Origin of the sequence: Aeromonas sp. sif2416, from assembly GCF_019218665.1 — a bacterium.
In the GTDB taxonomy this organism is placed as follows: Bacteria; Pseudomonadota; Gammaproteobacteria; order Enterobacterales; family Aeromonadaceae; genus Aeromonas; species Aeromonas encheleia.
The window spans coordinates 57,299-112,609 of sequence record NZ_JAHUXC010000013.1 but is presented as its reverse complement, the minus strand read 5'-3'; the positions used below and the strand labels follow the sequence as shown (position 1 = coordinate 112,609).

The window sequence follows — 55,311 nt, the reverse complement described above, 5'->3', positions numbered from 1 at the left end:
CGGGCTGCTTCGATTTGACGAGCAGTCAGTTGACCACGGGTAGTCGCCTTCAGGCCAAAGGTACCGAAGGAAACTTCGTTACCAGAGTTGGCCAGACCGCGGTTACGACCTTTGTGGGTCTTGCGGAATTTAGTACGCTTTGGTTGCAACATTTACCGAATCTCCTTACTTAGCAGCGCGGCGCTTGTTGTCACGCTTGGGCTTTGCAGGAGCTTGCTCTTGAGCAGCGGCAGCATTGACTGCAGCCAGACCGCCCAGAACTTCGCCCTTGAAGATCCAAACTTTGACGCCGATCACACCGTAAGTGGTGTGGGCTTCAGAAGTTGCGTAGTCGATGTCGGCACGCAGGGTGTGCAAAGGCACACGACCTTCACGGTACCATTCGGTACGCGCGATTTCAGCGCCGCCCAGACGACCGGACACTTCCACTTTGATGCCCTTGGCACCCAGGCGCATGGCGTTCTGTACGGCGCGCTTCATAGCACGACGGAACATTACGCGACGTTCCAGCTGGGAAGTGATGCTGTCGGCAACGAGTTTGCCATCCAGCTCCGGCTTGCGGACTTCGGAAATGTTGATCTGAGCAGGCACGCCAGCAATGACGGCGACGGCTTTGCGCAGTTTCTCAACGTCTTCGCCTTTCTTACCGATCACAACACCCGGACGAGCGGTGTGAATGGTCACACGGATGCTCTTGGCCGGACGCTCGATGGTGATCTTGGACAAGGACGCGTTTTTCAGCTCCTTGGTCAGGAACTGGCGTACTTGAAAATCGCTGTACAGGTTGTCAGCGAAGTCTTTGGTGTTCGCGAACCAGGTAGAATTCCAAGGCTTGGTAATACCCAGGCGAATGCCATTAGGATGTACTTTCTGACCCATTGCTTATCTCCCAGCCTTAGCGTCGGATACCACTACAGTGATGTGAGCGGTACGCTTGAGGATACGATCCGCGCGACCTTTGGCACGAGGACGGATGCGCTTCATGGAGGGACCTTCGTCGACCATGATAGTAGCAACACGCAGGGCGTCGATGTCGGCGCCTTCGTTGTGCTCAGCGTTTGCAATGGCAGATTCCAGCACTTTCTTCACCAGAACAGCAGCCTTTTTCGGGCTGAAGGTCAGGAGAGTCAGAGCCTTGTCTACGGACAGACCACGTACTTGATCGGCTACCAGACGAGCTTTCTGGGCAGAAGTACGGGCATAACGGTGTTTAGCGATAGCTTCCATCATTTATCCCTTAGCGCTTCTTAGCCTTCTTATCAGCAGCATGGCCGCGATAAGTACGAGTCGGTGCGAATTCACCCAGTTTGTGACCGATCATTTCTTCGGTAACGAAAACCGGAACGTGCTGACGACCATTATGGACAGCGATGGTCAAACCGATCATATTCGGGATGATCATTGAACGACGGGACCAGGTCTTAACCGGCTTTTTATCCCCGCTTTCCACCGCTTTCTCTACCTTCTTCAGCAAGTGCAGGTCAATAAAAGGACCCTTCTTGAGAGAACGTGGCATGGTGATTCCTCTATGTTAACAATTACTTGTTACGACGACGTACGATGTACTTGTCGGTACGCTTGTTCTTACGGGTCTTGAAGCCTTTAGCCTTCTGGCCCCATGGGGACACAGGCTGCATGCCTTTGTTACGACCCTCACCACCACCGTGCGGGTGATCAACCGGGTTCATCGCCATACCGCGAACGGTCGGACGAATACCACGCCAGCGGTTTGCACCGGCTTTACCCAGTTGACGCAGCATGTGCTCGGAGTTACCGACTTCACCGATGGTAGCGCGGCACTCGGCCAGAACTTTACGTACTTCGCCGGAACGCAGACGCAGAGTTACATAGTTACCATCACGCGCCAGGATCTGGATGAAAGTACCAGCGGAACGAGCCAGCTGGGCACCTTTACCAGGTTTCATCTCTACGGCGTGAACGGTAGAACCGACCGGGATGTTGCGCATCGGCAGGGTGTTACCCACCTTGATTGCAGCATCAACACCAGAAGCGATAGCGTCACCAGCTTTCAGGCCTTTCGGCGCCAGGATGTAACGACGCTCACCGTCTGCATACAACACCAGAGCGATGTTAGCGGTACGGTTAGGATCGTATTCCAGGCGTTCTACTTTAGCCGGGATACCGTCTTTGTCGCGCTTGAAGTCGACGATACGGTAGTGTTGCTTGTGACCACCACCGATATGACGGGTAGTGATACGGCCGTTGTTGTTACGACCACCGGACTTGCTTTTGCTGTCCAGCAGAGCGGCGAAGGGCTTACCCTTGTACAGCTCTTGATTGACGATCTTAACGACGTGGCGGCGGCCCGGAGAAGTAGGCTTGCACTTAACGATTGCCATTTTTCAGAACTCCTCTTACTCGGCTGCGCCCATGAAGTCGATGTCCTGACCAGCTTTCAGGGTCACATAAGCCTTTTTCCAATCGGAACGACGGCCTACACGCGCACCTGAGCGCTTGGTTTTACCCTTCATGTTCAGGGTACGGACGGTCTCAACTTCGACCTCGAACAGTTTCGCAACTGCAGCTTTGACTTCCGCCTTGGTGGCATCAACAGCAATCTTGAACACGATAGTGTTCTGCTTTTCTGCGACCATGGTGCTCTTTTCAGAGATATGCGGAGCCTTCAGAACTTTCAACAAACGCTCTTCGCGGATCATGCCAGCATCTCCTCGATTTGCTTAACTGCATCAGCAGTCATCAGAATCTTGTCGAAAGCGATCAGGCTGACCGGGTCGATACCGGCAACGTCACGCACGTCAACTTTGTACAGGTTGCGAGCAGCCAGGAACAGGTTCTCATCGACTTCAGCAGTCACGATCAGAACGTCAGTCAGTTCCATCTCTTTCAGCTTGGCGATCAGTTCTTTGGTCTTCGGCGCTTCGATGCCGAATTTCTCAACAACGATCAGGCGCTCTTGACGTACCAGCTCGGACAGGATGCTACGGATAGCGCCGCGGTACATCTTCTTGTTAACTTTTTGGCTGTGATCTTGCGGCTTAGCAGCAAAAGTCACACCACCGGAACGCCAAATGGGCGAACGGATGGAGCCAGCACGGGCACGACCAGTACCCTTCTGACGCCACGGCTTTTTGCCGCCACCAGACACTTCAGAGCGAGTCAGCTGCGCACGAGTACCCTGACGGGCACCTGCGGCATATGCAACGACGACCTGGTGAACCAGAGCTTCGTTGAATTCGCGCCCGAAGGTAGTCTCGGAAACTTCAAGAGCGCTCTTGGCGTCTTTCATTACCAATTCCATTACTATCTCCTCAGACGTTACGCTTTGACGGCAGGTTTGACGATCACGTTGCCGTTGGTTGCACCCGGTACTGCACCTTTGATGAGCAGCAGGTTACGTTCAGCGTCAACACGAACCAGTTCCAGGTTCTGAGTCGTTACACGCTCAGCACCCATGTGACCAGCCATCTTTTTGCCCTTGAATACACGACCCGGAGTCTGGTTCTGACCGATAGAACCCGGAGCGCGGTGAGACAAGGAGTTACCGTGGGTCATATCCTGGGTGCGGAAGTTGTGGCGCTTTACAGTGCCCGCAAAACCTTTACCCTTGGATGTGCCAGTAACGTCTACCATCTTAACGTCAGCGAGAAGATCTACTTTCAGCTCGCTACCAACAGTGAAAGTTTCACCGTTGTTCAGGCGGAATTCCCACAGACCGCGGCCGGCTTCGACACCAGCTTTGGCGAAGTGGCCAGCTTCCGGCTTGGTTACACGGCTGGCTTTTTTGGCGCCAGTGGTAACTTGAATAGCGTTGTAGCCGTCGGTTTCTACAGATTTGACCTGAGTTACACGGTTAGCTTCAACTTCGATAACAGTCACCGGGATAGAAACGCCATCTTCAGTGAAGATGCGAGTCATACCCACTTTGCGACCTACAAGACCGATTGTCATTGTTATCAACCTCTTTCCGTAATTAACCCAGGCTGATCTGGACGTCTACACCGGCTGCCAGATCCAGACGCATCAGGGCGTCTACGGTCTTGTCAGTCGGCTCAACGATGTCTACCAGACGCTTGTGAGTGCGGATCTCGTACTGATCACGCGCATCTTTGTTGACGTGCGGGGAGATCAGGACGGTGAAGCGCTCTTTGCGAGTCGGCAGCGGGATAGGACCGCGAACCTGCGCGCCAGTGCGCTTTGCAGTTTCAACGATTTCCGCTGTGGATTGATCGATCAGGCGATGATCAAAAGCCTTCAGGCGAATACGGATTCTTTGGTTCTGCATTGACAGAGCTCCAATAGATAAAAGAACATAAATCAACACCGCCCGACCGAGATTACTCCCGCCAGAGGTGCGATTTTTCACGTTTCCTCCCATATCGGGAGGACTGTATGGCTGGCGACTCGTAAACGGGAAGCTCAGCAGCAGACCAATCGTCTGGCTTACCTCATGGGTAAGCGGAGGGGATTATACGGATTTTTTCAATTCGCGCAAGGGAGGGCGGACAGATAGTGCGCAACTTTGTGTGGCGGATGGATCTCGCTGACGATCCCCTGCCCGCCTACCGCAAACCGGTAACGACAATGTTGCAAACAGGCTGATAGACTGCGCCCTTGCCTCTGTCAGCGGAACGACCCCGATGCTCAAAGATCAGAAAAAAGCCTACCAATATGGACTCTGCGCCGTCGCCCTCTGGTCGACGGTGGCCACCGCCTTCAAGATCTCCCTCGCCTACTTCGAGCCGGTGCAGCTGCTGCTCGTGGCGGCCCTGACCTCGACCCTGACTCTCGGCGCTATCGTTGCCAAACAGGGCAAGCTGTCGCTGCTGCGGAGCTATATCAAGGAGCGTCCCTTCTACTATCTGGCACTGGGGGTGCTGAATCCCTTCCTCTATTACCTGCTGCTGTTCAAGGCCTATGATCTGCTGCCCGCCCAGCAGGCACAGACCCTCAACTACACCTGGGCCATCACCCTCAGTCTGCTGGCCGTCCCCTTCCTCGGCCAGAAGCTGCGCCGCCGCGACGGGGTCGCCATCGTACTGGGTTACTTCGGCGCCCTGGTGATCGCCACCAAGGGGGATGTGTTCGGCCTGCAGTTCGACAGCCCGCTCGGGGTGACGCTGGCACTGGTGTCGACCCTGATCTGGGCCGGCTACTGGATCCTCAACACCCGCAACCAGGGCGATCCCGTGGTCAGCCTGCTGCTCGGCTTCCTCATCAGCCTGCCGTTTATCGTCGTGGCGACCTGGCTGCTCTCCGACTTTGCCATGACCGCCTGGCAGGGTTGGGCCGGCGCCATCTATGTCGGCCTGTTCGAGATGGGGTTCGGCTTCGTGCTCTGGTTGATGGCCCTGCGCCACGCCACCAACACGGCGCCCATCAGCAACCTCATCTTCATCTCGCCCTTCGCCTCCCTGGTGCTGCTCAACCTGCTGATAGGCGAGACCATACACCCGGCGACCCCCATAGGGCTGGCCCTGATAGTGGCGGCCCTGCTCATTCAGCAGCTGAAATACGGCAAGCGCTACCGCAAGACGAGCGAACCCCAGGCCTGACAATGCAAAATGGGCGCATCCATCGATGCGCCCCTTCTCAATCCATCCACTCCAGCGGCTGGTGCTTGGGCAACCGGATCTCCACCAGCAGGCCCCCCAGCTCCGAGTCTCCCAGCCGTATGGTGCCGTGGTGCTGGGACACTATCTTGGCGACGATCGCCAACCCCAAGCCGCTGCCCCCCCCGGTGCGCGCCACATTGCCCTGGGTAAAGGGCTTGAGGACCCGGGAGTGATCCTGGGCCGGAATGCCGGGACCATCGTCCGACAGCCGCAGCCGGACCCAGTGACCGTCGTCTTTCAGCTCCACCTGCAGCCGGCTCGCCCCATAGCGTCGCGAGTTGCCCGACAGGTTGTTGAGGATGCGGCGAAGGCTGATGGGGTTGCAGGCCACCCGCACCGCCTGCTCCGGCAAGACCAGCTCCAGCTCCAGCCCCTGATCAGTCTGCATCAGCAGGGCATCGTGGATCAGCTGGGTCAGATCGATCTGCTGGGTGTCCAGCCCCTCGTCCGGGCGTATGTAGTCGATGAACTGATCGATGATGCCGTTGGATTCGTCGATGTCCGCGTTGATGCTCTCCCGCAAGTACTCGTCTCCGGACGACATCATCTCGGTCGCCAGCCGGATGCGGGTCAAGGGGGTGCGCAGATCGTGGGAGACCCCGGCCATCATCAGGTTGCGCTCCTCGATCAGCCGCTTGATGGAGCTCGACATGTGGTTGAAGGTGCGGGTCAGCCGGCGCACCTCCCGCGAGCCTCGTTCCCCCAGCGCATCGGGGAAGTTGCCGCGCGCCACCGCCACAGCGCCCGCCTCCAGATCCTCCAGCGGACGCACCAGCTGGCGGGCGAAGCGCCAGGCGGCAAACAGGGTCACCACCAGCAGCACGCTCATGTAGATGATCAGCGGCTCGATGTCATCATCCTCGATCTCGGTCAGCGGGATCCGCACCCATATCTGGCTGGCATGGGGCGGCTGGATCCAGATGATGTAGTGATCCTGGATCTCGACCCGCACCTTGGTCGGCCCCTTCAGCTCGCGGCTGATGTTCTCTTCCAGATAGGCGTAGGGTTTGGAGTCGTTGAGCCCGTGCTGCTCCGCTTCGCTCTGGGTATAGATGTCGCTGCCGGTGGCCACATAGACCAGCGCCTCGGCATCTTCGCTCAGCGCCAGCTGCTTGCTGTCGATGGGGAAGATCAACTTGACCTGATTGGCCAGCAGATGACTGATCTGCTTGACGGTGGGCGACAGCAGATAGTTATAGAAGGTGACATAGGAGACAAACTGATAGACCACCAACACGGCAGCCAGGAACCAGAGCATGCGGGAGAACATGCTGCTCACTTTCTTCATGCGCCATCACCGTCCGGCACAAACACATAACCCAGACCCCAGACGGTCTGCAGGTAACGGGGCTGGGCCGGGTCCTGCTCCAGCAGGCGGCGCAGGCGGGACACCTGCACGTCTATGCTGCGCTCGGTCGCGGTGTACTCGCGGCCCCGGGCCAGGTTCATCAGCTTGTCGCGGGAGAGCGGCTCGCGGGGGTGGCTCACCAGCACCTTGAGCACCGCAAACTCGCCGCTGGTCAGGGCGACAGGGTCGCCGTCGCGGCTCAGCTCGCGGGTCGCCAGGTTGAGTTGATGAGCGCCGAAGCTCACCACCTTCTCGGCGGAAGAGGGGGCGCCGGGCAGCTCGACGGTGTGGCGCCGTAGCACGGCGCGGATCCGGGCCAGCAGCTCGCGAGGGTTGAACGGCTTGGGCAGGTAGTCATCGGCCCCCATCTCGAGCCCGACGATGCGATCCACCTCGTCCCCCTTGGCGGTGAGCATCAACACCGGGATCTGGTTACCCGCCTCGCGCAGGCGGCGGCAGATGGAGAGTCCATCCTCCCCCGGCAGCATCAGGTCCAGCACCATCAGGCTGAAGTTCTCACGGGTCAGCAGCCGATCGGCCTGCTCACCGTTGGCGACGCCCCGCACCATGAACCCCTGCTCGGTGAGGTAACGCTCCAGCAGGGAGCGTAATTTCAGATCGTCGTCGACCACCAGGACCTTGTATTGCTGACTCATTGCTGCCTCTCCTCTCTCTCTTCTGCCCCAATACTAGGGCGCCCCCCGGCAACGACAAAGCATAAATATGTTACCGGTTATTACCCTCATCCCGGGAACCACGGGGGATGGCACTCGCGCTGGACGAGCTTGTGGCACCTTTTTGCTCGACAGCCAGACGCCAATGGCTAAGATCCCGGGCAGCACTATGCAACCCGCCACGCTGGCGCAAGGGATTGATAAGCTCATGAAAACCAAACTCATCACCCGCGAAGGCTACAACAGACTCCGGCAGGAGCACGACACCCTGTGGCGCGAAGAGCGGCCCGAGGTCACCAAGAAGGTGGCCTGGGCGGCTAGCCTGGGGGATCGCAGCGAGAACGCCGACTACCAGTACAACAAGAAGCGGCTGCGGGAGATCGATCGGCGGGTGCGTTACCTGCGCAAGTGCCTGGAGGAGCTGACCATAGTCGATTATGCCCCGTCCCAGGAGGGCAAGGTGTTCTTCGGCGCCTGGGTCGAGGTGGAGAGTGAAGAGGGAGAGACCAAGCGCTTTCGCATCGTCGGCTATGACGAGATCTTCGGTCGCAAGGATTACATCTCTATCGACTCCCCCATGGCCCGCGCCCTGCTCAAGAAGGAGGTGGGGGATGAGGCCATAGTGCGCACCCCCGTCGGTGACGCCTGCTGGTATGTCAACGAGATCAGCTATCCCAAGTAAGCACCCGCCAGGGGCCAACCCCCACAGGGCCCGAGTGCGCCGCCTGGCTCGGGTCATTCCGTTCACGAACGCTATTCGATATAACTGGCCCCGTCCCACCCCGCGGGTCAACTCCTGACCAGCTCGTATGGTCCGGGGTGGCATCCCCCGCGCCGACCCCATATAGTGCTCACATTTGGCGCCTCGACGCCCAGACCCGACCACAGGGACCCCAGATGCACAGCCATGCAATAGAGAGACAGATCGCCACCGAGCTGAATGCTCGCCCTGAACAGGTGCAGGCCGCCGTGCGCCTGCTGGACGAAGGTTCCACCGTGCCCTTCATCGCCCGTTATCGCAAGGAGGTGACCGGCGGCCTGGACGACAGTCAGCTGCGTACCCTGGAGAGCCGCCTCGGCTATCTGCGTGAACTGGAAGATCGCCGCCAGGTGATCATTCGCTCCATCGAGGAGCAGGGCAAGCTGACCCCCGAGCTGGCGCGCGAGCTGAACGGTGCCGACAGCAAGACCCGGCTCGAAGATCTCTATCTCCCCTACAAGCCCAAACGTCGCACCAAGGGGCAGATGGCCATCGAAGCCGGGCTGGAGCCGCTGGCCAATCTGTTGCTCACCGACCCCATGCAGGATCCGGAGCAGGAGGCGGCCCGCTTCCTCAATGCCGAGCAGGGAATAAACGACAGCAAGGCCGCCCTCGACGGCGCCCGCTACATACTGATGGAGCGCTTCGCCGAGCAGGCCGATCTGCTGGAGAAGCTGCGGGACTACCTGTGGCAAAACGCCACCCTGCGCGCACGGGTGGTGGCGGGCAAGGAGCAGGAAGGGGCCAAGTTCAAGGACTACTTCGAACACGATGAGCCGCTGCACAAGGCCCCCTCCCACCGGGTGCTGGCCATGCTGCGTGGTCGTAACGAAGGGGTGCTCAACCTGGCGCTGGTGACCGGCGACGACGAGGGCGCCAGCCCCTGCGAGGGCATCATCACCCATCACCTCAGGCTGAACCTGCAGGGCCGGCCGGCCGACAAGTGGCTGCAGGGGGTAGTGAGCTGGACCTGGAAGATCAAACTCTCGCTGCAGATGGAGACCGAGCTCATCGGCCGCATCCGCGAGAGTGCCGAGGAGGAGGCGATCAAGGTGTTCGCCATGAACCTGCAGGATCTGCTGATGGCGGCGCCGGCCGGTATGCGCTGCACCATGGGGCTGGATCCGGGCATCCGTACCGGGGTCAAGGTGGCCGTGGTCGACGCCACCGGCAAGCTGGTCGATCACGCGACCATCTACCCGTTCGAACCCAAGAAGCAGGTCGATCAGAGCCTCAGGACCCTGAGCGAGCTGTGTCAGAAGCACAAGGTCGAGCTCATCAGCATCGGCAACGGCACCGCCTCGCGGGAGACCGACCGGCTGGTGAGCGATCTGTTCGAGCGCTATCCCGCCGCCAAGGCGCAGAAAATAGTGGTGAGCGAGGCTGGTGCCTCCGTCTACTCCGCCTCCGAGCTCGCCTCCCAGGAGTTCCCGGATCTCGACGTCTCCATCCGCGGCGCCGTCTCCATCGCCCGCCGGCTGCAGGATCCCCTGGCCGAGCTGGTCAAGATCGATCCCAAGAGCATAGGTGTGGGTCAGTACCAGCACGATGTGGGTCAGAGCCAGCTGGCGCGCCGGCTGGACGCCGTGGTCGAGGATTGCGTAAACGCGGTGGGGGTGGATGTGAACACCGCCTCGGTCGCCCTGCTCAACCGGGTCTCCGGCCTCTCCCAGACCCTGGCCCAGAACATAGTCGCCTACAGAGACGACAACGGCGCCTTCCACAACCGCCAGCAGCTGCTCAAGGTGAGCCGGCTCGGCCCCAAGGCGTTCGAGCAGTGCGCCGGCTTCCTGCGCATTCGCGGCGGCAGCAACCCGCTGGACGGCTCGGCGGTGCACCCGGAGTCCTATCCCGTGGTGGAGCGGATCCTGGCGCAACTCCAGCAGCAAGTGGAGAGCCTGCTCGGCAACGGCAGCCTGCTGCGCGGCCTGAGGGCCGCCGACTACACAGATGAGCGATTCGGGGTCCCCACGGTCACCGACATCATAGGTGAACTGGACAAGCCGGGCCGCGACCCGCGCCCCGAGTTCAAGACCGCCACCTTCAAGGACGGGGTGGAGAAGATCAGCGACCTGGTGCCCGAGATGGTGCTGGAGGGCGTGGTCACCAACGTCACCAACTTCGGCGCCTTCGTCGACATCGGCGTGCATCAGGACGGGCTGGTGCACATCTCCTCCCTGACCGATCGCTTCATCAAAGATCCCCGCGAGGTGGTCAAGGCGGGCGACATAGTGCGGGTCAAGGTGCTGGAGGTGGATGCCCCGCGCAAGCGGATCAGCCTCACCATGCGCCTCAATGAGAAAGCCGGCGAGAAGAGTGGGCAGCAGGCCCGCAAACCAGCCGAGCCGCGTCAAACGATGGGCGCGCCCAAGGCGAGAAGCGAGCCGAGGCCGGCCAATCCCATCGGGGGGGCCATGGGCAACGCCTTCGCCGCCGCCCTCTCCAAGAACAAGAAATAGCCGACCAGTACGATGCAAAAAGCCCCGAAAGGGGCTTTTTCATGGGTCTTCGCCAAGGCTGAGGAGTCACAGGCCATCGAGATTGCCCTGCACTGACAGTAGGCGACTTAGACATCCAGGCTGAAGCTCTGACGGGGGGTGGGCCTGACCGCCTGCCGATAGTGCTGGGCGATGATCTGATTGCGTCTGTCCATATAGGCACCGAGCGGGCCGGATGCACCGCTGGCAGGCTCGACCACCATCAGCTCCCTGCGGGCCTGCACCTCCTTGAGCGTGGCGGTGCGGGCCACGCTCAGATCCTGGGAGGAGGGGTCGGCCAGTGCCAGGGAGGCGGCGCGCACCTGCTCATGCTGGCGCATCTCACGACCCCGCTCCACCCGCTGCTGTTGCTTCTGTTGCTCCTGCTGGCCTGACTCCTGCTGCCTGCGCTTCCCGTCTTCATCGGTGGCGTCGACAAAGCGCTGGGGCGCCGCCGTCGGGCTGGCTGGCGTACTCTCACGGGAGGATTGGGCAGCGGGGTTGGCCTGGGCGGCCCTGGACTGGTCTTTCTGGGAGGCCACGCCGGACTCGGCAGCGGAGGCCTCGCCCTGGCGCGCCTGGGGTACGAGTTCGGTGCGGCGATTGTCAGTCCGTGCCGATTCCGTCTGCGGGTGCAGCTGATTGGGAATCATCGGCGGCAGGCCGACGTTGATGTTCATCTCACACTCTGATGTCGATCAGGGTACCCAGCATGTCGCTGGCGGTCTGGATCACCTTGCCGGAGGCGCCGGCCTGCAGCTCGGCCACCTTGAGCGTGACCAGTTCGTCCGGCAGCTCCACCCGATCGCCGACCGGCGTATTGAGGCTGGCGATCTGGCCGGATGCCTGGCTGGCCAACTGCTCGGCTCGCTGGAATCCCTGTACGCCCGTCGTCATGGCGGAATCGATACGCATCATCTTGCTCCTCTGGCTGTTGACTGATTATTCACCACCCAGAGGGATTATTGAAGCCTGCCGCTCGCTTTTCAGCCGATGAACTCCCGCACCATGACGATGAACTGCGCCGGATGAGAGATGAAGGGGGCATGGGAGGCCTTGTCCAGCACCAGGCTGCGGCTATGGGGATAGCGCTCGTCCAGCAGCGGGATGGCCGCCTTGGGCACCAGCGAATCCAGCCTGCCGTAGATGCGCAGCCAAGGCAGGCTGAGCGTGGTCAACTCATCCCGCAGATCGACGTCGGCCAGCAGGCCGAGGCCGGCCTCCAGCGCGGCAAGCTGGGGCGCTGGGCGCTCCGCCAGCCAGTGGCGCAGCTGGCGGATGTCATCCCTGGCGTGCTCGCTGCCCATGGCCTGGATCGCCAGGAAGCGCTCTATGGTCTGCTTGAAGTCCCCCGCCAGCATCTGGTTGAAGCCGGCCAGCACCTTGGGCGCGATGCCGGGCCACTCATCCCGCGCCATGAAGCAGGGCGAACTGGCAACCGTGATCAGGGATTGCACCCGCTCGGGATGAGTCAGGGCCAGCTGGCTCGCCACCAGGCCACCGAGGGACCAGCCGAGCAGATGACAACGCTCCGGCAATACGCTGGCCACCTGCTCTGCCAGCCAGGGCAGGGAATAGTCGCTTCCTTCGATCAGGGGACTGTTGCCGAAGCCGGGCAGATCCACCAGATGCACCCGATAATGGTCCGCCAGCTGCTGGGCTATGCCGTGCCAGACAGCGCCATTCATGCCCCAGCCATGCAACAACACAAGATCCGGCCCCTGGCCAAACCGCTCAACCGATATGCTCATCTAGACTCAAGATCCCTGTTTATCCGCTTGGTGCCTGCATGTTAAAGCGGCTGCTCGCCAAAGCAAGTCCGATCCTCGGCAGTCGGGCCGACTGGCTGGGGCTCTGTCTGCTCTGCCGCCAGCCCTGTGACGACCAGCCCCTGCTGTGCGACTGGTGCCAGCGGGCCCTGCGACAACAGGAGCCTCGCTGCCAACTGTGCGCCGCCCCGCTGCCGGCCGAAGGGATCCTCTGCGGCCGCTGCCAGCGCCGGCCACCGCCCTGGCAGCGACTGCAGGTGATCGGCGACTATCTGCCGCCCTACCCCCTGCTCATCCCCCGCCTCAAGTACTCGGGCCAGATCCTGCTGGCGTCCCCCCTGGCACGGCTGCTGGCAGACCATCTGGATCTCGCGCAGCCGCCCGAGGTCATCATTCCGGTGCCGCTGCACTGGTGGCGACACTGGTGGCGCGGCTTCAATCAGGCGCAGGAGATCGCCGACGCCCTCGCCGAGATCACCGGCATCCCCTGCGACAGCGGGCTGCTGCGCCGAGCCAAGGCCACCCCGCAGCAGACCAGGCTGAGTGCCGGCCAACGTCGGCGCAACCTGCGCGGTGCCTTTCAGATCCGAGCCCACCACTATCGCCACGTGGCGCTGCTCGACGATGTGGTCACCACGGGTGCCACCGCCGGCCAGCTCACCCGCTTGCTCCACGAGAGCGGCGTCCAGCGGGTGGAAGTCTGGGCAATCTGCCGCACCCTGAAGCACCTGAAATGACGCCCACGCAGAACAGGCTCCACTCGGCTGCTCATGTTTATAACCACACAATGTAAGGAGTAACGGAGTGGGCACTTTGCCGCTCTCTGTCATGTCATGAAGCACAGCAAGCAACTACTGCCATGCTACCCAAGCCCTGCCAAGAGAGTTATCATGAATACCCTAGTCGTACACTCAGGTTTATGAGGATAGTGATGATCAGCATTTCCGACACCGCCCAGGCGCATTTCCGCAAGCTGCTGGAAAATCAGCCTGATGGCACCAATATCCGGGTGTTTGTGGTCAATCCGGGAACCCAGAACGCCGAGTGCGGCGTCTCTTATTGCCCACCAGATGCGGTGGACCCGGAAGATCAACACCTGCCTTTCAGCGGCTTCGACTGCCTGGTCGATCCCCTGAGCTCCCCTTATCTGGTGGATGCCACCATAGATTTCGTCACCGATCAGATGGGCTCCCAGCTCACCCTCAAGGCGCCGAATGCCAAGATGCGCAAGGTCGCCGACGATGCTCCCCTGGCCGATCGCATCGAATACGTGCTGATGTCAGAGGTGAACCCCATGCTGGCCGGTCACGGTGGCAAGGTGACGTTGATTGACATCACCGACGACAAGCTGGCGATTTTGCAGTTCGGTGGTGGTTGCAACGGCTGCTCACAGGTGGATTACACCCTGAAAGAGGGGATCGAGAAGCAACTGCTGGAGAAATTCCCGGGCGAGCTCAACGGCGTGAAAGATGCCACCGAGCACCAGCGTGGTGATCACTCCTACTATTGATCGGCCCTGCCCGCTCATGAAAAAGGCCCCGCCAGATCCTGGCGGGGCCTTTTGCTATCCGGCGAGCCGAACAGGATCACTCGTCGCGCTTGTCCCGGCTGAGCAGGGCGATGGCGGCCTCTTTCGGGTTCTTGCCCTGATAGAGCACCTGGAAGATCTGCTCGCAGATGGGCATCTCGACGCCGCAGCGGGCCGCCAGCAGATGCACCTCCTTGGTGTTGCGATAGCCTTCCACCACCTGGCCGATCTCGGCCATGGCAGTCTCCACCGTCTTGCCAGCCCCGAGCGCCAGCCCGAAGCGGCGGTTGCGAGACTGGTTGTCGGTACAGGTCAGCACCAGATCCCCGAGCCCCGCCATCCCCATGAAGGTCTTGGCATCGGCACCGAGGGCGGCACCCAGGCGCTGCATCTCCACCAGACCCCGGGTGATGAGCGCTGTCCTGGCGTTGGCGCCAAAACCCAAGCCGTCGGAGAGGCCGGCACCGATGGCGATGACGTTCTTGACCGCCCCGCCCAGCTGCAGGCCGATGAAGTCCGGGTTGGTATAAACCCGGAACGAACGGCCACAGTGCAGCAGCAGCGAGAGATCGTCGGCGAAGTCGTCGTGGGTCGACGCCACCGAGATGGCGGTCGGCAACCCGGCGGCCAGCTCCCTGGCGAAGGTGGGGCCTGAGATCACCGCCAGCGGGATATCCTCACCCAGCACCTCACGGGCCACGTCCTGCAGCAGGCGGCCACTGTCCGGCTCCAGCCCCTTGGTAGCCCAGGCGATACGGGTATCGGGGCGCAGGAAGGGCTTGACCCGGGCCAGCACCTGACCGAACACATGGCTCGGTACCACCAGCAGCAGCACGGGGGCGGCTTGCACCGCCTGCTGCAAGTCGGCAGTCAGCTGCAGATCGGCGGGGAAAGGGACATCCGGCAGGAAAGCCTTGTTGCAGCGATCTTGTTCCAACACGGCGACATGAGCGGGGTCGTGACCCCACAGCAGGGTCGGATGACCGTTGCGCGCCAGAGAAATGGCAAGGGCGGAGCCGTAAGACCCCGCCCCCAAGACCGAGATAGCGATCTGGTCGGCCATTATCAGGCTTCCGCAGTCGCCTGCTGGGCCTGTGCCTGCGCCATGTGCTGGGCAAACAGGGCATCGAAGTTAACCGGTGCCAGGTTCAGCTGCGGGAAGGAGCCCTTGCTCACCAGGTTAGCCACGGCTTCGCGGGCATAGGGGAACAGGATGTTGGGGCAGAAGGCGGCCAGGCAGTGAGCCAGCTGCGGCTCCGGCAGGTTGCCGATGGAGAAGATACCGGCCTGCTGCACTTCACACAGGAAGGCGGTCTCGGTTTCCAGCTTGCAGGTCACGGTCAGGGTCAGCACGACCTCGTACACGCCGTCGGCCAGCACGCTGGTCTTGGTGTCCATGTCCAGCTTGACGTCCGGCTGCCACTCTTTCTGGAAGATGTGCGGAGTGTTCGGCGCTTCGAAGGAGACATCCTTGGTGTAGACACGCTGGATGTGGAATTCCGGTTGCACTTCCTGGTTGTTGATTTCGTCAGCCATTTCGTTTGATTCCTTTTTAAGAAAATGAGTGGGCGCAGGCCCTTAAATCAGCGTTTTTTGGTTACCGGCAGATTCTCTGCACGCCATTGGGCCATGCCACCGCTGAGCGTATACACCTGCTTGAAACCGGCCTTGCTCAGTAGGCGACCCGCGCCACCAGCGGTCATCCCCGACTCGCACACCACTATGATGGGGGCATCTTTATGCTTTTCAACCGGACCCAGATTATTGGCCTGGATCTGGGTGAGGGGCAGGTGATGAGCGCCGGCCAGGTGGCCCTTGGCAAACTCTTCCTGACTGCGAATGTCCACCACTGTGGCACTTTCACGGTTGATCAGCAGGGTGGCGGTGTGGTTGTTCACCGCCTTCACCGGAGAAAAACGAGCACGCACCGTGGTGTACACCAGGGTGCCTGCCAGGCCGAACCAGGCTGCTGCCAGCAGCGGGTTGCGGGCCGCAAAATCCAAATACTCTTGCATCTTCTACTATCCAGGGACCAAGACAAGGGCCCGAGTATACATGGGGCCCCCGATAAGATCAGCCATCTTGGCGGCAAAGCGAGAGCAAGCTCCCATCAGGGGTTGAGCGCGGGTTGCCCCCATGAAGAGCGGCCATAGATGCGGGTCTGGCGGGCATGCAAAAGCGGTTGTAAAGACGATGACGAGGTTGGCAGACAAGCCGGCAACATGCCGAAAACGGGCCGATAACAGCAAAAAAACCAGGCCACAGAGGGGCTTGGCTATCAGGTGACTATTTCGGCAGATGTAGTAATATTACGCTAGTTTCACTTCCTGCAATTCATTCCTATCCGAGAGGACATAGCCTTATGTCAACAGCTAAGAAACCTTTGGTTCTGGTCATCATGGACGGTTGGGGCTACAGCACCAAGCAAGAGCACAACGCCGTCGCTGCCGCCAAGACCCCCAACCTCGACCGTCTCGCCCGTGACTACACCAGCACCTTGATCTCCGGCTCCGGCCTGGATGTGGGTCTGCCGGATGGTCAGATGGGTAACTCCGAAGTGGGTCACGTCAACATAGGTGCCGGTCGCATCGTGTACCAGGAGCTGACCCGCATCTCCAAGGAGATCAAGGACGGCGACTTCTTCCAGAACGTCGAGCTGGCCAAGGCTGTTGACGGCGCCGTGACCAAGGGCAAGGCCGTGCACATCATGGGTCTGATGTCACCGGGTGGCGTACACAGCCATGAAGAGCACATCATGGGCATGATCGAGATGGCCGCCAAGCGTGGCGCCGAGCAGATCTACTTCCACGCCTTCCTGGATGGCCGCGACGTGCCGCCGCGCTCCGCCCAGTCCTCCATCGAGCAGTTCGATGCCCTGTTTGCCCGTCTGGGCAAGGGTCGCTTCGCCTCCATGATCGGCCGCTACTTCGCCATGGACCGTGACAACCGTTGGGACCGCGTGCAGCAAGCCTATGACCTGATGACTCAGGGCAAGGGCGAGTTCACCGCCGACAGCGCCAGCGAAGCCCTGGCCGCCGCCTATGCCCGCGACGAGAACGATGAATTCGTCAAGGCCACCCGCATCGGTGCCGCCGCCCCCATGCAGGATGGCGATGCGTTGATCTTCATGAACTTCCGTGCCGACCGTGCCCGCGAGATCACCCGCGCCTTCGTCGACAGCGACTTCACCGGCTTCGCCCGTGCCGTCACCCCGGCGCTGAACTTCGTGATGCTGACCGAATACGCCGCCGACATCAAAACCACCTGCGCCTACCCGCCCACTGCCCTGGTGAACACCCTGGGTGAGTGGCTGGCCAAGCAGGGCAAGACCCAGCTGCGCATCTCCGAGACCGAGAAGTACGCCCACGTCACCTTCTTCTTCAACGGTGGCGAAGAGTCCTGCTTCAGCGGTGAGGATCGCGAGATCGTCGCCAGCCCGAAAGTGGCCACCTATGATCTGCAGCCGGAGATGAGCTCCGAAGAGCTGACCGACAAGCTGGTCGGCGCCATCAAGAGCGGCAAGTACGACGTCATCATCTGCAACTACCCGAACGGCGACATGGTCGGTCACACCGGCGTGTTCGATGCCGCGGTCAAGGCCTGTGAGGCCGTCGATCACTGCATCGGTCGTGTCACCGAGGCCCTGGCCGAGGTGGGTGGCGAATGCCTGATCACCGCCGACCACGGCAACGCCGAGAAGATGCTGGACGAAGAGACCGGTCAGGCGCACACCGCCCACACCAATCTGCCGGTTCCCCTCATCTACTTCGGTCGCAAGGCCGAGGTGCTGGAAGGTGGCAAACTGTCCGATCTGGCCCCGACCATGTTGACCCTGATGGGTCTGCCTGTGCCGCCGGAAATGACTGGCAAGCCCCTGATGATTCTGAAATAATCCTGCCCCATGCGGGGATGCGAAGTTATTTCAACCAAAACCAGTCGCGTCGGCCTGTTGGCCGGCGCGCTGTTTTTTTGCCTGATCGGCGCTGCCGGCACGGCCCAGGCTGCCAACCAGCAGCTCGGCACCATGCAGTCCCAGATCAAGGAACAGCAGAAGACCATCAAGCTCAGCAAGCAGGAGCTGGCCAAACTCAATACCCAGCTCAAGGCCGATGAGCAGGCCATCTCGGCCGCCGCCGCCAAGCTCGATCAGACCAAACTGCAGCTGAAGCAGAACCAGCAAAAGCTGGTGAACCTGCAGCAGGACAAGCTGGATCTGGAGCAACAGGCCAAACATCAGAAACAGTTGCTGGCCAAGCAGGCGGAAAGCGCCTTCCAGGCGGGCAACCACGACTACCTCAAACTGCTGCTCAATCAGCAGGATCCGGCCAAACTGAGCCGCGCCCTCGACTATTTCGACTATCTCAACAAGGCCCGCATCGAGGCCATCGACGCCCTGCGCGCGACCCGCGCCAAGCTGGCCAAGAACCAGCAGGCGACCCAGGAGACCGAAAGCAAGCTGCAAGCCCTGCTGAGCGAACAGCAAGCGTCCCACCAGAGCCTGCTGACCAGCCAGCAGAGCCGTGCCAAGGTGCGCAACCAGCTGCAGCTGTCGGTGCAGGATGACGAGCAGAAGCTGACCAAGCTGGTCAAGGCGGAGAAGGCCCTGAAGGCCCGGCTGGAAGAGCTGCGCCGCCAGCGGGAAGAGCAGGAACGCCGCGAGCGCGCCGAGCGGGAACGCCTCGCCAAGATCAAGGCCGAGCAGGAGCGCCAGCGCCGTCTGGAGGCGCAACGCCTGGCCGCCGAACAGAAGCGGCTTGCGGAACAACAGCGGATCGCGGCGCAACAGCAGAAGGCCGGCGAGCAGCAACGGCTCGCCGCCCAACAGCAGAAAGTCACCGAGCAACAAAACAAGGTGACTCAACAGCAAGCCGCCGCGCGCAGCAGCGCCAAGGCAAGCACAGGCGGCTACGGTGGCCTCAGCACCAATGGCAGCCTGCGCTGGCCGGTACAGGGCCCGATCCTCATCTCCTACGGTTCGGCTCGTACCGCCGAGCTCAAGTGGAAAGGCACCCTGATCGGCGCCAGCGAAGGCACCCAGGTCAAGGCGGTGGCGCCAGGACAGGTGGTCTACGCCGACTGGCTTGACGGCTTCGGCATGCTGCTAGTGATAGACCATGGTAAAGGCTATATGAGCCTCTATGGTCACAACCAGTCACTGCTGCGCCAGGTTGGCCAGAGCGTGGAGCAAGGCGAACCCGTGGCGCTGGTCGGCGACAGCGGCGGCCAGGACAGACCCGGCCTCTACTTCGAGATCCGCTATCAGGGTGAGGCCATCAACCCGACCAAGTGGTTGGCCAAGCGCTAACTGGTATTCAAGAGCACATGCCATCGAGCGCCTCATGAAAAAAGCCTGCATCCGCAGGCTTTTTTCATTCTGGCTCTGGCCCATCTCGCTGGCCGATGACGAAAACTTACGAAGTTTCCCGCACCATCCTGGTTGGCATCATCAGGGGAAGACGACCATGCCTATCTGCTCAAGCAGCCCCTGCTGCTGCTCCTCGCTTATCTGCACGCCGTCCAGCTTGACCAGACGCAGATCCAGCCCGGGCAGGTCGCACTGGCGCAGATCGCAGCCCTGCAGGTTGAAGCTGCGCCAGTCTATCTGGCCAAACTCGGAGCCACTGAGATCGGATCCCGCCAGCGAGGCGCCCAGCAGGCTGGCCCCCTGCCAGCGGTTGCCGCTCAGCTCGCAGCGCTCCAGCAGGCAGCCATCGAAGTTGGCGTAGCTGAAGTTGTTGCCGGTCAGATGGGCCTCGCAGAAGTAGCTCTTGACGGTGATCTGGTTGGCGAAGCTGGCACGGGCGAAGTTGATGCCCATGGCCTGGCAGTCGCGCAGCTCCAGCCCGAGGCACTGGCTGCGGCTCAGATCCGCCAGGGTCAGGTCGCAGCGCAGGAAGCTGGCCTCCCGCAGATCGCAGCCCTGCAGCGAGCAGCCGAGTTCGCGCTCCCGTTCGTAGAAGCTGCAGTCGACGAAGCGGCTCTCGCTCAGATCCAACCAGGAGAAGTTGCAGTCGATGAAGCGGCAGTCAGCGAACTGCTCCCCTTCCACTTCCTGCTGCTCGAATCGCTTCCCCTCGAAGCACTTGCCCTTGATCATCCGAAATTTCTCCTAATGATGGCGTCATATGCTGACTTTATTGCGTGAAAAAGGTAATGTTACCTGTAACATTGCTGCCGGAACCCAAGATGAACGACACCCGCAAACGCCGCCCCACCCTGCAAGACATCGCCGATCAGACCGGGGTCACCAAGATGACCGTCAGCCGCTACCTGCGCGATCCACACACAGTGGCCGAGGGCACCCGGGGGCGGATCGCCGCCGTGGTGGAAGAGCTGGGCTACATCCCCAACCGGGCACCGGACATTCTCTCCAACGCCACCAGCAAGGCGATCGGCATCCTGCTCCCCTCCCTCTCCAACCAGGTCTTCTCCGCCCTGGTGCACGGCATAGAGACGGTGACCCGCCCCGCCGGTTACCAGACCCTGCTGGCCCACTACGGTTACAATCCGGAACAGGAAGAGGAGCAGGTGGCCTCCCTGCTCTCATACCACGTGGATGGCCTGATCCTGTCCGACAGCCTGCACACCGAGCGCACCCGCAAGATGATCGCCACCGCCGGCATCCCTGTGGTGGAGACCATGGATCTGCCGCAGAACCCCATCGACATGGTGGTCGGCATGGATCACCGGGCCGCGGCCCGGGCCATGGTAACAGAGATGCTGCGCCGGGGGCGCCGCAAGGTGGTCTACCTGGGGGCACGGCTCGATGTGCGCACCCAGCTGCGGATGGAGGGCTACTACCAGGCGATGGCCGATTTCGGCCTCGATGGCCAGCACCTGCTGACCGAACAATCCTCCAGCTTCACCCTGGGCGGCCAGCTGCTGGAGCAGGCGCTGGCGCGCTACCCCGATCTGGACGGCCTGTTCTGCACCAACGACGATGTGGCGGTCGGTGCCCTGCTGCAGTGCCAGGCCAGGTGGATACCCGTGCCCCAGCAGATCGCCATCGCCGGCTGCAACGCCCTCGACATCGGCCACGCCATGACCCCCAAGCTGGCCAGCATAGTCACCCCGCGCGAGGAGATAGGCCGTGAGGCGGCAACCATGCTGCTGGCCCGCCTGGGCGGCCAGCCCAGACCCGACAGCCGCATGGACTTGGGCTTCTCCCTCTATGTAGGGGAGAGTCTGGGCTGACCGCCTCTTCTCTCCCATCCCCAGACCCCTCTCCCACTGGCCGAGGGGCGAAAACAAACAGGCCACCCTGAGGTGGCCTGTCTGGTTGTTCTAAACGATATGTGACTAACGTTTAACCAATTCAACCGCTTCGCGGGAGAGGCGAGTCACCTCTTCCCAGTTGCCGTTCTTGACCGCATCGGCCGGCAGCATCCAGGAGCCGCCGACGGTGGCGACGCATTTCAGCGCCAGGTAATCGGCGACGTTGTTCGGGCCTATGCCGCCGGTGGGGCAGAAGCGGACCTGCGGCAGCGGCGCGGCGATGGCCGCGAGCGCCTTGGTGCCGCCGTTGGCCTCGGCCGGGAAGAACTTCAGGTGGCTGTAACCCGCCTCCAGCGCCTGCATCACCTCGGAGGCCGTGGCCACTCCGGGGATCAGCGGCGCCGTGCTCTTGGCGGCGTGGGCCAACAGCGCCGGGGTCATCCCCGGCGAGATGACGAAGCGGGCACCAGCGGCCACGGCAGCATCGAACTGCGCGCAGTTGAGCACAGTCCCCGCCCCCACCATGGCCTCCGGCATCGCCTTGGCGATGAGGGCGATGGCATCCAGTGCCACCGGGGTGCGCAGGGTGATTTCGAACACCGAGATACCACCCGCCAGCAGCGCCTGTGCCATCGGCAGAGCCTGCTCCAGGTCGTTGATGACCATCACGGGCACCAGCGGGGAGGCGGCAAACACCTCGGCAGGGGTCAGTTTCCAGTTTTGCATAGCTCTTCCTCAGTCAAAGATGGTGGCGCCACACTCGGCGCTCGATACCGCGCGACGCATCACGCTAAACAGTTCACGGCCCCAGCCTTCTTGCTCCAGGCTGAGATCCGGCTCGACCGGGGTACGGCCGCTCAGATCGGTCAGGCAATCCAGGCGGCCCGATTCGGCATCCACCCGCAGCAGGTCACCGTCTCGCAGCAGGCCTATGGCGCCGCCGTGCAGGGCCTCAGGGGTAACGTGGATGGCGGCCGGGATCTTGCCGGAGGCACCGGACAGGCGGCCATCGGTGACCAGCGCCACCTTGTGACCCGCCTTCTGCAGGTTGCCGAGCACCGGCATCAGCTTGTGCAGCTCCGGCATGCCGTTGGCGGCGGGGCCATTGTGGCGCACCACTATCACCGCATCCAGATTGAGCTCGCCGGCCTGGTAGGCCGCCTCCACCGCATGCTGGGAGGAGAAGACCTTGGCCGGTGCCTCGATCACGCGATATTCCGGGGCCACCGCCGAGACCTTGACCACGGCGCGGCCCAGATTGCCGGACAGCAGCTTGGTGCCGCCAGTGGCCTGGAATACAGAGCCTGTGGGAGAGAGCACGCTCGCATCGCCACTCTCGCCGACCGGCTGCCACACCAGCTTGCCATCCACCAGCAGGGGGCGGCTGAGGTAATCCTGCATCTCGCCGAAGGTCGGGGTGGCATCCATGTGGATCAGCCCCTCCTGTGCCAGCCGGCGCATCAGGCCGGGCACGGCACCGGCCTGCTCGAAGGCGTTCACGTCGGCCGGGCCATTCGGGTACATGCGCACCAACAGCGGCACCACGTCGGAGAGATCGCTCAAGTCGTCCCAGGTCAGGTGCAGGCCGGCGGCGCGGGCCAGCGCCACCATGTGGATGCTGTGGTTGGTGCTGCCGCCGGAGGCGAGCAGGGCCACCAGGCCGTTGACCAGGGAGCGCTCGTCCAGCACCTCGCTCAAGGGGCGATAGGCCGGTGAGCCGGGGATCATGGCGCTGATGCGGCGCGCCGCCTCGGCAGTCAGGGCGTGGCGCAGCTCGCTGTGAGGGTGCACGAAGGCGGAGCCCGGCAGCATCAGACCCATGGCCTCGAACACCAGCTGGTTGGTGTTGGCGGTGCCATAGAAGGTGCAGGTGCCGGGCGCATGGTAGGCGCCGCACTCCATCTCCAGCAGCGCCTCGCGGCCCACCTGACCGGCGGCATACTGCTGGCGCACCTTCACCTTGTCATCGTTGCTGATGCCGCTGGCCATGGGGCCGGCCGGCACGAAGGCGGTGGGCAGGTGGGCATGGGAGAGCGCCCCCATGATCTGGCCCGGCGCTATCTTGTCGCAGATGCCGAGCAGCAGGGTGGCGTCGAAGGTGTTGTGAGAGAGGGACAGCGCCGTGGCCTGGGCGATGAGATCCCGGGAGAAGAGTGACATGTCCATCCCGGGCTGGCCCTGGGTGACGCCGTCACACATGGCGGGCACCCCGCCGGCGACCTGGGCACTGTGGCCCAGCTCGGCCAGGGTCGCCTTGATCTGGTCCGGGTAGCCCTGATAGGGCTGATGGGCGCTCAGCATGTCGTTGTAGGCGGTGACTATGCCGACGTTGGCGCGGGTCAGATCGAGGATGCGACCCTTCTCGTCCGTGCTGCAGGCGGCCACGGCGTGAGCCAGGTTGCCACAGGCCAGGGCGGCGCGGGTCTTGCCCTGCTCCGCCTGACGTTGAATGCGGGCCAGGAAGGCCTGGCGACGGGTGGCACTGCGCGCACGGATGCGGGCGGTGACCTCGAGGATGATGGGATGAGTCATATTGCTTGCTCCAGTGCGGTGACGGCGCGGTCGACAACCTGTTCGAAGCCGCCGTCGATATCGATACAACATACCCCAGCTTCGCCATCCGGGCGCTCCAGCGCATCGAATTGGCTCTGCAGCATGCTCTCGCGCATGAAATGACCGTGACGGGCCTTCATCCGCGCCAGGATCAGCTCGTAGTCCCCATCCAGGAACAGGAACCTGACCGATTCGTTGCCCTCGCGGATCTGATCGCGATAGTGGCGCTTGAGGGCGGAGCAGACGATCACCCCCACCTCGTTCTTCTGTTCCAGGCTGTAGGCCGCATCGCGGATCCGCTCCAGCCAGGGGGCGCGATCCTCATCGTTGAGTGGGGCGCCGCCCGCCATCTTCTGAATGTTGGCACGAGGGTGCAGATCGTCGCCGTCGATAAACTTGGCGCCGATGACCTGAGCCACCCGAGCCCCGACCGACGATTTGCCGCTGCCGGAGACGCCCATCACGATAATACTCTTACCAGCCATTGTTTGACCTCTATCCCATTTCTCAAAAAACGTACCGTAGATGACTTCTAACTTACCACGTTACCGGTAACATGTTACCGGTAACGTCATGGCATGTGAAGTGGTGCACAGATTTGTGCAAGACGATAACTGGAACTTTTGAGGATAGAAAAATTATGGAAGGTGTGGCTAATACCCCCGATGTCGCCTACCTGCTTTCGGTAGCAGGCGGTGCAATTATCATGTTGTTGCTGTTGATAATGCGCTTCAAGATCCACGCCTTCGTCGCCCTGACGCTGGTCAGCCTGGTCACGGCCCTCGCCACCGGCGTGGCCTACGATCAGGTCGTAACGACCATGCTGGGCGGCTTCGGTAGCACCCTGGCCGGGGTGGCCCTGCTGGTCGGTCTCGGCGCCATGATAGGCCGGATCCTGGAGATGACGGGCGGCGCCAAGGTGCTGGCCGATACCCTGATCAGCCGCTTCGGCGCCCATCGCGCTCCTCTTGCGCTCGGTGTGGCCTCCCTGCTGTTTGGCTTCCCCATCTTCTTCGATGCGGGCCTCATCGTCATGCTGCCCATCATCTTCAGCGTGGCCAAGCAGTTTGGTGGCTCTGTACTCAAATATGCACTGCCATCTGCGGGCGCCTTCGCCGTGATGCACGCCTTCATGCCCCCCCACCCCGGCCCCGTTGCCGCCAGTGAGCTGCTCGGCGCCAACATCGGCCTGCTGACCATAGTCGGCCTGCTCGTCGCCATCCCGACCTGGTATCTGGGTGCCTATCTGTATGGCCTGTGGGCCGGTAAGAAGTTCGACCTGCCGCTGCCGCCGAGCTTTACCGACCCGGCGGCCATCCCGGCCGGCCAGCTGCCAAGCTTCGGCCAGGTGATCTCCATCCTGCTGCTGCCGCTGGCACTCATCTTCATGGATACCGGCCTCAACACCCTGGGTGCCATGGGCATGGTCGACAAAGGTGCTGATTGGGTCAATATCCTGCGCATGGTCGGCAAGACCCCGATCGCACTGCTGATCACCCTGCTCTACGCGGTCTGGGTCTTTAGCAAGCAACAGGGCAAGATACAGCTGGAGAAATTCTGTAACGATGCGCTGGCCCCTGTCTGCGCCGTCATCCTGGTGACAGGTGCCGGTGGCATGTTTGGCGGCGTACTGCGTGCCAGCGGCATCGGTGCCGCCCTGGCGGACGTGCTCTCTGACACCGGCATGCCGGTGATCCTGGCCGCCTTCCTGGTCTCGACCGCCCTGCGGGTAGCCCAGGGTTCTGCGACCGTGGCCCTCACCACCACCGCGGCCCTGATGGCGCCCATGGTTGCCGCCACCCCTGGCCTGAGCGAACTGGACCTGACCTTCATCGTCATCGCCATCGCCGGTGGTGCGACCGTGCTCTCCCACTTCAACGACTCCGGCTTCTGGCTGGTCGGCCGCTTCCTCAACATGGATGTGAAGACCACCCTCAAGACCTGGACCGTGATGGAGACCCTGCTCGGCACCATCGCCTTCCTCATCGTGGCCATGGCCAGCGTGGTGTTTTAACCTCGCCAGACAGACGGGTCGGGACCTCTCCCGACCCGTTTTCAATGGACGGCTCCCAGAGCCGTCGATTCTTTGTTGGGTATTCACCGCCTAGATTGCTAGAATCGCCTATTCATTGCCCCGAGTGGAACGCTTAACCCCGTGATTTCAGGTTTCTCTATGCATTCATCGGCACATTATCGACAGTTGCTGACTCGTCTGCCCCAGATCGCGGTCCCCGCGGATCGGTTCCAGGTGCTCAGCAGCGCCAAAGAGTTCAAAAGCAGGATCCTCTCGCTCATCGCCAGCGCGACCCAGCGCATCTATCTCGTCGCCCTCTATCTGCAGGATGACGAGGCGGGACGGGAGATACTGAGCGCGCTCTACGCCGCCAAGCAACGCAACCCCGCCCTCGACATCAAGCTCTTCGTCGACTTCCACCGCGCCCAGCGCGGCCTGATCGGCAAGGGCAAGCAGGGGGGCAACCACCTGATGTATCAGGAGATGGCCGCCCGCCACGAGCACCAGATCGCCATCTACGGCGTGCCGGTGAAGGGGCGTGAGCTGCTCGGCGTGCTGCACCTCAAGGGCTTCATCTTCGACGATACCCTGCTCTACTCGGGTGCCAGCCTCAACGACATCTACCTGCACCAGCAGGAGCGCTACCGCTTCGATCGCTACCACCAGATCACCAGCCCTGAGCTGACCCGCAGCATGGTCAACTATGTGGACGATGTGTTCCTGCGCAGCGAAGCGGTGCAACGGCTGGATCGGGCCGAGATCCCCAGCGCCAAGCTGCTGAAGGGGCCGATCCGGCGCTTCAAGCACAGCCTGCGCACCAGCCAGTATCGCTTCAAGAGCACGCTGGTGGGGGCCGAGGACGTCGCCATCACCCCCATGGCGGGACTGGGCAAGCGTGGCAACCAGCTCAACCGGATGATCCGCAACCTGGTGCGCGCCACCGAGCGGGAAATCTTCATCTGCACCCCCTATTTCAACCCCCCCAAGGAGTTGAACAAGGACGTAGAGGCGCTGCTCAAGCGCGGCTGCAAGGTGACCATAGTGGTCGGTGACAAGACAGCCAACGACTTCTTCATCCCACCGGAGGAGAAATTCTCCACCATAGGCGGGCTGCCTTACCTGTACGAGACCAACCTGCGCCGGTTTGCCGAGCGCAACCAGCGTCACATCGACTCGGGTCGTCTCAACCTGATGCTCTGGTGCTGCGAGAAGAACTCCTATCACCTCAAGGGCATCTTCGTGGACGAGGAGTGGGCGCTGCTCACCGGCAACAACCTCAATCCCCGCGCCTGGGCGCTGGATCTGGAGAATGGCCTGCTGGTACACGATCAGCACCGCCACCTGCGCGAGCGCTTTGCCGAGGAGCGGGCCAACATCCTGGCGCACGCCCGTCGCATCAGCCACTTCGACCAGATAGAGCAGATCAAGGATTACCCTGAGCAGGTGCGCAAGCTGCTGGCCCGGATCCACAGGGTCAGGGCTCATATCCTGCTCAAGCGAATCATCTAGACCGCAATTCGGCTTCCGTCTCAGCCCCCACCCAAAGGCCTCCCGTTTTCGGCAGGCCTTTTTCAGATGCGGCAACCCAACCCGGCTCACAGCAACACGGCTTGCATCGAGCCATCAACAACCCCTATCATCTGGACATATTTACAGTATTTTCGGGCATCTAATTGATGAAATTGGATAAAATCTCCCTCGATAGCCTCAAGGGCGTCGGCAGCAAGATGCTGGAGAAGCTCGAGCGGCTGGGGCTGGCGACGGTACAGGATCTGCTGTTCCACCTGCCCCTGCGCTACGAGGATCGCACCCAGGTGTGGCCCATCGGCGATCTGCCGCCCGGGCTGCACGGCGCCGTCGAGGGCGAAATCCAGGACACCCAGCTGGTGATGGGCCGCCGCCGCATGCTGGTGTGCCGCATCAGCGATGGCACCGGCAGCCTGACCCTGCGCTTCTTCAACTTCACCGCCGCCCAGAAGAACAGCCTGGCCCCCGGTCGCCTGCTGCGCTGCTTTGGCGAGGTGCGCCCCGGCAAATACGGGCTGGAGATGGCCCACCCCGAGTACAAGCTGCTCGGCGAGGAGCAGGCCGGCCAGACCGAAGAAGCACTTACCCCCGTCTACCCGACCACAGAGGGGCTGCGCCAGCTCAGCCTGCGCAGCCTCACCGATCAGGCACTGGCCCAGCTCGAGCTGTACGGGGTGGAGGAGCTGCTGCCCGCCGGCCTCTACCCGCACCAGATAGAACTCGCCGCCGCCCTTCGCCTGCTGCATAGACCTCCTCCCTCGGTGGCGCTGGCGCTGCTGGAGAGCGGCCAGCATCCGGCCCAGCAGCGGCTGGTGCTGGAAGAGCTGCTGGCCCACAACCTGTCGGTGCTGAAAGTCCGCGCTCAGGCCCAGACCCAGCTGGCCCGGTCCCTCAAGCCGGCCCCCACCCTGGTCAAGCAGCTGCTCGGCGCCCTGCCGTTTAAGCCGACCGGGGCCCAGAACCGGGTGGTGGCGGAGATCAGTCAGGATCTACAACGCAGCTACCCCATGATGCGGCTGGTGCAGGGGGACGTGGGCTCCGGCAAGACGCTGGTCGCGGCGCTGGCGGCGCTACAGGCCATAGGCAACGGCTGCCAGGTGGGGCTGATGGCGCCGACCGAGCTGCTGGCCGAGCAACATGCCATCAACTTCGCCCACTGGCTGGAGCCGCTCGGCATCAAGGTCGGCTGGTTGGCGGGCAAGCAGAAGGGCAAGGCCAGGGAAACCCAGCTCGCCGCCATCGCCGATGGCAGCGTCAAGATGGTGGTGGGCACCCACGCCATCTTCCAGGAGCAGGTGGTGTTCCAGCGCCTCGCCCTGGTGATCATCGATGAACAACACAGATTCGGGGTGCACCAGCGCCTCGCCCTGCGCGAGAAAGGGGAGCGGGAGGGGGTACATCCTCACCAGCTGATCATGACCGCGACCCCCATCCCCCGCACCCTGGCGATGACCGCCTACGCCGATCTCGATACCTCTGTCATCGACGAGCTGCCGCCGGGCCGTACCCCCATCACCACTGTCGCCCTGCCGGACAGCCGCCGGGGCGACGTGATCGCGCGGGTCAAGCTGGCCTGCGAGGAGGGCAAGCAGGCCTACTGGGTCTGCACCCTGATCGAGGAGTCCGAGGTGTTGGAGTGCCAGGCCGCCGAGGACACCGCCGCCGAGTTGCAGAACCTGCTGCCCGGCCTGCATATCGGGCTGGTGCACGGCCGCATGCGGCCGGTCGAGAAGCAACGGGTGATGGAGGAGTTCAAGGCCGGCATCTTGCAGCTGCTGGTCGCCACCACCGTCATCGAGGTGGGGGTAGATGTGCCCAACGCCAGCCTGATGATCATCGAGAACCCGGAGCGGCTCGGGCTGGCCCAGCTGCACCAGCTGCGCGGTCGGGTCGGTCGCGGCTCCGTGGCCTCCCACTGCGTGCTGCTCTATCACGCCCCCCTCTCCAAGACGGCCCAGAGCCGGCTCGGGGTGCTGCGGGAGACCAGCGATGGCTTCCAGATCGCCCAGCGCGATCTGGAGCTGCGCGGCCCGGGCGAATTGCTCGGCACCCGCCAGACCGGCTTGGCCGATCTCAAGATCGCCGATCTGGTGCGGGACCAATCGCTCATCCCCCAGGTGCAGAAGCTGGCGCGCTACCTGATGGACAGACACCCTAGCCACGTCGATCCGCTGATCCGCCGCTGGCTGGGACTACGGGATCACTATTCCAACGCCTGACACCCCATTGAGAACAGAAGAAGGAAGCCGATGAATTGCTGGCTTCCTCATGGGCAAACAGATTATCCATATCAGGTTGCTCCGCCGCAGGCCGGGGCTGCGGGATCACTATTCCAACGCCTGACAACCCATTGAAAACAGGAGGAAGATGTCGATGAATTCCTGGCTACGCGCCCTGCTCTATGTATTCGCCTTCCTGCTGCTGTTCGTCTGGGTGGGTCTCGGCCTGTTCGACGCCGAACGAGCCAGGGGCCCCATCGCCAACTGGCTCAGCCAGCAGACCGGGGTGCAAGTCACCATAGGCCGGCTGGTATTCAACCCACTCCATCCCTACACCCTGCTGGCGGAGCAGGTGCAGTACGGTGACGCGGTGAAGCTGGACAAGATCTACCTGGAGATAGACAGCATCGACTGGCTGAACCGGGATGTGCGCATCGCCCACCTGGATCTCATCCGCCCCCTCATCAGGCTGCCGCTCCCCAACCAGTTGCCGACCCTGCCGGTGCACTCCCTCACCATAGGGGACAGCAACATCGACAACCTCAGCCTGCAGAGCGACGGGCTCATCCTGCGCGGCCTGAGCGCCACCCTGAGCGACTGGGAGCTGATCGATCCCAGGCACCAGCCCCAGGCCAACCTGAGCCTCAGCATCAACCAGCTCGACAGCCCCAGCCTGACCCTGGCTCGCCTCAACCTGAAAGGGCGACTGGAAGGCCAGGTGCTGAGCACGGACAAGCTGACCACCAACCTGTTCGACGGCCTGCTGGAGACCGGCATGGTGCTGGACTGGCCCGCACGCAGCTTGCAGCTGCGCGGCCTCAAGGCCCGTGGCATGCGGGTCGAGCTGGACAGCCTCGGCCAGGCCGAGTTCCCCCTGCGCCGGATCAGCCTGGATCGGGGCCAGTTCGACGAGACCAGCGTCAACGCCAACGCCCAGGAGCTCGCCCTCAACAACTTCAGCGGCCAGCTCACCGCCTTCGAGTGGCAGGCGGGCAGCCGACCGACAGGTTACCTCACCGGCTCTCTGGCCGATCTCGGTCGTGGCCTGTTCCAGCTGGAAGAGATCAAGGGGCGACTCGCCTTCTCGCCAGAGCAGCTCGATGCGGAGCTGCAGGGCAAGGCTTTTGATGGGGAGTTCAATCTGGAGCTGGCGCTGGACCCCGATCTTCAGAAGCTGACCCTGAAGGAGATGACCCTGAGCGGCATGGACATCAGCCTGCCAGATGGGTGGTGGCAGGATTGGCAAGGCTGGCGCCCACAGCAGATCGATGTGCGCAAGCTGGCCTTCGATCGGCTCAAGGTGCTCTCCTTCGACGACAGCCTGCCCCTGTCGCTGACCGGCTGGCAGCTCTACCTGACCGACCTCAGCCTGCGCGGTGATCAGCCGGGCCCCCTGCTCGGCCGGGCCAGGGTGGAGAGCAAGTGGTTCGAGCTGGTGTGGGACGGTCTCTCCGCCCGCAACGGCGAGCTGGATGGCGAACTGACGCCGAGCTCCTGGCAGCTCAACAAGCTGTCCAGCACCTTGCCCGACGAGGGGGCCATCGAGCTGAGCGGCCAGTGGGGCAAGGAGCCTGGCCAGAGCAGCCGCCTGCGACTGCAGGGCAAACATCTGGATCTGGAACAGTGGGGCAGGCTGCTGCGGGCCCCCGTCTCGCTGGCGGGCAAGCTGGATCTGAGTGTCGATCTGCAGGCAGATATGAGCAAGAAGCCGACCGACTGGCGCAGCACCCTGCAGGGCAGCCTGAGCCTGGACGCCAGGGATCCCTTCTGGGACAAGGTGAAGATAGATCCGCTGCTGGATGAGTGGTTCAAGGGCGCCACCCCGCCGACCCTGACGGCGGACGGCCTGTGGCAGGTGATGCAGCAGGGGGATACCCCCTTCTATCGCGTCAAGCTAAACGCCAAGGCCGAAAACGGCCTGGTCCAGATCGAACAGGCGGGCGCCTCCACCATCACCCACCTGCTGGCCCTGCAGGGAGGTGTCGATCTGGCCAACGGCCAGTGGCAGCTCGATCTCGGCGCCCTGAACGGGCAACGCTGCGCCGAGCTGCTGGCCCGCTGGCGCGGCCCGCTCGACGCCCCGACCCTGAGCTGGAGCTTCCCGGCCGAGGCCTCCTGCGGCTGGGAGGCCGGCGTACGCTACCCGGCCCAGGGCCGCAGCAGCCCGCTCTGGCGCCCACAGCCCAAACCAGCGACCCCAGACACCAACAAGGCCTCATGATGAGGCCTTGTCATTGAACCGACAGACGGTCGGGCCCCCTAGCCGCCCCGCTTGATGGGCAGCACCACATACTGGCCGACGAACTCCACCGCCAGCTTGCGGCCGCTGAACAGCTGCACCCGCAGGCTGAACTTGGCCGACTCCCCACTCTTGAGCGGCGCCAGCACGGCAGGCATCCCCTCCCGGGCGACCCTCGCCTCCGGCTCCTCGCTCACGGGTCTGTAGTATTTGATATTGCCCTCGGCCAGCACGGTATCGCCCCCCAGCCCGGCCTCCTTGAGCTGCAACCAGATGAGCCCCCAGCCCGCCAGCACACACTGGCTGTAGATGCTGCCGGCAAACATGGTGTCGTGGACGTTGAGGTTGGCCGCCAGCTTGGCCTTGAGATGAAAGGTCTGGCCGTCGTAATGGGTGATGTGTACCCCCATCTTCTCGCTGATGGGAATGCCCCGCGACCAGCGGGTGGTGAGATCCTGACACCACTCCGGGCGATACTGGATAGTCTGCAGCGGGCTCAGGGACTTGATCATCTGGCGGTGGGTGATGCGGCCGAAGGAGACAGGTCCTTCCCCCACCTCGAGGAAACCGCAGCGGCGGTAGAACTCCACCGCCTCCTGGCGGGCGTTCATCACCAGCCGCTTCACCTTCTCGTCGCGGGCGAGCTGCTCGAGATCCTCCACCATGCGGGCCCCCAGCCCCTGACCCCGGTACTCGGTACGCAGCGCCATGAAGCGGATCTGGGCCTCGTCACCACCGACGAACAGCCGGCCGACGGCGATGGGGGTACCGTCTTCGGCCAGCATCAGCCGATGAATGGCGACGGTATCGTATTCGTCCCGCTCGGAACCTATTGGCAGATTGAACGGCTTGCGCAGCAGCTCCCAGCGCAGTTGGTAGTAGCTTTCCAGCTCGGCTGCCGTTTGGGGGGTGACCACCCGGTACATAGATACATCCTTGAGTTACACTGGTCGAAAACCATCTTGCCGTGCAAATTCATGGACTTCAATCCGCAAGCGTACCAAGCCGAACACTTATTGCACCTCAGCACCAAGGCCGAGCGCCGGCTCTGCATCCTGGAAAACGCCGAGCACCGCTGGCTGGAGATGGACGGCGTGGTGCAATCGGCCATGTGCCTCAGTGAACCGGACCGGCTCTGCCTGCCCCATCAACAACACATAGCCGCGCGGCTGCCAAGCCAGGCGAGCCGGATCCTGGAGCTGGGGCTGGGGGGCGGGGATCTCACCCGCCATCTGGGGGCACGCTGGCCCGAGGCAAGCCACGACTGCGTGGATCTGGATGCCGAGGTGCTGACCCTCTTCCAGGCCTTCTTCCAGGCGCCAGGGGGACCCTCTGCTCGGCCGCCGCGCCTGCATCACGCCGACGCGCTCCGTTTCCTGTTAGACAGCAGGGAGCACTACGATCTGGTGCTGCTGGATCTGTTCAGCCAGGACGGCAACCCCCGACTGCTGTTCCAGGCCCCGCTCTATCAGGCGCTGGCCCAGTGCCTGCGCGGCACCCTCATCATCAACCTGCTGCCACGCACCCGGCTGGAGCTGGAGCAGGCGCTGCGGCTGGCCGAGGAGTGGGTCGGCCCCACCCAGGCCTATCCGGTCCCCGGCTACCTCAACGTGATCCTGCACGCCACCCGTCAGGACGCCGCCTAGACCTGCAGCCAGAAGGTCACGGGGCCGTCGTTGAGCAACCGCACCTGCATGTCGGCGGCGAAGCGACCGGTCTCGGTCGGCAGGCCGCTATTTTTCGCCTGGGCGACGAAATAGTCATAGAGCCGCTCGGCATCGCTCGGGTGAGCGCCGCCGGAGAAGCCCGGCCTCATCCCCTTCTTGGTATCCGCCGCCAGGGTAAACTGGGACACCACCAGCAGACTGCCGCCGGCCTGGGTCAGGCTGAGGTTCATCTTGCCGTCCGCATCGGAGAAGATGCGATAGCCGCTCACCTTGTGCAGCAGCTTGTCGGCCTTGGCCTCGTCATCCCCCTGCTCCACCCCGAGCAGTACCAGCAGACCGGCGTCGATGGCACCGGTCACCTCTCCCTCGACGGTCACACTGGCCTCGGAGACCCGCTGAATCAATGCGATCACTCATCACTCCTTTGTCTTGTCAGAAAGAAACGACCGCCAAGAGGCGGCCGTTGATGTTAGCAACAAGGTGTGGGCTCAGCCCAGCTCCTCTGCGCCCGGTTTCTCATATTCGCCGAGACAGGCGGTGGTCTCGGCCCCCAGCAACACCACCAACCAGCTCAGGTAGACCCAGACAAACAGGATAGGGATTGTCGCCAGCGCGCCATAGATGGCCTGATAGGAGGGGAAGTTGGTGATGTAGATGGTGAAGCCGCGCTTGGCCAGCTCGAACAGGCTCGCCGCCACCAGGGCACCGATGAAGGCGTGGGTCAGCCGCACCTTGCAGTTGGGCACCACGGTATAGATCAACAGGAAGCCGAACACGGAGAACAGGAACGGCAGACCCCGCAGCAGCCAGTAACCCACCCCGAACAGCGCCTCGCCCTGGAAGAACCGCAGCGAGATGATGTAGGAGGAGACGGCGATGCTGGCGCCGATGAGCACGGGCCCCAGGGTCAGGATCATCCAGTACATGGCGAAGGCCTGGGCCAGCGGCCGGCTCTGGGTCGAGCGCCAGATGTAGTTGAGGTTCTTGTCGATGGCCGAGATCAGCATCAGGGCGACCACGATCAGGGCGCCGATACCGACCGCCGTGGTGTTGGTGGCATTGGCCACGAAGCCGTCGATGTACTCCTTGAGCGCCTCCCCGGCGGTCGGCACGAAGTTGTGATAGACGAACTGCTCCATCGCCTGCTTCAGGGTCTGGAACACCGGGAAGGCCGACATCATGCCGAACACCACGGCCACCATGGGCACCAGGGAGAGCAGGGTCACGTAGGCCAGGTAGCCGGCGGTGACGGTCAATCTGTCCTGCTGGAAACGACCCCAGACAAACTGGGCGAAGTGGGCACCATCGTGGCGCAAGAAGGAGAGGGCGTGACCGAGGCGGCTAGCGATTGTGTTCTGCATCGTGGTTCTCAGAGGCTTCATCATGCAGATATTGTGTCAGATGGCATGGCCATTTGACCACCCGTGGCCGGATGGAGTTGGCCTATACCCCGCCAAACGGCCATAAAAAAAGAGGCCCGAAGGCCTCTCTCTGTCTGTCGATGCACAGATATCAAGCACGACCGGCGCGCTTGCGATCCATCTCGGTCAGCAGTTTCTTACGGATACGGACAGCCTTTGGAGTAACTTCAACCAACTCATCGTTGTCGATGAACTCGAGAGCCTGTTCCAGGGTCATGCGGATCGGCGGAGTCAGCACCTGGGCTTCGTCGGTACCGGAGGCACGCATGTTGGTCAGCTGTTTGCCCTTCAGGCAGTTAACAGTCAGATCGTTGGAGCGGGAGTGGATCCCGATCACCTGGCCTTCGTACACCTCGGTAGCGTGACCGATGAACAGACGACCGCGGTCTTGCAGACCGAACAGGGCGAAAGTCAGGGCCTTACCGGTGGCGTTGGAGATCAGCACGCCGTTCTGACGCTCACCGATGCTGCCACCCTTGTGCGGACCGTAATGGTCGAAGCTGTGATACAGCAGACCAGTACCGGAAGTCATGGTCAGGAACTCGGTCTGGAAACCGATCAAGCCACGGCTCGGGATCATGAAGTCAAGACGGACGCGGCCCTTGCCATCCGGAGTCATGTTGGTCATCTCACCCTTACGCAGGCCGAGTTGCTCCATGACTGAACCCTGGTTCGCCTCTTCCACATCGACAGTGACTGTCTCATACGGTTCGTGAAGCACGCCATCGATGGTGCGCAGGATAACTTCTGGACGGGATACCGCCAGTTCGTAGCCTTCGCGACGCATGTTTTCGATCAGGATGGACAGGTGCAGTTCACCACGACCGGATACACGGAACTTGTCCTGGTCATCAGTGTCTTCCACACGCAACGCCACGTTGTGAACCAGCTCCTGGTCCAGACGCTCACGGATGTTGCGCGAGGTAACGAACTTGCCTTCTTTACCGGCAAACGGTGAGGTGTTGACCTGGAAGGTCATGTTCACGGTCGGCTCATCAACGGACAGAGCCGGCAAGGCTTCAACTGCGTTGTTATCACAGATGGTGTCGGAGATTTTCAACTCGCCCAGACCGGTGATGGCGATGATGTCGCCCGCTTGCGCGCTTGCCACTTCAGTACGAGCCAGGCCCAGGTAACCCAGTACCTGACCAACCTTGCCAGTGCGAGTCTTGCCATCAGCACCGACAACGGTGACCTGCTGGTTGCTCTTGACGCGACCACGGCTGATACGGCCGATACCGATAACACCCACATAGGAGTTGTAATCGATCTGGGAGATCTGCATCTGGAAGCCGCCATCAGGATCGGCATTCGGTGCTTTCACGTTATCAACGATGGCCTGGAACAGCGGCTCCATGCTGTCGGACTCAACGTTCTGATCCATGGAGGCCCAGCCGTTCAGAGCAGAGGCGTAGACAACTTTGAAATCCAGCTGGTCATCGGTGGCACCCAGGTTGTCAAACAGGTCAAAAACCTGATCCATAACCCAATCAGGACGGGCGCCCGGACGGTCAACCTTGTTGATGACCACGATCGGCTTCAGGCCCTTAGCGAAGGCTTTCTGGGTTACAAAGCGGGTTTGTGGCATCGGGCCGTCGACGGCGTCAACCAACAGCAGCACGGAGTCAACCATAGACAGAACCCGCTCAACTTCACCACCGAAGTCGGCGTGACCCGGGGTATCGACGATGTTGATACGGTAGTCATTCCAGCGGATCGCAGTGTTCTTGGCGAGAATGGTAATACCACGTTCCTTTTCCAGGTCGTTGGAATCCATCAGACGCTCTTGACCATCAGTGGTACGGTCCAGGGTTCCAGACTGCTGCAGCAGCTTATCAACCAGGGTAGTTTTGCCGTGGTCTACGTGCGCAATAATCGCAATATTGCGTAAATTCTCTAACATTCTCGCCTCAATCACCGGGTAAAATTGGGCGCTAATTGTACTCTCGCCTTTGTGATCTGCCTAGCATAATTGCAGTGCATTCGCGCACAACAGGGGATCAGGATCATAGACCCCATGCTGAAAGCCTGCTTAGATGGGGGCTGATCGTGCTGGCGCACCACGATGGTGCACCAAAACGATCCAAGGTTGCACCACTTTGAAGCGCGACCCTGCACGAGAGCGGGTATCCCGACAGCCTGAAACGGTGCAAATGCCCTGAAATCAAGCTGTCACAAACTTGGCACGATACTGGCTTATGTGAATGTGACGACGCATTCACCCAAAGAGTTTTAACACCGGAGGTTACTTAGCATGTCAGCCCAGAACGTTTTGGCCCTGATCCAGGAACACGAAGTCAAGTTTGTTGACCTGCGCTTTACCGATACCAAGGGTAAAGAGCAGCACGTATCCATCCCTTCCCACCAGGTCAACGAAGAGTTCTTCGAAGACGGCAAGATGTTCGATGGCTCCTCCATCGGCGGCTGGAAGGGCATCAACGAGTCTGACATGGTGCTGATGCCGGATGCGGCCTCCGCCAAGCTGGATCCGTTCACCGAAGAGACCACGCTGAACATCGTCTGTGACGTGCTGGAACCGGCCACCATGCAAGGTTATGACCGCGACCCGCGCTCCATCTCCAAGCGTGCAGAAGATTTCCTGAAAGCCAGCGGCATCGCTGACACCGTGCTGTTCGGGCCGGAACCGGAATTCTTCATGTTCGACAACATCACCTTTTCCAACACCATGGGCCACAGCTTCGTCAAGATCGAATCCGAAGAGGCTGCCTGGAACTCGGGTACCGAGTACGAGCACGGCAACAAGGGTCACCGTCCCTTCGTCAAGGGTGGTTACTTCCCGGTTGCACCGGTTGACTCCTCCCAGGACATCCGCGCCGCCATGTGTCTGGTGCTGGAAGAGATGGGTCAGGTCGTCGAGGCGCACCACCACGAGGTGGCCACTGCCGGTCAGAACGAGATCGCCACTCGCTTCAACACCCTCACCCTGAAGGCCGATGAAGTACAGGTTCTGAAGTACGTGATCCACAACGTGGCCCACGCCTACAACAAGACCGTCACCTTCATGCCGAAACCCATGTTCGGTGACAACGGCTCCGGCATGCACTGCCACCAGTCCCTGGCCAAGAACGGCGTCAACCTGTTCGCTGGCGACCTGTACGGCGGTCTGTCCGAGATGGCGCTGCACTACATCGGCGGCATCATCAAGCACGCCAAGGCCATCAACGCCTTCGCCAACCCGACCACCAACTCCTACAAGCGTCTGGTTCCGGGTTACGAAGCACCGGTCATGCTGGCTTACTCTGCCCGTAACCGCTCCGCCTCCATCCGTATCCCTGTGGTGCCGAGCCCGAAAGCCCGCCGCATCGAGGTGCGCTTCCCGGATCCGGCAGCCAACCCGTACCTGGCCTTCGCAGCCCAGCTGATGGCCGGTCTGGACGGTATCATCAACAAGATCCATCCGGGCGATGCCATGGACAAGAACTTGTATGACCTGCCGCCGGAAGAAGCCGCAGAAGTGCCGACCGTTGCCGGCTCTCTGGACGAAGCCCTGGCCGCACTGGACACCGACCGCGAGTTCCTGACCCGTGGTGGCGTGTTCAGCGATGACTTCATCAACTCCTACCTGGAGCTGAAGCAGCACGATGTGGACCGCGTACGCATGACTCCGCACCCGCTGGAGTTCGAGCTGTACTACTCCGTCTAAGTCGACATGCTTGTTTTATCGTGAAAAAACCCGCCAGATGGCGGGTTTTTTGTCTGACTGGTCGAGTCACAGCGCCATGGATCCGGCCATCGGCCCGATACCCGTTTCATCCCATCGGCTTATCTTATCCCCATGGGTCCGACAATCGGTCCGAGCGTTTTTTCTCTGATAGGATTAAGCAGGATACCGTCAAGGAGAGATGGATGAAAAATGTACACCCGATATGGATGCTGGGCCTGTTGCTGCTGATGCCCTGCGCCGCGCAGGCCGCCACAGTCTATTCCTGGGTCGATGCCAATGGCGTGACCCACTACACCGATGCCCCTCCCCCCGGCAAACGGGCCAAGGAACTGGATCTGCGGGTCTCCCCCCTCATCGGCACGGCCCCCCATTCGGTTCAGGTCGACAACTTCAATAGCCTGACCGGTGTCGATACCAAGAAGGCGCAGGAAGCCAGCCCACTGGCGATTACGCTGCTCTCCCCCGAACCGGGCAGCACCCTGCGTGACAACACCGGCAACGTGGTGTTTCAGGCCGAGGTCAGCCCCCATGTCCCGGTGCAATACGATGTACGCCTCACCCTGAACGGCAAGGCGGCCCCCCTCGTTCATAACAGCCTGGCCATCCGGGTCGAAAACCTCGATCGCGGTGCCCACGAGGCACGGCTCGAGCTGCTCGCCAAAGACGGTACGATCCTTGCTAAATCTAAACCAGCCACCTTTTACCTGCACAGAACGACGGTAGATCCAGCTCCCAAACCCACCCCCAAGGCCGATTAGGGGTGATGTGATGCACCGATGCGGGTAAACTCAATGCACCATATCGGTGCATCATTAGTGTGCAGCACCGTTTTAGGGAGAAACCTGTGCCAACCCGCTCGGATCATGCCAAGACCCTCTTGGACAACCTGTTGACTGCCGTCATCCTGATGGATGAACGGCTCTGCATTCAATTCGTCAACCCGGCGGCTGAACAACTGCTCTCCCTCAGCGAGCGGCGACTGATCGGGATCGAACTGCCCCACCTGCTGGAGCACATCTCCCTCGATCTGCAACGGTTCAAGCAATGCCTCATTTCGGGGCAGGGCTTCACCGACAGCGAAGTCACCCTGGTGGTGGAAGGGGAACCCAGGCTGGTCGAGATCAGCGTGAGCCCCATGGCCGACCACGAGCAGCGGCTGATGGTGGTGGAACTGCGCAAGATCGATCAGCAGAAGAAGATCAGCCAGGAGCTGCAGCAACATGCCCAGCAACAGGCGGCCAAGGAGTTGGTGCGCGGCCTGGCCCACGAGATCAAGAACCCGCTGGGTGGCCTGCGCGGCGCGGCCCAGCTGCTGCAAAAGGAGCTGCCGGATCCGGCCCTGCGCGAATACACCGGCATCATCATCGAGCAGGCCGATCGGCTGCGGGTGCTGGTCGATCGCCTGCTCGGCCCCCAGCGCCCTGGCCGGCACCAGATGCACAATGTGCACTCTGTGCTGGAGCAGGTGCGCCGCCTGGTGGATCTGGAGCTGCCGCCCCAGATCCGCATCGAGCGGGATTACGACCCCAGCATCCCGGAGTTCGAGATGGAGCCGGATCAGATGCAGCAGGCCTTCCTCAACATGGTGCGCAATGCCGCCGAGGCGCTGGGGGAGCAGGCTGGCTTCATCCGCATCAAGACCCGTACCGCCTTTCAGGTCACCATCCACGGCCAGCGCTACCGGCTGGCGGCCGAGATCAAGATCATCGACAACGGCCCCGGCATCCCGGATGCCATCCGCGACACCCTGTTCTACCCCATGATCACCGGCAAGGAGGGCGGCACCGGTCTCGGCCTCTCCATCGCCCAGAACCTGATCGATCAACACAAAGGCCGCATCGACTGCATCAGCTGGCCAGGTCACACCGAATTCACTATCTATCTACCGCTTCGCAAATAAGGGAACCTCATGACAGCAAAAGTGTGGATCGTCGATGACGACAGCTCCATCCGGTGGGTCCTGGAGCGCACCCTTGGCAGCGAAGGCTTCGAATGCGAGAGCTTTGCCGATGGCGAAGCCCTGCTGAGCTCGCTTGAGATGCGCTCGCCGGACGTGATCCTGTCCGATATCCGCATGCCGGGCATCGACGGGCTCAGCCTTCTGGAGCAGATCCACCGCCGCCAGGCCGATCTGCCCATCATCATCATGACCGCCCACTCTGACCTCGACAGCGCAGTCAACGCCTACCAGCGCGGGGCCTTCGAATACCTGCCCAAGCCGTTCGACATCGAGGAGGCGGTGACCCTGGTGCGACGCGCCGAGAACCATCTGAAGGAACAGCGCACCAAGCGCAAGGCACGCCAGCAGGAGCCCGGCAACAGCCCCGAGATCATCGGTGAGGCGCCGGCCATGCAGGAGGTGTTCCGCGCCATCGGCCGGCTCTCCCGCTCCAGCATCTCGGTGCTGATCAACGGCCAGAGCGGCACCGGCAAGGAGCTGGTCGCCCACGCCCTGCACAAGCACAGCCCGCGCGCCCACAAGAACTTCATCGCCCTCAACATGGCGGCGATCCCGAAAGATCTCATCGAATCCGAATTGTTCGGCCACGAGAAGGGGGCCTTCACCGGCGCCAACAACATCCGCCACGGCCGCTTCGAGCAGGCCGACGGCGGCACCCTGTTCCTCGACGAGATCGGCGACATGCCGCTGGACGTACAGACCCGGCTGTTGCGAGTGCTGGCCGACGGCCAATTCTATCGGGTCGGCGGCCATCAACCGGTACAGGTGGACGTGCGGATCATAGCGGCGACGCACCAGAACCTGGAGAAGCGGGTCGCCGATGGCGAGTTTCGGGAGGATCTGTTCCACCGCCTCAACGTCATCCGCATCCACATCCCGGCCCTCAAGGAGCGGCGCGAGGACATCCCCCAGCTGGCCCACCACTTCCTGCTGCGGGCCGCCAAGGAGCTCAATGTGGAGGCCAAGAGCCTGCACCCGGATACCCAGGCCTATGTCAGCCGCCTGCCCTGGCCGGGCAACGTGCGTCAGTTGGAGAACGTCTGCCGCTGGCTGACGGTGATGGCCTCGGGTCAGGAGGTGCTGGTGAGCGATCTGCCGCCCGAGCTGCTGACCCCCATCACCAGCACGGCGGAGCCGGGCCAACCCGCCTCGTCCGGTGGCTGGCAGCAGCAACTGCAGGATTGGGTGGCCGCTAAGCTGGCGCTGGGGGAAACCGACATCCTGGCCGACGCACTGCCCCAGTTCGAGCGCATCATGCTGGAGACGGCGCTGGAGCACACCCGCGGCCACAAGCAGGAGGCCGCCCGCCTGCTCGGTTGGGGTCGCAACACCCTGACTCGCAAGCTGAAGGAGCTCGACATTCCCTGATGCCCGAGGAAAAACGATTCCCATCACGCCTTGACGAATCGCCGACCGATAAGACCCCGTTTGCTTGCAAACGGGGTATCTTTTTTAGGAGCCCTGCCTAGAATGGCAGGCTTTCCAACCCGACTCGCAGAAGGCGCCACCATGATTGACAGATCCCTCCCCCTGACCGACCTGCACCGCCATCTGGATGGCAACATCCGCCCGCAGACCATTCTCGAGCTGGGTCGCCTGCACAACATCCGGTTGCCCGCAGACGAGCTGGAGGCGCTGCGCCCCCACGTGCAGATCGTCGAGAACGAGCCGAGCCTGGTCGCCTTCCTGAAGAAGCTGGACTGGGGCGTGGCCGTGCTGGCCGACTACGATGCCTGTCGCCGGGTCGCCTATGAAAACGTGGAAGATCTGCTGCGCGCCGGTATCGACTATGCCGAACTGCGCTTCAGCCCCGCCTACATGGCGATGGCCCACAAGCTGCATCCGCAGGGGGTGGTGGAGGCCATCATCGACGGCGTCGCCGCCGGCAGCCGCGACTTCGGCATCAAGACCAATCTCATCGGCATCATGAGCCGCACCTTCGGCACCGCACAGTGTCACGCCGAGCTGGAGGCCTGTTTGGCCCAGCGTGACCACCTGGTCGCCATCGATCTGGCCGGTGACGAGCTGGGCTTCCCCGGCGAGCTGTTCATCGATCACTTCCGCAAGGTGCGCGACGCGGGCATGAGAGTCACTGTGCACGCCGGTGAGGCGGCAGGGCCCGAGAGCATGTGGCAGGCCATCCGTGAACTCGGCGCCGAGCGCATCGGTCACGGCGTCAAGGCCATCCAGGATCCGCGCCTGATGGCCTATCTGGCGGAGCATCGCATCGGCATCGAGTCCTGCCTCACCTCGAACCTGCAGACCACTACGGTGGCGAGCCTCGCCGATCACCCAGTCCGCCAGTTCCTGGCCGCCGGCGTGCTAGCCTGCCTCAACACCGACGATCCGGCGGTGGAAGGCATTGATCTGCCCCACGAATACGAGGTGGCCGCCCCGGCCGCCGGCATGACGGCGAGCGAGATCCGCACTGCCCAGCAAAATGGCCTCACCCTGGCCTTCCTCAGCGATGGCGAGAAGGCCGAACTGAGCGCCCGCGCCGCCCAGCGCTGAGACTCATGCCTTAGCGCCCAATAAAAAAACCGCCGAGAGGCGGTTTTTTTATGTTCCGGGCATACAACAGGATCAGATCACCCGGGAGAACTGCTGCTGGCGCGCCTTGTTGCGCAGGTAGACATCGAAGCACATGCAGATGTTGCGGATCAGCAGCTGACCGGTAGAGACCACCTCCAGACCCTCTTCGGTTCTGCGCACCAGACCGTCGTCGACGAAGGTCTGCAACAGCTTGAGGTCTTCCGCGAAGTACTCCTTGAAGACCAGGCCATGGGCCTGCTCGACGGCAGCGAAGTTCAGGGAGAAGTCGCAGATGAGGCGCTTGATCACCTCGCGGCGGATCAGGTCGTCCCGATTGAGGGAGCAGCCCTTCCACTGGGCATGACCCAGTTCTTCCACCTGGGCGTAATAGGCCTTGAGCTCTTTCTGGTTCTGGGAGTAGGCATCGCCGATCATGCTGATGGAGGAGACCCCCAACCCCAGCAGATCACAATCCCCCTGGGTGGTGTAACCCTGGAAGTTGCGGTGCAGCTTGCCCTCGCGCTGCGCCACCGCCAGCTCGTCATCGGGCTTGGCGAAGTGATCCATGCCGATGAACTGGTAGCCCTGGCCGGTGAGGAAGGCGATGGTGTCCTGCAGCATCGCCAGTTTCTCCCGAGGCGCTGGCATGTCCTCTTCCTTCAGCTTGTGCTGGGCGGCGAACCGACTCGGCAGATGAGCGTAGTTGAAGATGGAGAGACGGGCCGGATCCGTTTTGAGCACTTCCTCCAGGGTGTGGTGGAAGCTGTCGCGGTTCTGGTGCGGCAGGCCATAGATGAGATCCAGGTTGGTGGAGCGGAATCCCAGCTCGCGGGCACGCTCCAGCATGGCCCTAATGAAGTCGTTGTCCTGCTCGCGGTTGACCGCGACCTGGACCGCCTTGTTGAAATCCTGCACGCCGAGGCTGATGCGGTTGAAGCCCAGCTCCCGCAGCACATTCAGCATGTCGATCGCGATCTCGCGCGGATCCACCTCTATGCTGATCTCGCCCTCGTCCGCGAACCGGAAGTGTTCGCGCAACATGGCCATCAGGCGACGAGTCTGGGCTTCATCCAGATAGGTGGGCGTGCCGCCGCCCCAGTGCAGTTGGGTCACCAGCCGGTGCTTGAACAGCGGAGCCTGGGCCTTGATCTCCTGCTCGAGGAAATCGAGGTACTGATCGGCCTTGTGCTGGTGACGGGTGATCACCTTGTTGCAGCCGCAGTAGTAACAAAGCTTGTGACAGAAAGGGATGTGCACGTAGAGCGACAGATTGCGCGCCGGATACTGCTCGGCGGCGTGAACGAAGTCCGGATAACCGAAGCGCTCGTTGAACTCCAGCGCGGTGGGATAGGAGGTGTAACGCGGACCGCTGTAGTTGTATTTTTCGATCAGGGCCTGGTCCCACACAATCTGTTCTGCTTGCACGCTTGCTTCCTCTTTCTTCTTGTTATCACCGAGTCAACTGAAAGTCCTTCAGTCGCGCCACATCCTTGAGGATCTGCGCTTCCAGCTCGGCCTCGTAGCCACTGCGCTCGAGATCCATCCTCATCACTTCATTGCGCTTGAGCGTCCGCCTCGCCTCGTGAGTCGGCATCTCCTTCACCTTCTCATAGAGGTCGTACAGGCCGGGAAACTCGCTGGCAAAGGCACGCCCGCCCGGGATCTGCAAGGCATCCAGCAGGTTGGTCAGCCGGATGGCCCCCTCGGAATAGTCGCACTGACCATCCCGTACCGCATGGGCGATAACCCTGACGCTGTCGAGGATACGTTCATTGCGGGCCGCGATGGCACGCAGCTGCATGTCGCGCTGGCGCTTGAGGCGGGCCAGCAGGGTGCCGGCGTAGACCGCCAGCCCCAGCAAGATCAGGCCACCCAACAGGGCGGCCAGCATCCATCCACTCATCACTTTTTCTTCGGCTCGGGCTTGGGTTCTGGCTGATAGTCGACCTTGCTGAAGCGATCCCACAGCTCCTCTTCGGAGGCAGGCTGGCTCGGCTCGTCATACTCTTCGTCAAAGGAGCCATCGTCGTCTTCGTCTTCATCGGTGTCGATGATGCCGAGTTCATCCATCAGCTCCTGATAACGATCCACGCGCTGGTCGACCCAGGCCTGCTCGGCCGCGTCCAGGGTCTCGCCGGTATCCAGCCGATCCAGCAGGTCGTTCAGGCGATCATCGTTCTCGATGGCGGCAAATTCCTGCTCCGGCGTCATCAGCAGCGCCTTCTCTTTCAGCAGCTTGGGTGCAACCGGCTTGGTTTTCTTCTCTTCCACGATCAGCGCGACCGGCTTGCGAGAACCGATGCGCGGATCCTTGGCCTGCTTGCCACTGCCGCTCTTGTTGGACTGCTCTGCCTGCTGGCGGGAGCCTGCCTTCAAGCCCTTGCGCTTGGCGGCGCGTTTGCGCTCACGGCCTTCTATGGCACTGGCATCTGATTCTTTGCGCTTGCCGGTAGGCTTGCGGGTGGGTTGTTTGGCCGACATGAATGACTCCGAGAAATATCTGGATTGAAGCCCGCGCCCGGGAGGATCTCGTCCGGGGAGGATGCTGAGGCGGGGAACAGTAAATCGGGAACAAGAGTGGGATCCCGCACCAATTCGGCCATATTTGGCCGCTGAACACCGCAGGATCGGCATCCTCTGGGCATGTTGCTGGTATTTTGACACAGAATGGCTGGGCGGGTTAATGACTCAACAGAAAAAAGGCAGCCGAAGCTGCCTTGATATGCTTATGCGAGTCCCATTCCCTGGCTGCGAATCGCCTTTTCCCTTGGCGTACCTCTGCGCATCATATCTTGGGGTCTTCCTGACCCTTGTTGGTCAATCCTGAATGTGCGTGTGCTTGCCTGACCCGTCCCGATGACGTCCTGCCATCCATCCGGGGTGGTTGCCTCCCGCAGCCCCGCTCGTCCCGAGCGGTCACCATCCTGGTCTTTCAATTCGTTGCCCATCACTTGCGCTGAGCCGACTCCCTGTCTCGCCTTCCCGAACCTGAATCCGCTCGCTGGGCCACTCCATGTACCCACTGTAGCAACTTGGCAAAAAGGCTCAATCCACTCAGAATGTTTTCAAACGAACATAAATCTTCAATTTTAATTCAACATATTGAAAATTATAGTTTCTATAATGAAAGCCATGACTAGTTTCAGCCCGGACCAGGCTTGGAAATGGGAGATCTCTTACAACAATGCAGGCCATTTAGAGTAAATGGTTTTAAAGGTCAAAAATAAACGGGAAACCAATGGTTCCCCGTTCTTTTCAATAAGATAAACCGCAGGTGCTATCAGTGCAGACCGGCCACGTACTTGGACAGCGCCTCGATATCCTGATCCGTCAGCTTCTTGGCCACGTCCCGCATCATGCCGTTCGGATCGTTCTCACGGGCCGCCGCACGGAAAGCGGTAAGCTGGGCCTTGATGTAGGCGGGATGCTGGCCTGACAGGCTGGGATACTTGGCCTGCTCGACACCGGAGCCACGCGGTCCGTGGCAAGCGGTGCAGGCCGCCAGACCACGACTCATGTCTCCTCCCATGTAGAGCGCCTTGCCTGCCGCGACAACGTCATCCGGCACCGCGACCGGGGTGACCTTCTGGGTGGCATAGTAGGCGGCCAGGTCGTCCATATCCTGATCGGACAGGGGCAACGCCATGGGTCCCATGATGGGTGCAACCCGGCCAGTTTGGCCAGAAGCAGCAGCCTTCAGTTCAACTAATTGTTTTTTGATATATGATGCGTGCTGACCAGCAATCTTGGGATACATATCGACTGGGCTGTTACCGTCCGGTCCATGACAAGCCGCACACACGGCAGCCTTGGTTTGTCCCGCAGCGGCATCGCCCTTGGCTTGTGCCATCCCCGTTACGCCAACCATCAGAGCAAGAGTAATGACTAGGTTCTTCATGGCGTTCCAACTTCTCGTTATTAGGCTTCCAGATCCCATGCCGCTGAAGGCATGTTAAAATAAACGCGTTTAAGCGACGCTATTTTACACGATTTCACATAAAAGTAACTCTATAACCCTCTATCTCTATGGGGAATTTACGTTGGATACACAAACTCTGAATTTCAATAAGGTGCATTTTGTGACCAGCGCACCCGACATCCGCCACCTGCCAAATGATGGGGGTGTCGAGATTGCGTTTGCCGGCCGTTCCAACGCCGGTAAGTCATCTGCATTGAATACCTTAACCAAACACAAGAACCTGGCACGGACCAGTAAGACCCCGGGCCGTACCCAGCTGATCAACCTATTCGAGCTGGAACCGGGCAAGCGTTTGGTCGACCTGCCTGGCTATGGTTATGCCCAGGTACCGCTGGAAATGAAGCTCAAGTGGCAAAAGTCGCTGGCAGAATACCTGCAGCGCCGCGAGTCCTTGAAAGGGCTGGTGATCCTGATGGATATCCGCCACCCGCTCAAAGAAACTGACATGAACATGCTGGAGTGGAGCTCACACCGTGAGCTGCCGGTCATACTGCTGCTGACCAAGGCCGACAAGTTGAGCCCGGGTCCCCGTAACAATCAGGTGATCAAGGTACGCCAGGCCGTGGCCGAACTGGGTCCGCAGATCCAGGTCGAGGCTTTCTCTTCCCTCAACAACATAGGCGTCGAGAAGCTGGCTCAAACCCTGAGCGGCTGGTATCTGTCCAATGCCGAGATCGCTCCGCTAGACATCGACGAAGACCACCAGATCGAGGAGTAAGTTACTCCTCATCTTGCTGCAATGAGCGGAGTTGGCCCTCCGCTGATTGATTGAAAGACTTTCAAGCCACCCCTCGCAGATCCCTCCTCACCCCGATCGACCATAAACAACAAGTCATTTAATATCAGATAGATAATCAGTTTTACCGCCTAGAGAATTAACTTTCAATCGCCTTGATAGCGTTTTCATTATTTCAGCGACAGAGATCATGCCGAGGGCACTTCAAGAACGAAAATGAAAGTTTATTACAACAATGGGAGGGAAAGGGGCAAAAATGAGGCCAGTCCCGCACTCTGCGGTCTGCGGTCTGCGGTCTGCGGTCTGCGGTCTGCGGTCTGCGGTCTGCGGTCTGCGGTCTGCGGTCTGCGGTCTGCGGTCTGCGGTCTGCGGTCTGCGGTCTGCGGTCTGCGGTCTGCGGTCTGGCCTGAAGCAATGAGTTCAAAAATTGGGAAAAAGCTAATTCTCGAGAACAAAGACGATTGGTTTTCCTCAAGAAACATCTCATTCTAGCAAAAAATCGATCAAATTAAAGCATTTACTCTAAACGAGGCGCATAAAAAAACACCCCGACGATGACTCATCGGGGCTGCTATTCAGCCACATTCAATTACGTGAAATAAAAGGTCTGAAAGATAGAACATCTTACCTCTGTACCCTACATCGAGAACTGTACAGCAAAGCAGCAAAAAGTGAAAGTAATTTATGTAATTTAGTTTCACAAAAAGCGTATAAGAGAATTCACTTTATTTTTCATATAGATAAAAAAATCCCCAGTACGAATACCGGGGAGTTATAAAGGTGACTAGCTAGCACTTCCTCAACTATCTAGTTAGTCAGCGCCATTTCACTCAAGTTCCGCTGTATTGAAAAAAAACTTGAAGATCTTGCCTGGCGATTGAAATAAAAATCATAACGCATTGTTATTAAGTATCTTTTCACTCAACCACTGCATGCTATAAGACCCTGAAAATATCGTCCGCCTGGCGTCTGCCCGATTGATAGACGGGCTCGCCAGCTTTTCCAACCGATGGTGCCAGGCGCCATCGGGAAGGCGCCCAGCTGCCGAGTTGGGAAATGCACAGACCGATCATCGGCCCGCAGCCTCATCGCTCGATACACCGCGCCTGACTCACAGTATCCCCAGGTTACGCTTCAGCTCTCTCAATACCTGCTTGGTCCCCGGCCGGATGCCGCGCCACACGGTGAACGCCTCAGCCGCCTGCTCCACCAGCATGCCCAGTCCATCCATGGTGTGCAGGGCGCCATGTTGCTTGGCCCAGTGAATGAAGGCGGTATCCGCCGCACCGTACATCATGTCGTAGATGGCGACGCCGCCGTGGATCATGGCCGGCGGCAAGGGGGGAAGGTCCCCCTGCAGGCTGGCGGAGGTGGAATTGATGATGAGATCGAACGAACCACTCAACTGCGCATACGTCTGAGCCATCACCTCCCCCAAATCCTGGAATTCGGCGGCCAGCTGCTCGGCCTTGGCGTGGGTACGGTTGGCAATCACCAGCTCACTCGGTCGCTCGGCCAGCAGGGGCGCCAGCGCCCCTCGGGCGGCCCCACCCGCCCCGAGCAGCAAGATCCGGCTACCGGCCAGATTCACCCCATGGGCCTTGAGATCCGCCACCAGGCCTGCACCATCGGTATTGTCCCCGAGCAGCACCCCGTCGTCGGTCAGCTTGATGGTGTTGACCGCCCCAGCCCGCTGGGCCCGTGGGCTCAGTCGAGCGACCAGGGAGAATGCCTGCTCCTTGAAGGGCACTGTCACGTTGCAACCCTTGCCCCCCTCGGCGAAGAAGGTCTGCAGGCTGGCCGCAAAATCATCGACTGCGGGCTCGGCCAGGCCATATTCCAGCGCCTGCTGGGTCTGCCTGGCAAACAGGGTGTGGATGAAGGGAGACTTGCTGTGGCGCACCGGGTGGCCAAAAACCAGATAACGATCCATCAAATATATCCATCGAAGGGCGGTCTCCCGATTTAACGGGTTTTCCCCCCGGGGGACAAGCCGAATTTCGGCCACGAAAAAGGGCCCCTGGGCCCTTCTTGTCACAACCAGTTTCTGGGAGTGAGATAGTCGCTGTAGAGCAATGCCTCCTGGCTGCCCGGTTCGGGTTGCCAATCGTACTCCCAGCGCGCCAGCGGCGGCATCGACATCAGGATCGACTCGGTGCGGCCACCGGTCTGCAGCCCGAACAGGGTACCCCGGTCGTAGACCAGGTTGAACTCCACGTAACGACCGCGCCGATAGAGCTGGAACTCCCGCTCCCGCTCCCCATAGGGCAGCGCCTTGCGCCGCGCGATGATCGGCAGATAGGCATCGAGGTAACCTCTGCCCACCGCCCGCATAAAGGCGAAACAGTCGTCAAACGGCCAGCGATTCAGATCGTCGAAGAAGAGGCCACCGACACCACGAGTCTCATTGCGGTGCTTGAGGAAGAAGTAACGATCGCACCACCCCTTGAACTCGGGGTAGATCTCCTCACCAAAGGGCTGGCAGAGATCGTGCGACACCTGATGCCAGTGCAGCACATCCTCGGCAAAGGGGTAAAACGGTGTCAGATCGAAGCCACCGCCGAACCACCAGATGGGCTCTTCACCCTCTTTCTCGGCGATGAAGAAGCGGACGTTGGCATGGCTGGTCGGCACATAGGGATTGTGGGGGTGGATCACCAGCGAGACCCCCATGGCCTCGAATCTGCGCCCCGCCAGCTCCGGCCTATGGGCGGTCGCCGAGGCCGGCATGGCATCACCATGAACGTGGGAGAAGTTGACGCCCCCCTGCTCAATCACGGCGCCCTGGCGCAGCACCCGGGTACGGCCACCACCACCACCCTCACGGGTCCAGGCGTCTTCCACGAAGCGCCCTTCCCCATCGGCCTGCTCCAGGCCCTGGCAGATCTCGTCCTGCAGCTGCAGTAGGAAGGCCTTGATCTGGGCCACGTCCGGTTTGCTCATCTCGTCTCCAGTCGGGCGGGATCCTGTCCCGCCCGTCTTATTATGGTGTCGCTGCCAAAGTCAGAGGCCGCTCGCGGCCTGGCAAAGAAGATATGCCCTCAAGAGGGGCGAATGACAGCGCCGGTTCTGGCGTCCTTAATCTCGGACGGATTAGCCTGTTCACCCACTTCGCCTGGCAGGATATAGGCCAGCAGGTGCGCCAGCGGCGCGCCTATGTCGGCGACGCAGCGAGCGGGCGCTTCCCCGGTCAGATTGGCACTGGTCGACACCAGCGGCTTGCCGAAGGCACGGCACAGCGCCTGCACCTGAGGATGCGCCGTCACTCGAACCGCCAGGGTATCGAACTGGCCGGTGAGCCAGGCCGGCGTCGTGGCACGGGCGGGCATGATCCAGGTGAAGGGACCAGGCCAGCTAGTCTGTACTCGGGCAAGCTGATCGGCACTGAGCTGACTCAGATCGATGTAATCCTGCACCTGCGCCAGATCGGCGGCAATCAGGATCAGCCCCTTCTCCACCGGACGCTGCTTGATGGCCAGCAGACGCTGCACGGCCAGCTCGGAATCGGGATCACAACCCAGGCCGAACACGGCCTCGGTCGCGTAGGCGATCACCCCGTCATCACGGAGGGCGGCAATCGCTTGTTCAAATTCGTTTGGCATAGAAAAAATGCGGTAGCAGAGCTACCGCCTCATCACTGATTGACATTGAGCCTGCTAGAGCGGCAACCGCTTGTTCAGATTCATTTTTCCTGGAACGCAGAAAAATACGACCCGTCAGGCTGGCTGCCGCCTCATCGCTTACTTGAGCAGTTGAGCCTGCAGGGCGGCATCCTTGGCCATCACCTCTTCGGCATTCTTCTGGCGCTCGGCGCGTACCCTGGCTGCCAGTGCGTCATCGGCCACGGCCAGCATCTGGGCAGCCAGATAACCGGCGTTCTTGGCGCCGGCCTTGCCGATCGCCACGGTCGCCACCGGCACGCCACCCGGCATCTGCACGGTGGAGAGCAATGCATCCAGCCCCTTGAGCGGGCCACCATCGATGGGCACCCCGATCACGGGACGGGTGGTGATGCCGGCCACGGCGCCAGCCAGGTGGGCGGCCAGCCCGGCGGCGCAGATGAAGACCTTGCAACCACGGGTTTCAGCATCGGTGACATACTGATGAGTCGCGGCCGGGGTACGGTGCGCGGAGGTGACCTTCACTTCCACTGTGATATCAAACGACTTGAGGACTTCAAGGGTGGATTGCATCACGGGAAAATCTGAATCAGAGCCCATCAATACGGCAACAAAGGGTTTATTCATGGTGGGAATTTCCTTACTCCAAGTGGGGGGTTGAAGTTCGCCGAAAACGTTTCAATTTGGTTACGGCGGCGGGATTATACCTGCTCACTCTGATGGCCGCATTTCTTTTGCGGGCAGATCCACCTCAGATTTCCCCTCACTTTCTTCTCCACCATGATGCCCCAGCCACATTCGGGACAAGGCATGGGGATCGGCTTGTCGTTAACCACATATTTACAATGGGGATAGCCATCACAGGAGTAAAACTGCTTGCCGTAGCGGGAGGTTCGGCTCACCAGATGACCCTTGCCACACTCGGGACAGAGGATCTGGGTGTCGTCGCTTTCCTGCAAGGATTCGATGTGCTGACAGGCCGGATACTGGGTGCAACCGACGAACAGGCCGTAACGCCCCTTCTTGATCGCCAGCGGCTGGCCGCAATCCGGGCAGGCGGATCCTTCCAGCACCTTCTCGATGTCGCGGCCGGATGGCGTCAGGGAACGGATGTAGTCGCAGGCGGGATAGGCGGAGCAGCCCAGAAAGGGGCCATGCTTGCCCTGGCGGATCACCAGCTCGGCACCACACTGCGGGCAAGGCTCTCGCTCGAACGCGTTCTCGTGGGCAGAAAAGAGGTGATGATCGATTTTTGACATGGGCCGCGCCTTGAAATCCAGATGGCCTGAATTCTACCAGCGCGGCACCGGACTGTCAGTGAATGACACCGTCTGACTCGTCAAACACCAGCTCTTCCATCTGCTGGTAGGCATTTTCACTGCCCGGTACGTTGAACAGCACCATCATAACGACCCACTTCAGGTCATCCAGCTCGATATCCGGCTTATCCAGCTCGAGCAGGCGCTCGATGCAGATCTCGCGGGTTTCGGCATTCAGCACCTGGGCCTGCTCCAGAAACAGCAGGAAGCCACGGCATTCGGTGCTGAGGCGGGCCAGCTCTTGTGGGGCATAGATCCGCATCGAGCCTTGCGCGCTGGCGGTGACGTACACCTCCCGTTCGCTGTCATGCAGATTGGCCAGCCTTTCCAGCCAGTTGAGCGCCTTCTCGATCTCGTCTTGATTGAAACCGGCCCGGCTCAGTTCGTCGGTGAGTTCATCCTGCTCTACCATCACATCAGCATCGCTGTGGATGTAGGTCTCGAAAAGGTACATCAATACATCAAACATGATTCGCCCTCCTCGTTCTGACGTATCCACCGGCTACCGCCATCACTGCACCGGCCAGCTCCAGCTCTACCAACCTGCCCAACACCAGTTCGACAGGAAGCCGGGCCCGTTCGGCGACGGTATCCACGCTCGTGGCTTCATAATCTACGTTATCCAACAAATCGGCATAAGGCAATTCGCTATTATGCGAAGGCTCTGGTGAATGACTCGCCGGTCTCGCCAACGGCACCAAGGCGGGCAGTTCCTCCATGACATCGGCCGCAGTCAAGACCAGTTTGGCCCCCTGCTGGATCAGCCTGTTGCAGCCCAATGCCTGCACATTCTGCGGGGCGCCGGGTACGGCGAACACCTCACGCCCCTGTTCCAACGCGTAACGGGCCGTGATGAGGGAGCCACTCTGTTCGGCCGCCTCCACCACCAGGGTACCGAGGGAGAGCCCGCTGATGATGCGATTGCGACGGGGGAAGTGCTCGGCGAGTGGCCCTTTGTCCGGCGCCAGCTCGGAGATCAGCAGGCCGCCGCGTTCCAGGATTTGCATGGCCAACCCCTGATGACGCTTCGGATAGAGGCAATCGAGACCAGAGCCCAACACCGCCAGCGTCACGCCCCCGGCCGTCAACGCCTGCTGATGACAGACGCCATCGATGCCAAGCGCCAGCCCCGAGGTGATCGCCAGGCCGCATTCCACCAGCTCGGCGCACAGCCGAGCCGCGTTGTCCTTGCCGGCATAGGTGGGATGGCGCGTGCCCACCATTGCCAACTGGGGCAACGCCAGCGGCTCCAGCTCGCCACGGCAATAGAGCAGCAGCGGCGCGGCGGGGATCTCTTTTAACAGGGAGGGATAACTGGGGGTATCTGGACAGATGAGATGCTGACCCGGCCTGCTCGCCCAGAGCAGCCCTTGCTCTACCTCGGGCAGTGGCCACCTGAGTTCGCGGATCTGGGCCTCGCTGAGGCCCATCTCCCGAAGCCTGGCATCGTCGCAGGCAAACAGGGCGGCGATATCCCCCTCGAAGTGGGCCAGCAGGCGAGATGCGGTGACAGGACCTATGCCAGTCACCGCATCCAGCGTCAGCCACAGTGCGAGCCGTTCGAGTGGAGGCGACACGTCAGAAGTTGGTGACCTGGTAGCCCGAGCTGACCATCTCCTGACTCTGCAGGATGAGGCCATAACTCAGCTTGTCGTAGACCTTGAACAGCATGACCCTGGCGACGGCCTCAGATGGCAGGGCTGACTTGCCCGCCGAGTAGAAGGCCTTGTTATACACTGAGGCATATTCGCGGTATGAGACCTTGCCATCCCTGTCCACCATCTCGGCGCCCGGGCGCTGGATCTCGAGCACATCGCCGGGGGCGACCCGATCCCGCAGCCCCTTGTTGATGAGCACCACATCAAACTTGCCGCCGCCGCGCGCCTTGCTCGGCAGTTCGACCACATAGCCGGGGGAGATGGTTGGCGCCGCCTTCGGCATGAATACGGCGGAGAGACTCTCCTGTGGCGGTAGCGGGATGATCTTGTCCCCCTGATACACCTCGCGCCTGTTGCGTGTCAGCGTGACTCTGGTGCTGTCGTTGGCCAGCCGCTCCTCCGCCCGCACCGTGCCGACGAAAACGGCCTCCTGACCGAGCTGCTCCCCGGTCTGCCTGTCTTTGTAGGTCACGCCCGGGTGATAAACCCCGTAGTCCTGGCCCGGGGTCAGCGAACCCCGCACATAGAGGGTATCCCCCTCCAGCATGCCGACGTGCTTCTCGTTATTGCCGAGCACATAGGGCAGGTCCTTGACCTGCTGGCTGTCAGCCAGAATGTGGTCGGTCTGCAGGAAGGGACCTATCTCGCTGAGTGGCAGGGTCGGGATCGGGCTGGCCTTGTTCTCGTAGCGGTTCTTGGGAGACAAGTGAATGACCTGCTTGCCGCCCTGGCTGGCCTTGCCGAGGCGAGGCTCGCCATTGACCCAGCTCAGTTGCAGCACGTCACCGGGGTAGATCCAGTGCGGATTGGCAATCTG

General features: G+C 61.5%; 56 protein-coding genes (2 of these 56 only partly in view). 19 read left to right on the top strand and 37 right to left on the bottom strand.

All coding sequences use genetic code 11. From position 1 onward, the window contains the following. The 9 genes in view from rplP to rpsJ are tightly spaced (at most 22 nt apart) and all read right to left on the bottom strand, a layout consistent with a single transcriptional unit that may run on beyond the window. A protein-coding gene (rplP, locus tag KW821_RS18945; RefSeq protein WP_033130009.1) for a 50S ribosomal protein L16 crosses the window boundary here: on the bottom strand, positions 1–152 show its 5' end (the start). Its footprint begins 262 nt before the window's first position; only the first 152 of its 414 coding nucleotides appear in the window; it begins with the start codon at positions 150–152; its stop codon lies off the left edge, out of view. Positions 153–165: 13 nt separating this feature from the next. Continuing rightward, positions 166–879, bottom strand: coding sequence for a 30S ribosomal protein S3 (gene rpsC, locus KW821_RS18940; protein ID WP_033130008.1), 714 nt, complete (start codon positions 877–879; stop codon positions 166–168). Between the two features lie 3 nt (positions 880–882). Beyond that, positions 883–1,227, bottom strand: coding sequence for a 50S ribosomal protein L22 (gene rplV, locus KW821_RS18935; protein WP_005890899.1), 345 nt, complete (start codon positions 1,225–1,227; stop codon positions 883–885). Positions 1,228–1,237: 10 nt separating this feature from the next. Next, the gene (rpsS, locus tag KW821_RS18930; RefSeq protein ID WP_005307960.1) at positions 1,238–1,516 is read right to left on the bottom strand and encodes a 30S ribosomal protein S19; all 279 of its coding nucleotides are present in this window, start codon (positions 1,514–1,516) and stop codon (positions 1,238–1,240) included. Between the two features lie 22 nt (positions 1,517–1,538). Further along, positions 1,539–2,360, bottom strand: coding sequence for a 50S ribosomal protein L2 (rplB, locus tag KW821_RS18925; protein WP_042652873.1), 822 nt, complete (start codon positions 2,358–2,360; stop codon positions 1,539–1,541). 15 nt (positions 2,361–2,375) lie between these two features. After that, the gene (rplW, locus tag KW821_RS18920) at positions 2,376–2,678 is read right to left on the bottom strand and encodes a 50S ribosomal protein L23 (RefSeq protein ID WP_005319747.1); all 303 of its coding nucleotides are present in this window, start codon (positions 2,676–2,678) and stop codon (positions 2,376–2,378) included. Then, positions 2,675–3,280, bottom strand: a complete 606-nt coding sequence (gene rplD / locus KW821_RS18915) for a 50S ribosomal protein L4 (protein ID WP_025325386.1) — start codon at positions 3,278–3,280, stop codon at positions 2,675–2,677. The genes rplW and rplD overlap by 4 nt, the downstream gene beginning before the upstream one ends. Positions 3,281–3,297: 17 nt before the next feature. Beyond that, a complete protein-coding gene (rplC, locus tag KW821_RS18910; protein WP_005319753.1) occupies positions 3,298–3,930 on the bottom strand; it encodes a 50S ribosomal protein L3 in 633 nt (210 codons plus the stop codon). 22 nt (positions 3,931–3,952) lie between these two features. After that, positions 3,953–4,264 carry a 30S ribosomal protein S10 gene (gene rpsJ, locus KW821_RS18905; RefSeq protein ID WP_005307944.1) on the bottom strand — a complete coding sequence of 104 codons (312 nt, stop codon included), beginning with the start codon at positions 4,262–4,264 and terminating at the stop codon, positions 3,953–3,955. A 355-nt stretch (positions 4,265–4,619) separates the two neighbouring features. On the opposite strand from rpsJ, the gene KW821_RS18900 reads away from it, so the two are divergent. Then, entirely contained in the window at positions 4,620–5,534 is a 915-nt protein-coding gene (locus KW821_RS18900; protein WP_042652874.1) for a DMT family transporter, read from the top strand. Between the two features lie 37 nt (positions 5,535–5,571). Here the strand turns inward: KW821_RS18900 and envZ are convergent, their stop codons facing one another. Next, positions 5,572–6,882 carry a two-component system sensor histidine kinase EnvZ gene (gene envZ / locus KW821_RS18895; protein ID WP_042652875.1) on the bottom strand — a complete coding sequence of 437 codons (1,311 nt, stop codon included), beginning with the start codon at positions 6,880–6,882 and terminating at the stop codon, positions 5,572–5,574. Next, complete coding sequence (ompR, locus tag KW821_RS18890) at positions 6,879–7,598, bottom strand: two-component system response regulator OmpR (RefSeq protein WP_042652876.1); 720 nt, start codon at positions 7,596–7,598, stop codon at positions 6,879–6,881. Before ompR ends, envZ begins: the two co-directional genes overlap by 4 nt. 226 nt (positions 7,599–7,824) lie before the next feature. Here ompR and greB point away from each other — a divergent pair, with 226 nt between their 5' ends. Together greB and KW821_RS18880 are read left to right on the top strand one after the other, a co-directional pair. Then, positions 7,825–8,298 carry a transcription elongation factor GreB gene (gene greB / locus KW821_RS18885; protein ID WP_218292535.1) on the top strand — a complete coding sequence of 158 codons (474 nt, stop codon included), beginning with the start codon at positions 7,825–7,827 and terminating at the stop codon, positions 8,296–8,298. Between the two features lie 215 nt (positions 8,299–8,513). After that, entirely contained in the window at positions 8,514–10,835 is a 2,322-nt protein-coding gene (locus KW821_RS18880) for a Tex family protein (RefSeq protein WP_218292534.1), read from the top strand. Between the two features lie 107 nt (positions 10,836–10,942). On the opposite strand, the gene KW821_RS18875 is transcribed toward KW821_RS18880, so the two are convergent. The 3 genes from KW821_RS18875 to bioH all read right to left on the bottom strand — a co-directional run bounded on the left by KW821_RS18875 (position 10,943) and on the right by bioH (position 12,604). Beyond that, on the bottom strand, positions 10,943–11,533 hold the full coding sequence (locus KW821_RS18875; protein ID WP_218292533.1) for a hypothetical protein: 591 nt from the start codon (positions 11,531–11,533) through the stop codon (positions 10,943–10,945). Between the two features lies 1 nt (position 11,534). Beyond that, entirely contained in the window at positions 11,535–11,768 is a 234-nt protein-coding gene (locus tag KW821_RS18870) for a flagellar biosynthesis protein FlgE (RefSeq protein WP_218292532.1), read from the bottom strand. Between the two features lie 71 nt (positions 11,769–11,839). Further along, complete coding sequence (gene bioH, locus KW821_RS18865) at positions 11,840–12,604, bottom strand: pimeloyl-ACP methyl ester esterase BioH (RefSeq protein ID WP_218292531.1); 765 nt, start codon at positions 12,602–12,604, stop codon at positions 11,840–11,842. 38 nt (positions 12,605–12,642) lie between these two features. Between bioH and KW821_RS18860 the strand changes: the two genes are divergently transcribed. Both KW821_RS18860 and nfuA read left to right on the top strand, forming a co-directional pair. Next, positions 12,643–13,359, top strand: coding sequence for a ComF family protein (locus KW821_RS18860; protein ID WP_218292530.1), 717 nt, complete (start codon positions 12,643–12,645; stop codon positions 13,357–13,359). A gap of 194 nt (positions 13,360–13,553) precedes the next feature. Continuing rightward, entirely contained in the window at positions 13,554–14,132 is a 579-nt protein-coding gene (gene nfuA, locus KW821_RS18855; RefSeq protein WP_042652881.1) for a Fe-S biogenesis protein NfuA, read from the top strand. 76 nt (positions 14,133–14,208) lie between these two features. Here nfuA and gpsA read toward each other — a convergent pair whose 3' ends face one another. From gpsA to KW821_RS18840, 3 genes are read right to left on the bottom strand one after another with little or no spacing between them, the layout of a single operon-like run. Further along, positions 14,209–15,213, bottom strand: coding sequence for an NAD(P)H-dependent glycerol-3-phosphate dehydrogenase (gpsA, locus tag KW821_RS18850; protein ID WP_218292529.1), 1,005 nt, complete (start codon positions 15,211–15,213; stop codon positions 14,209–14,211). A gap of 2 nt (positions 15,214–15,215) precedes the next feature. Then, positions 15,216–15,686 (bottom strand): protein-export chaperone SecB, encoded by a 471-nt coding sequence (gene secB, locus KW821_RS18845; RefSeq protein ID WP_005890810.1) that lies wholly within the window; start codon positions 15,684–15,686, stop codon positions 15,216–15,218. Positions 15,687–15,733: 47 nt separating this feature from the next. Then, the gene (locus KW821_RS18840; RefSeq protein ID WP_042652883.1) at positions 15,734–16,165 is read right to left on the bottom strand and encodes a rhodanese-like domain-containing protein; all 432 of its coding nucleotides are present in this window, start codon (positions 16,163–16,165) and stop codon (positions 15,734–15,736) included. 347 nt (positions 16,166–16,512) lie between these two features. Between KW821_RS18840 and gpmM the strand changes: the two genes are divergently transcribed. Together gpmM and KW821_RS18830 are read left to right on the top strand one after the other, a co-directional pair. Then, positions 16,513–18,042: a 2,3-bisphosphoglycerate-independent phosphoglycerate mutase gene (gene gpmM / locus KW821_RS18835; RefSeq protein WP_218292528.1), complete on the top strand. Its 1,530-nt coding sequence runs from the start codon at positions 16,513–16,515 to the stop codon at positions 18,040–18,042. A gap of 9 nt (positions 18,043–18,051) precedes the next feature. Further along, complete coding sequence (locus KW821_RS18830; RefSeq protein ID WP_218292527.1) at positions 18,052–19,455, top strand: peptidoglycan DD-metalloendopeptidase family protein; 1,404 nt, start codon at positions 18,052–18,054, stop codon at positions 19,453–19,455. A 141-nt stretch (positions 19,456–19,596) separates the two neighbouring features. Here the strand turns inward: KW821_RS18830 and KW821_RS18825 are convergent, their stop codons facing one another. Next, positions 19,597–20,247 (bottom strand): Qnr family pentapeptide repeat protein, encoded by a 651-nt coding sequence (locus KW821_RS18825; RefSeq protein ID WP_218292526.1) that lies wholly within the window; start codon positions 20,245–20,247, stop codon positions 19,597–19,599. Positions 20,248–20,336: 89 nt separating this feature from the next. On the opposite strand from KW821_RS18825, the gene KW821_RS18820 reads away from it, so the two are divergent. Continuing rightward, positions 20,337–21,344, top strand: coding sequence for a substrate-binding domain-containing protein (locus KW821_RS18820; protein WP_218292537.1), 1,008 nt, complete (start codon positions 20,337–20,339; stop codon positions 21,342–21,344). Positions 21,345–21,449: 105 nt separating this feature from the next. On the opposite strand, the gene KW821_RS18815 is transcribed toward KW821_RS18820, so the two are convergent. From KW821_RS18815 to KW821_RS18805, 3 genes are read right to left on the bottom strand one after another with little or no spacing between them, the layout of a single operon-like run. Then, entirely contained in the window at positions 21,450–22,091 is a 642-nt protein-coding gene (locus KW821_RS18815; protein ID WP_218292525.1) for a bifunctional 4-hydroxy-2-oxoglutarate aldolase/2-dehydro-3-deoxy-phosphogluconate aldolase, read from the bottom strand. Between the two features lie 9 nt (positions 22,092–22,100). Next, positions 22,101–23,897, bottom strand: coding sequence for a phosphogluconate dehydratase (gene edd / locus KW821_RS18810; protein ID WP_218292524.1), 1,797 nt, complete (start codon positions 23,895–23,897; stop codon positions 22,101–22,103). After that, positions 23,894–24,403, bottom strand: coding sequence for a gluconokinase (locus tag KW821_RS18805; RefSeq protein WP_042652889.1), 510 nt, complete (start codon positions 24,401–24,403; stop codon positions 23,894–23,896). Before KW821_RS18805 ends, edd begins: the two co-directional genes overlap by 4 nt. Positions 24,404–24,558: 155 nt before the next feature. On the opposite strand from KW821_RS18805, the gene KW821_RS18800 reads away from it, so the two are divergent. From KW821_RS18800 to KW821_RS18785, 4 genes are all read left to right on the top strand, one after another. After that, the gene (locus KW821_RS18800) at positions 24,559–25,932 is read left to right on the top strand and encodes a GntP family permease (protein WP_042652890.1); all 1,374 of its coding nucleotides are present in this window, start codon (positions 24,559–24,561) and stop codon (positions 25,930–25,932) included. A 159-nt stretch (positions 25,933–26,091) separates the two neighbouring features. Beyond that, entirely contained in the window at positions 26,092–27,441 is a 1,350-nt protein-coding gene (pssA, locus tag KW821_RS18795) for a CDP-diacylglycerol--serine O-phosphatidyltransferase (RefSeq protein WP_042652891.1), read from the top strand. 167 nt (positions 27,442–27,608) lie between these two features. After that, positions 27,609–29,678, top strand: coding sequence for an ATP-dependent DNA helicase RecG (gene recG, locus KW821_RS18790; protein ID WP_218292523.1), 2,070 nt, complete (start codon positions 27,609–27,611; stop codon positions 29,676–29,678). 154 nt (positions 29,679–29,832) lie between these two features. Beyond that, positions 29,833–31,899, top strand: coding sequence for an AsmA-like C-terminal region-containing protein (locus KW821_RS18785; protein WP_218292522.1), 2,067 nt, complete (start codon positions 29,833–29,835; stop codon positions 31,897–31,899). A 38-nt stretch (positions 31,900–31,937) separates the two neighbouring features. Here KW821_RS18785 and KW821_RS18780 read toward each other — a convergent pair whose 3' ends face one another. After that, positions 31,938–32,843, bottom strand: coding sequence for a bifunctional GNAT family N-acetyltransferase/hotdog fold thioesterase (locus KW821_RS18780; protein ID WP_218292521.1), 906 nt, complete (start codon positions 32,841–32,843; stop codon positions 31,938–31,940). Positions 32,844–32,894: 51 nt separating this feature from the next. On the opposite strand from KW821_RS18780, the gene KW821_RS18775 reads away from it, so the two are divergent. Continuing rightward, entirely contained in the window at positions 32,895–33,563 is a 669-nt protein-coding gene (locus KW821_RS18775; protein WP_042652963.1) for a spermidine synthase, read from the top strand. Here KW821_RS18775 and dtd read toward each other — a convergent pair. The 3 genes from dtd to typA all read right to left on the bottom strand — a co-directional run bounded on the left by dtd (position 33,560) and on the right by typA (position 36,908). After that, positions 33,560–33,997 (bottom strand): D-aminoacyl-tRNA deacylase, encoded by a 438-nt coding sequence (dtd, locus tag KW821_RS18770; protein WP_042652895.1) that lies wholly within the window; start codon positions 33,995–33,997, stop codon positions 33,560–33,562. The two genes, KW821_RS18775 and dtd, sit on opposite strands and share 4 nt — an antisense overlap. A 75-nt stretch (positions 33,998–34,072) precedes the next feature. Then, positions 34,073–34,945, bottom strand: a complete 873-nt coding sequence (locus tag KW821_RS18765; protein WP_042652896.1) for a virulence factor BrkB family protein — start codon at positions 34,943–34,945, stop codon at positions 34,073–34,075. Between the two features lie 151 nt (positions 34,946–35,096). Next, complete coding sequence (typA, locus tag KW821_RS18760) at positions 35,097–36,908, bottom strand: translational GTPase TypA (protein ID WP_042652897.1); 1,812 nt, start codon at positions 36,906–36,908, stop codon at positions 35,097–35,099. Between the two features lie 351 nt (positions 36,909–37,259). Between typA and glnA the strand changes: the two genes are divergently transcribed. The 5 genes from glnA (at position 37,260) to add (ending at position 43,161) form a co-directional block, all read left to right on the top strand. Beyond that, positions 37,260–38,669: a glutamate--ammonia ligase gene (gene glnA / locus KW821_RS18755; RefSeq protein WP_042652898.1), complete on the top strand. Its 1,410-nt coding sequence runs from the start codon at positions 37,260–37,262 to the stop codon at positions 38,667–38,669. Between the two features lie 203 nt (positions 38,670–38,872). Continuing rightward, the gene (locus KW821_RS18750; protein WP_218292520.1) at positions 38,873–39,448 is read left to right on the top strand and encodes a DUF4124 domain-containing protein; all 576 of its coding nucleotides are present in this window, start codon (positions 38,873–38,875) and stop codon (positions 39,446–39,448) included. An 86-nt stretch (positions 39,449–39,534) separates the two neighbouring features. Continuing rightward, the gene (glnL, locus tag KW821_RS18745) at positions 39,535–40,590 is read left to right on the top strand and encodes a nitrogen regulation protein NR(II) (RefSeq protein ID WP_218292519.1); all 1,056 of its coding nucleotides are present in this window, start codon (positions 39,535–39,537) and stop codon (positions 40,588–40,590) included. A gap of 9 nt (positions 40,591–40,599) precedes the next feature. Then, the gene (gene glnG / locus KW821_RS18740) at positions 40,600–42,018 is read left to right on the top strand and encodes a nitrogen regulation protein NR(I) (protein WP_042652901.1); all 1,419 of its coding nucleotides are present in this window, start codon (positions 40,600–40,602) and stop codon (positions 42,016–42,018) included. Positions 42,019–42,159: 141 nt separating this feature from the next. Beyond that, entirely contained in the window at positions 42,160–43,161 is a 1,002-nt protein-coding gene (gene add / locus KW821_RS18735; protein WP_218292518.1) for an adenosine deaminase, read from the top strand. A gap of 72 nt (positions 43,162–43,233) precedes the next feature. Here the strand turns inward: add and hemN are convergent, their stop codons facing one another. The 4 genes from hemN to KW821_RS18715 all read right to left on the bottom strand — a co-directional run bounded on the left by hemN (position 43,234) and on the right by KW821_RS18715 (position 47,080). Then, positions 43,234–44,607 (bottom strand): oxygen-independent coproporphyrinogen III oxidase, encoded by a 1,374-nt coding sequence (gene hemN / locus KW821_RS18730; protein ID WP_042652903.1) that lies wholly within the window; start codon positions 44,605–44,607, stop codon positions 43,234–43,236. A gap of 25 nt (positions 44,608–44,632) precedes the next feature. Beyond that, positions 44,633–45,073 (bottom strand): DUF2489 domain-containing protein, encoded by a 441-nt coding sequence (locus KW821_RS18725; RefSeq protein ID WP_042652904.1) that lies wholly within the window; start codon positions 45,071–45,073, stop codon positions 44,633–44,635. 11 nt (positions 45,074–45,084) lie between these two features. Further along, positions 45,085–45,663: a Der GTPase-activating protein YihI gene (gene yihI, locus KW821_RS18720; protein ID WP_218292517.1), complete on the bottom strand. Its 579-nt coding sequence runs from the start codon at positions 45,661–45,663 to the stop codon at positions 45,085–45,087. Between the two features lie 799 nt (positions 45,664–46,462). After that, a complete protein-coding gene (locus KW821_RS18715) occupies positions 46,463–47,080 on the bottom strand; it encodes a cytochrome c (RefSeq protein WP_218292516.1) in 618 nt (205 codons plus the stop codon). A 142-nt stretch (positions 47,081–47,222) separates the two neighbouring features. On the opposite strand from KW821_RS18715, the gene yihA reads away from it, so the two are divergent. Beyond that, a complete protein-coding gene (gene yihA, locus KW821_RS18710) occupies positions 47,223–47,879 on the top strand; it encodes a ribosome biogenesis GTP-binding protein YihA/YsxC (protein ID WP_218292515.1) in 657 nt (218 codons plus the stop codon). 1,129 nt (positions 47,880–49,008) lie between these two features. On the opposite strand, the gene aroE is transcribed toward yihA, so the two are convergent. The 8 genes from aroE to KW821_RS18670 all read right to left on the bottom strand — a co-directional run. Then, complete coding sequence (gene aroE / locus KW821_RS18705; RefSeq protein ID WP_218292514.1) at positions 49,009–49,830, bottom strand: shikimate dehydrogenase; 822 nt, start codon at positions 49,828–49,830, stop codon at positions 49,009–49,011. A 101-nt stretch (positions 49,831–49,931) separates the two neighbouring features. Next, on the bottom strand, positions 49,932–50,840 hold the full coding sequence (hemF, locus tag KW821_RS18700; protein WP_218292513.1) for an oxygen-dependent coproporphyrinogen oxidase: 909 nt from the start codon (positions 50,838–50,840) through the stop codon (positions 49,932–49,934). Positions 50,841–50,938: 98 nt separating this feature from the next. Next, positions 50,939–51,499, bottom strand: coding sequence for a Sua5/YciO/YrdC/YwlC family protein (locus KW821_RS18695; RefSeq protein ID WP_218292512.1), 561 nt, complete (start codon positions 51,497–51,499; stop codon positions 50,939–50,941). 138 nt (positions 51,500–51,637) lie between these two features. Next, positions 51,638–52,144 carry a 5-(carboxyamino)imidazole ribonucleotide mutase gene (purE, locus tag KW821_RS18690; protein ID WP_218292511.1) on the bottom strand — a complete coding sequence of 169 codons (507 nt, stop codon included), beginning with the start codon at positions 52,142–52,144 and terminating at the stop codon, positions 51,638–51,640. Between the two features lie 74 nt (positions 52,145–52,218). Then, entirely contained in the window at positions 52,219–52,776 is a 558-nt protein-coding gene (locus tag KW821_RS18685; RefSeq protein WP_218292510.1) for a type I DNA topoisomerase, read from the bottom strand. Between the two features lie 55 nt (positions 52,777–52,831). Continuing rightward, entirely contained in the window at positions 52,832–53,305 is a 474-nt protein-coding gene (locus KW821_RS18680; RefSeq protein ID WP_025325340.1) for a DUF494 family protein, read from the bottom strand. Then, entirely contained in the window at positions 53,298–54,413 is a 1,116-nt protein-coding gene (dprA, locus tag KW821_RS18675; protein ID WP_218292509.1) for a DNA-processing protein DprA, read from the bottom strand. The genes KW821_RS18680 and dprA overlap by 8 nt, the downstream gene beginning before the upstream one ends. 1 nt (position 54,414) lies before the next feature. Beyond that, positions 54,415–55,311: the 3' portion of a LysM peptidoglycan-binding domain-containing protein gene (locus tag KW821_RS18670; protein ID WP_218292508.1), read on the bottom strand. Its footprint extends 192 nt past the window's final position; the window shows 897 of its 1,089 coding nt (coding positions 193–1,089); its start codon lies beyond the right edge, outside the window — the gene reads right to left on this strand; it ends in the stop codon at positions 54,415–54,417.

Excerpts from the sequence above, each read along its gene's own strand:
- rpsC (WP_033130008.1), bottom strand. The coding sequence starts at position 879 with ATGGGTCAGAAAGTACATCCTAATGGCATTCGCCTGGGTATTACCAAG.
- rplV (WP_005890899.1), bottom strand. The coding sequence starts at position 1,227 with ATGGAAGCTATCGCTAAACACCGTTATGCCCGTACTTCTGCCCAGAAA.
- rpsS (WP_005307960.1), bottom strand. The coding sequence starts at position 1,516 with ATGCCACGTTCTCTCAAGAAGGGTCCTTTTATTGACCTGCACTTGCTG.
- rplB (WP_042652873.1), bottom strand. The coding sequence starts at position 2,360 with ATGGCAATCGTTAAGTGCAAGCCTACTTCTCCGGGCCGCCGCCACGTC.
- rplW (WP_005319747.1), bottom strand. The coding sequence starts at position 2,678 with ATGATCCGCGAAGAGCGTTTGTTGAAAGTTCTGAAGGCTCCGCATATC.
- rplD (WP_025325386.1), bottom strand. The coding sequence starts at position 3,280 with ATGGAATTGGTAATGAAAGACGCCAAGAGCGCTCTTGAAGTTTCCGAG.
- rplC (WP_005319753.1), bottom strand. The coding sequence starts at position 3,930 with ATGACAATCGGTCTTGTAGGTCGCAAAGTGGGTATGACTCGCATCTTC.
- rpsJ (WP_005307944.1), bottom strand. The coding sequence starts at position 4,264 with ATGCAGAACCAAAGAATCCGTATTCGCCTGAAGGCTTTTGATCATCGC.
- KW821_RS18900 (WP_042652874.1), top strand. The coding sequence starts at position 4,620 with ATGCTCAAAGATCAGAAAAAAGCCTACCAATATGGACTCTGCGCCGTC.
- envZ (WP_042652875.1), bottom strand. The coding sequence starts at position 6,882 with ATGAAGAAAGTGAGCAGCATGTTCTCCCGCATGCTCTGGTTCCTGGCT.
- ompR (WP_042652876.1), bottom strand. The coding sequence starts at position 7,598 with ATGAGTCAGCAATACAAGGTCCTGGTGGTCGACGACGATCTGAAATTA.
- greB (WP_218292535.1), top strand. The coding sequence starts at position 7,825 with ATGAAAACCAAACTCATCACCCGCGAAGGCTACAACAGACTCCGGCAG.
- KW821_RS18880 (WP_218292534.1), top strand. The coding sequence starts at position 8,514 with ATGCACAGCCATGCAATAGAGAGACAGATCGCCACCGAGCTGAATGCT.
- KW821_RS18875 (WP_218292533.1), bottom strand. The coding sequence starts at position 11,533 with ATGAACATCAACGTCGGCCTGCCGCCGATGATTCCCAATCAGCTGCAC.
- KW821_RS18870 (WP_218292532.1), bottom strand. The coding sequence starts at position 11,768 with ATGCGTATCGATTCCGCCATGACGACGGGCGTACAGGGATTCCAGCGA.
- bioH (WP_218292531.1), bottom strand. The coding sequence starts at position 12,604 with ATGAGCATATCGGTTGAGCGGTTTGGCCAGGGGCCGGATCTTGTGTTG.
- KW821_RS18860 (WP_218292530.1), top strand. The coding sequence starts at position 12,643 with ATGTTAAAGCGGCTGCTCGCCAAAGCAAGTCCGATCCTCGGCAGTCGG.
- nfuA (WP_042652881.1), top strand. The coding sequence starts at position 13,554 with ATGATCAGCATTTCCGACACCGCCCAGGCGCATTTCCGCAAGCTGCTG.
- gpsA (WP_218292529.1), bottom strand. The coding sequence starts at position 15,213 with ATGGCCGACCAGATCGCTATCTCGGTCTTGGGGGCGGGGTCTTACGGC.
- secB (WP_005890810.1), bottom strand. The coding sequence starts at position 15,686 with ATGGCTGACGAAATCAACAACCAGGAAGTGCAACCGGAATTCCACATC.
- KW821_RS18840 (WP_042652883.1), bottom strand. The coding sequence starts at position 16,165 with ATGCAAGAGTATTTGGATTTTGCGGCCCGCAACCCGCTGCTGGCAGCA.
- gpmM (WP_218292528.1), top strand. The coding sequence starts at position 16,513 with ATGTCAACAGCTAAGAAACCTTTGGTTCTGGTCATCATGGACGGTTGG.
- KW821_RS18830 (WP_218292527.1), top strand. The coding sequence starts at position 18,052 with ATGCGGGGATGCGAAGTTATTTCAACCAAAACCAGTCGCGTCGGCCTG.
- KW821_RS18825 (WP_218292526.1), bottom strand. The coding sequence starts at position 20,247 with ATGATCAAGGGCAAGTGCTTCGAGGGGAAGCGATTCGAGCAGCAGGAA.
- KW821_RS18820 (WP_218292537.1), top strand. The coding sequence starts at position 20,337 with ATGAACGACACCCGCAAACGCCGCCCCACCCTGCAAGACATCGCCGAT.
- KW821_RS18815 (WP_218292525.1), bottom strand. The coding sequence starts at position 22,091 with ATGCAAAACTGGAAACTGACCCCTGCCGAGGTGTTTGCCGCCTCCCCG.
- edd (WP_218292524.1), bottom strand. The coding sequence starts at position 23,897 with ATGACTCATCCCATCATCCTCGAGGTCACCGCCCGCATCCGTGCGCGC.
- KW821_RS18805 (WP_042652889.1), bottom strand. The coding sequence starts at position 24,403 with ATGGCTGGTAAGAGTATTATCGTGATGGGCGTCTCCGGCAGCGGCAAA.
- KW821_RS18800 (WP_042652890.1), top strand. The coding sequence starts at position 24,559 with ATGGAAGGTGTGGCTAATACCCCCGATGTCGCCTACCTGCTTTCGGTA.
- pssA (WP_042652891.1), top strand. The coding sequence starts at position 26,092 with ATGCATTCATCGGCACATTATCGACAGTTGCTGACTCGTCTGCCCCAG.
- recG (WP_218292523.1), top strand. The coding sequence starts at position 27,609 with ATGAAATTGGATAAAATCTCCCTCGATAGCCTCAAGGGCGTCGGCAGC.
- KW821_RS18785 (WP_218292522.1), top strand. The coding sequence starts at position 29,833 with ATGAATTCCTGGCTACGCGCCCTGCTCTATGTATTCGCCTTCCTGCTG.
- KW821_RS18780 (WP_218292521.1), bottom strand. The coding sequence starts at position 32,843 with ATGTACCGGGTGGTCACCCCCCAAACGGCAGCCGAGCTGGAAAGCTAC.
- KW821_RS18775 (WP_042652963.1), top strand. The coding sequence starts at position 32,895 with ATGGACTTCAATCCGCAAGCGTACCAAGCCGAACACTTATTGCACCTC.
- KW821_RS18765 (WP_042652896.1), bottom strand. The coding sequence starts at position 34,945 with ATGCAGAACACAATCGCTAGCCGCCTCGGTCACGCCCTCTCCTTCTTG.
- typA (WP_042652897.1), bottom strand. The coding sequence starts at position 36,908 with ATGTTAGAGAATTTACGCAATATTGCGATTATTGCGCACGTAGACCAC.
- glnA (WP_042652898.1), top strand. The coding sequence starts at position 37,260 with ATGTCAGCCCAGAACGTTTTGGCCCTGATCCAGGAACACGAAGTCAAG.
- KW821_RS18750 (WP_218292520.1), top strand. The coding sequence starts at position 38,873 with ATGAAAAATGTACACCCGATATGGATGCTGGGCCTGTTGCTGCTGATG.
- glnG (WP_042652901.1), top strand. The coding sequence starts at position 40,600 with ATGACAGCAAAAGTGTGGATCGTCGATGACGACAGCTCCATCCGGTGG.
- add (WP_218292518.1), top strand. The coding sequence starts at position 42,160 with ATGATTGACAGATCCCTCCCCCTGACCGACCTGCACCGCCATCTGGAT.
- KW821_RS18725 (WP_042652904.1), bottom strand. The coding sequence starts at position 45,073 with ATGCTGGCCGCCCTGTTGGGTGGCCTGATCTTGCTGGGGCTGGCGGTC.
- yihI (WP_218292517.1), bottom strand. The coding sequence starts at position 45,663 with ATGTCGGCCAAACAACCCACCCGCAAGCCTACCGGCAAGCGCAAAGAA.
- KW821_RS18715 (WP_218292516.1), bottom strand. The coding sequence starts at position 47,080 with ATGAAGAACCTAGTCATTACTCTTGCTCTGATGGTTGGCGTAACGGGG.
- aroE (WP_218292514.1), bottom strand. The coding sequence starts at position 49,830 with ATGGATCGTTATCTGGTTTTTGGCCACCCGGTGCGCCACAGCAAGTCT.
- hemF (WP_218292513.1), bottom strand. The coding sequence starts at position 50,840 with ATGAGCAAACCGGACGTGGCCCAGATCAAGGCCTTCCTACTGCAGCTG.
- KW821_RS18695 (WP_218292512.1), bottom strand. The coding sequence starts at position 51,499 with ATGCCAAACGAATTTGAACAAGCGATTGCCGCCCTCCGTGATGACGGG.
- purE (WP_218292511.1), bottom strand. The coding sequence starts at position 52,144 with ATGAATAAACCCTTTGTTGCCGTATTGATGGGCTCTGATTCAGATTTT.
- KW821_RS18685 (WP_218292510.1), bottom strand. The coding sequence starts at position 52,776 with ATGTCAAAAATCGATCATCACCTCTTTTCTGCCCACGAGAACGCGTTC.
- KW821_RS18680 (WP_025325340.1), bottom strand. The coding sequence starts at position 53,305 with ATGTTTGATGTATTGATGTACCTTTTCGAGACCTACATCCACAGCGAT.